53 protein-coding genes (2 of these 53 running past the window's edge) are annotated in these 57,671 nt (G+C 51.2%); 22 read left to right on the top strand and 31 right to left on the bottom strand.

Going from position 1 to position 57,671, the window contains the following annotated elements; translation table 11 throughout:
* Positions 1-492, bottom strand: the 5' portion of a protein-coding gene (locus VFT64_05750; protein HEU5047334.1) for an Nramp family divalent metal transporter. 831 nt of this gene lie to the left of the window's left edge; the window shows 492 of its 1,323 coding nt (coding positions 1-492); the start codon lies at positions 490-492; its stop codon lies beyond the left edge, outside the window.
* A 288-nt stretch (positions 493-780) separates the two neighbouring features.
* Between VFT64_05750 and VFT64_05745 the strand changes: the two genes are divergently transcribed.
* A complete protein-coding gene (locus VFT64_05745) occupies positions 781-1,683 on the top strand; it encodes a manganese catalase family protein (protein ID HEU5047333.1) in 903 nt (300 codons plus the stop codon).
* Between the two features lie 114 nt (positions 1,684-1,797).
* On the opposite strand, the gene VFT64_05740 is transcribed toward VFT64_05745, so the two are convergent.
* Positions 1,798-3,144 (bottom strand): erythromycin esterase family protein, encoded by a 1,347-nt coding sequence (locus VFT64_05740; protein HEU5047332.1) that lies wholly within the window; start codon positions 3,142-3,144, stop codon positions 1,798-1,800.
* Complete coding sequence (locus VFT64_05735; protein ID HEU5047331.1) at positions 3,141-3,821, bottom strand: phosphoribosyltransferase; 681 nt, start codon at positions 3,819-3,821, stop codon at positions 3,141-3,143. The genes VFT64_05740 and VFT64_05735 overlap by 4 nt, the downstream gene beginning before the upstream one ends.
* A 248-nt stretch (positions 3,822-4,069) precedes the next feature.
* On the opposite strand from VFT64_05735, the gene VFT64_05730 reads away from it, so the two are divergent.
* The 6 genes from VFT64_05730 to VFT64_05705 all read left to right on the top strand — a co-directional run bounded on the left by VFT64_05730 (position 4,070) and on the right by VFT64_05705 (position 9,317).
* The gene (locus tag VFT64_05730; protein ID HEU5047330.1) at positions 4,070-4,966 is read left to right on the top strand and encodes a prepilin-type N-terminal cleavage/methylation domain-containing protein; all 897 of its coding nucleotides are present in this window, start codon (positions 4,070-4,072) and stop codon (positions 4,964-4,966) included.
* A 41-nt stretch (positions 4,967-5,007) separates the two neighbouring features.
* Entirely contained in the window at positions 5,008-6,060 is a 1,053-nt protein-coding gene (locus tag VFT64_05725) for a hypothetical protein (GenBank protein ID HEU5047329.1), read from the top strand.
* A gap of 85 nt (positions 6,061-6,145) precedes the next feature.
* Positions 6,146-7,201 carry a PA0069 family radical SAM protein gene (locus tag VFT64_05720; GenBank protein HEU5047328.1) on the top strand — a complete coding sequence of 352 codons (1,056 nt, stop codon included), beginning with the start codon at positions 6,146-6,148 and terminating at the stop codon, positions 7,199-7,201.
* A gap of 91 nt (positions 7,202-7,292) precedes the next feature.
* A complete protein-coding gene (locus VFT64_05715; GenBank protein HEU5047327.1) occupies positions 7,293-7,682 on the top strand; it encodes a metalloregulator ArsR/SmtB family transcription factor in 390 nt (129 codons plus the stop codon).
* Positions 7,657-8,631 carry an SRPBCC family protein gene (locus VFT64_05710; GenBank protein ID HEU5047326.1) on the top strand — a complete coding sequence of 325 codons (975 nt, stop codon included), beginning with the start codon at positions 7,657-7,659 and terminating at the stop codon, positions 8,629-8,631. Before VFT64_05715 ends, VFT64_05710 begins: the two co-directional genes overlap by 26 nt.
* Before the next feature lie 35 nt (positions 8,632-8,666).
* A complete protein-coding gene (locus VFT64_05705; GenBank protein ID HEU5047325.1) occupies positions 8,667-9,317 on the top strand; it encodes a dihydrofolate reductase family protein in 651 nt (216 codons plus the stop codon).
* Here the strand turns inward: VFT64_05705 and VFT64_05700 are convergent.
* A complete protein-coding gene (locus VFT64_05700; protein ID HEU5047324.1) occupies positions 9,314-10,441 on the bottom strand; it encodes a YHYH protein in 1,128 nt (375 codons plus the stop codon). The genes VFT64_05705 and VFT64_05700 overlap by 4 nt on opposite strands.
* 277 nt (positions 10,442-10,718) lie before the next feature.
* Here VFT64_05700 and VFT64_05695 point away from each other — a divergent pair, with 277 nt between their 5' ends.
* On the top strand, positions 10,719-11,645 hold the full coding sequence (locus VFT64_05695; protein ID HEU5047323.1) for an acyl-CoA desaturase: 927 nt from the start codon (positions 10,719-10,721) through the stop codon (positions 11,643-11,645).
* A gap of 96 nt (positions 11,646-11,741) precedes the next feature.
* Positions 11,742-12,548 carry a ferritin-like domain-containing protein gene (locus tag VFT64_05690; protein ID HEU5047322.1) on the top strand — a complete coding sequence of 269 codons (807 nt, stop codon included), beginning with the start codon at positions 11,742-11,744 and terminating at the stop codon, positions 12,546-12,548.
* A gap of 33 nt (positions 12,549-12,581) precedes the next feature.
* Here the strand turns inward: VFT64_05690 and VFT64_05685 are convergent, their stop codons facing one another.
* From VFT64_05685 to VFT64_05675, 3 genes are all read right to left on the bottom strand, one after another.
* The gene (locus VFT64_05685) at positions 12,582-13,793 is read right to left on the bottom strand and encodes a YbdK family carboxylate-amine ligase (GenBank protein HEU5047321.1); all 1,212 of its coding nucleotides are present in this window, start codon (positions 13,791-13,793) and stop codon (positions 12,582-12,584) included.
* A gap of 22 nt (positions 13,794-13,815) precedes the next feature.
* Positions 13,816-15,597, bottom strand: coding sequence for an N-acetylglutaminylglutamine amidotransferase (locus VFT64_05680; protein HEU5047320.1), 1,782 nt, complete (start codon positions 15,595-15,597; stop codon positions 13,816-13,818).
* Between the two features lie 104 nt (positions 15,598-15,701).
* The gene (locus VFT64_05675; GenBank protein ID HEU5047319.1) at positions 15,702-16,583 is read right to left on the bottom strand and encodes a class II glutamine amidotransferase; all 882 of its coding nucleotides are present in this window, start codon (positions 16,581-16,583) and stop codon (positions 15,702-15,704) included.
* Positions 16,584-16,647: 64 nt separating this feature from the next.
* On the opposite strand from VFT64_05675, the gene VFT64_05670 reads away from it, so the two are divergent.
* Positions 16,648-17,736, top strand: a complete 1,089-nt coding sequence (locus tag VFT64_05670) for a mechanosensitive ion channel family protein (GenBank protein HEU5047318.1) — start codon at positions 16,648-16,650, stop codon at positions 17,734-17,736.
* A 32-nt stretch (positions 17,737-17,768) separates the two neighbouring features.
* Positions 17,769-18,236: a YbhB/YbcL family Raf kinase inhibitor-like protein gene (locus tag VFT64_05665; GenBank protein ID HEU5047317.1), complete on the top strand. Its 468-nt coding sequence runs from the start codon at positions 17,769-17,771 to the stop codon at positions 18,234-18,236.
* A 4-nt stretch (positions 18,237-18,240) separates the two neighbouring features.
* Here the strand turns inward: VFT64_05665 and VFT64_05660 are convergent, their stop codons facing one another.
* Positions 18,241-19,143: a L,D-transpeptidase family protein gene (locus VFT64_05660; protein ID HEU5047316.1), complete on the bottom strand. Its 903-nt coding sequence runs from the start codon at positions 19,141-19,143 to the stop codon at positions 18,241-18,243.
* A 62-nt stretch (positions 19,144-19,205) separates the two neighbouring features.
* Positions 19,206-19,742 carry a YcbK family protein gene (locus VFT64_05655; GenBank protein HEU5047315.1) on the bottom strand — a complete coding sequence of 179 codons (537 nt, stop codon included), beginning with the start codon at positions 19,740-19,742 and terminating at the stop codon, positions 19,206-19,208.
* A 159-nt stretch (positions 19,743-19,901) separates the two neighbouring features.
* Here VFT64_05655 and VFT64_05650 point away from each other — a divergent pair, with 159 nt between their 5' ends.
* Positions 19,902-20,300: a response regulator gene (locus VFT64_05650; GenBank protein HEU5047314.1), complete on the top strand. Its 399-nt coding sequence runs from the start codon at positions 19,902-19,904 to the stop codon at positions 20,298-20,300.
* Here VFT64_05650 and VFT64_05645 read toward each other — a convergent pair.
* From VFT64_05645 to VFT64_05615, 7 genes are all read right to left on the bottom strand, one after another.
* The gene (locus VFT64_05645) at positions 20,289-21,101 is read right to left on the bottom strand and encodes a protein-glutamate O-methyltransferase CheR (GenBank protein ID HEU5047313.1); all 813 of its coding nucleotides are present in this window, start codon (positions 21,099-21,101) and stop codon (positions 20,289-20,291) included. The genes VFT64_05650 and VFT64_05645 overlap by 12 nt on opposite strands.
* Positions 21,098-22,219 carry a chemotaxis response regulator protein-glutamate methylesterase gene (locus tag VFT64_05640; GenBank protein ID HEU5047312.1) on the bottom strand — a complete coding sequence of 374 codons (1,122 nt, stop codon included), beginning with the start codon at positions 22,217-22,219 and terminating at the stop codon, positions 21,098-21,100. Before VFT64_05640 ends, VFT64_05645 begins: the two co-directional genes overlap by 4 nt.
* Complete coding sequence (locus VFT64_05635) at positions 22,216-22,584, bottom strand: response regulator (protein ID HEU5047311.1); 369 nt, start codon at positions 22,582-22,584, stop codon at positions 22,216-22,218. Before VFT64_05635 ends, VFT64_05640 begins: the two co-directional genes overlap by 4 nt.
* Positions 22,585-22,610: 26 nt before the next feature.
* On the bottom strand, positions 22,611-23,261 hold the full coding sequence (locus tag VFT64_05630) for a protein phosphatase CheZ (protein HEU5047310.1): 651 nt from the start codon (positions 23,259-23,261) through the stop codon (positions 22,611-22,613).
* Positions 23,262-23,275: 14 nt separating this feature from the next.
* A complete protein-coding gene (locus VFT64_05625; protein ID HEU5047309.1) occupies positions 23,276-23,662 on the bottom strand; it encodes a response regulator in 387 nt (128 codons plus the stop codon).
* A 110-nt stretch (positions 23,663-23,772) separates the two neighbouring features.
* Positions 23,773-24,252 carry a chemotaxis protein CheW gene (locus VFT64_05620; protein HEU5047308.1) on the bottom strand — a complete coding sequence of 160 codons (480 nt, stop codon included), beginning with the start codon at positions 24,250-24,252 and terminating at the stop codon, positions 23,773-23,775.
* Positions 24,252-26,858 (bottom strand): chemotaxis protein CheW, encoded by a 2,607-nt coding sequence (locus VFT64_05615; GenBank protein ID HEU5047307.1) that lies wholly within the window; start codon positions 26,856-26,858, stop codon positions 24,252-24,254. The genes VFT64_05620 and VFT64_05615 overlap by 1 nt, the downstream gene beginning before the upstream one ends.
* Before the next feature lie 242 nt (positions 26,859-27,100).
* Here VFT64_05615 and VFT64_05610 point away from each other — a divergent pair, with 242 nt between their 5' ends.
* Positions 27,101-28,255 carry a DUF2336 domain-containing protein gene (locus VFT64_05610; GenBank protein HEU5047306.1) on the top strand — a complete coding sequence of 385 codons (1,155 nt, stop codon included), beginning with the start codon at positions 27,101-27,103 and terminating at the stop codon, positions 28,253-28,255.
* A gap of 25 nt (positions 28,256-28,280) precedes the next feature.
* Here VFT64_05610 and VFT64_05605 read toward each other — a convergent pair whose 3' ends face one another.
* Both VFT64_05605 and VFT64_05600 read right to left on the bottom strand, forming a co-directional pair.
* Positions 28,281-28,715, bottom strand: a complete 435-nt coding sequence (locus VFT64_05605) for a response regulator (protein HEU5047305.1) — start codon at positions 28,713-28,715, stop codon at positions 28,281-28,283.
* 23 nt (positions 28,716-28,738) lie between these two features.
* A complete protein-coding gene (locus VFT64_05600; GenBank protein HEU5047304.1) occupies positions 28,739-30,112 on the bottom strand; it encodes a response regulator in 1,374 nt (457 codons plus the stop codon).
* 357 nt (positions 30,113-30,469) lie between these two features.
* On the opposite strand from VFT64_05600, the gene VFT64_05595 reads away from it, so the two are divergent.
* On the top strand, positions 30,470-33,406 hold the full coding sequence (locus VFT64_05595; protein HEU5047303.1) for a response regulator: 2,937 nt from the start codon (positions 30,470-30,472) through the stop codon (positions 33,404-33,406).
* A 4-nt stretch (positions 33,407-33,410) separates the two neighbouring features.
* Here VFT64_05595 and VFT64_05590 read toward each other — a convergent pair whose 3' ends face one another.
* A complete protein-coding gene (locus VFT64_05590) occupies positions 33,411-34,277 on the bottom strand; it encodes a universal stress protein (protein ID HEU5047302.1) in 867 nt (288 codons plus the stop codon).
* Between the two features lie 168 nt (positions 34,278-34,445).
* Here VFT64_05590 and VFT64_05585 point away from each other — a divergent pair, with 168 nt between their 5' ends.
* The 5 genes from VFT64_05585 to VFT64_05565 all read left to right on the top strand — a co-directional run bounded on the left by VFT64_05585 (position 34,446) and on the right by VFT64_05565 (position 38,474).
* Complete coding sequence (locus VFT64_05585; protein ID HEU5047301.1) at positions 34,446-34,949, top strand: Hsp20/alpha crystallin family protein; 504 nt, start codon at positions 34,446-34,448, stop codon at positions 34,947-34,949.
* 69 nt (positions 34,950-35,018) lie between these two features.
* Complete coding sequence (locus tag VFT64_05580) at positions 35,019-35,588, top strand: DUF308 domain-containing protein (protein HEU5047300.1); 570 nt, start codon at positions 35,019-35,021, stop codon at positions 35,586-35,588.
* Between the two features lie 36 nt (positions 35,589-35,624).
* A complete protein-coding gene (fabI, locus tag VFT64_05575) occupies positions 35,625-36,392 on the top strand; it encodes an enoyl-ACP reductase FabI (protein HEU5047299.1) in 768 nt (255 codons plus the stop codon).
* 3 nt (positions 36,393-36,395) lie between these two features.
* A complete protein-coding gene (locus tag VFT64_05570) occupies positions 36,396-37,355 on the top strand; it encodes a bifunctional enoyl-CoA hydratase/phosphate acetyltransferase (GenBank protein ID HEU5047298.1) in 960 nt (319 codons plus the stop codon).
* A 3-nt stretch (positions 37,356-37,358) separates the two neighbouring features.
* Positions 37,359-38,474: an acetate kinase gene (locus tag VFT64_05565; protein ID HEU5047297.1), complete on the top strand. Its 1,116-nt coding sequence runs from the start codon at positions 37,359-37,361 to the stop codon at positions 38,472-38,474.
* Here the strand turns inward: VFT64_05565 and VFT64_05560 are convergent.
* The 6 genes from VFT64_05560 to VFT64_05535 all read right to left on the bottom strand — a co-directional run bounded on the left by VFT64_05560 (position 38,471) and on the right by VFT64_05535 (position 50,378).
* Positions 38,471-41,905, bottom strand: coding sequence for an acyl-[ACP]--phospholipid O-acyltransferase (locus VFT64_05560; protein ID HEU5047296.1), 3,435 nt, complete (start codon positions 41,903-41,905; stop codon positions 38,471-38,473). The genes VFT64_05565 and VFT64_05560 overlap by 4 nt on opposite strands.
* 15 nt (positions 41,906-41,920) lie before the next feature.
* Complete coding sequence (gene namA, locus VFT64_05555) at positions 41,921-42,991, bottom strand: NADPH dehydrogenase NamA (GenBank protein ID HEU5047295.1); 1,071 nt, start codon at positions 42,989-42,991, stop codon at positions 41,921-41,923.
* The gene (locus VFT64_05550) at positions 42,988-43,812 is read right to left on the bottom strand and encodes an aldo/keto reductase (protein HEU5047294.1); all 825 of its coding nucleotides are present in this window, start codon (positions 43,810-43,812) and stop codon (positions 42,988-42,990) included. The genes namA and VFT64_05550 overlap by 4 nt, the downstream gene beginning before the upstream one ends.
* A 71-nt stretch (positions 43,813-43,883) precedes the next feature.
* Positions 43,884-46,550, bottom strand: coding sequence for an aconitate hydratase AcnA (acnA, locus tag VFT64_05545; protein HEU5047293.1), 2,667 nt, complete (start codon positions 46,548-46,550; stop codon positions 43,884-43,886).
* 246 nt (positions 46,551-46,796) lie between these two features.
* Positions 46,797-48,473: an energy-dependent translational throttle protein EttA gene (gene ettA / locus VFT64_05540; GenBank protein HEU5047292.1), complete on the bottom strand. Its 1,677-nt coding sequence runs from the start codon at positions 48,471-48,473 to the stop codon at positions 46,797-46,799.
* A gap of 144 nt (positions 48,474-48,617) precedes the next feature.
* Positions 48,618-50,378: an ATP-binding protein gene (locus VFT64_05535; GenBank protein ID HEU5047291.1), complete on the bottom strand. Its 1,761-nt coding sequence runs from the start codon at positions 50,376-50,378 to the stop codon at positions 48,618-48,620.
* A 437-nt stretch (positions 50,379-50,815) separates the two neighbouring features.
* Here VFT64_05535 and VFT64_05530 point away from each other — a divergent pair, with 437 nt between their 5' ends.
* Positions 50,816-51,325 (top strand): DUF4142 domain-containing protein, encoded by a 510-nt coding sequence (locus VFT64_05530; protein HEU5047290.1) that lies wholly within the window; start codon positions 50,816-50,818, stop codon positions 51,323-51,325.
* A 76-nt stretch (positions 51,326-51,401) separates the two neighbouring features.
* On the opposite strand, the gene VFT64_05525 is transcribed toward VFT64_05530, so the two are convergent.
* The 5 genes from VFT64_05525 to VFT64_05505 form a co-directional block, all read right to left on the bottom strand.
* A complete protein-coding gene (locus VFT64_05525) occupies positions 51,402-52,001 on the bottom strand; it encodes a hypothetical protein (protein HEU5047289.1) in 600 nt (199 codons plus the stop codon).
* Between the two features lie 138 nt (positions 52,002-52,139).
* Entirely contained in the window at positions 52,140-52,385 is a 246-nt protein-coding gene (locus tag VFT64_05520) for a DUF6496 domain-containing protein (protein ID HEU5047288.1), read from the bottom strand.
* Between the two features lie 127 nt (positions 52,386-52,512).
* Positions 52,513-54,828, bottom strand: coding sequence for a 3-hydroxyacyl-CoA dehydrogenase NAD-binding domain-containing protein (locus tag VFT64_05515; protein HEU5047287.1), 2,316 nt, complete (start codon positions 54,826-54,828; stop codon positions 52,513-52,515).
* Between the two features lie 126 nt (positions 54,829-54,954).
* The gene (locus VFT64_05510; GenBank protein ID HEU5047286.1) at positions 54,955-55,146 is read right to left on the bottom strand and encodes a hypothetical protein; all 192 of its coding nucleotides are present in this window, start codon (positions 55,144-55,146) and stop codon (positions 54,955-54,957) included.
* 76 nt (positions 55,147-55,222) lie between these two features.
* Positions 55,223-55,870 (bottom strand): hypothetical protein, encoded by a 648-nt coding sequence (locus VFT64_05505; GenBank protein HEU5047285.1) that lies wholly within the window; start codon positions 55,868-55,870, stop codon positions 55,223-55,225.
* 462 nt (positions 55,871-56,332) lie between these two features.
* On the opposite strand from VFT64_05505, the gene VFT64_05500 reads away from it, so the two are divergent.
* Complete coding sequence (locus tag VFT64_05500) at positions 56,333-56,731, top strand: hypothetical protein (GenBank protein ID HEU5047284.1); 399 nt, start codon at positions 56,333-56,335, stop codon at positions 56,729-56,731.
* 43 nt (positions 56,732-56,774) lie between these two features.
* On the opposite strand, the gene VFT64_05495 is transcribed toward VFT64_05500, so the two are convergent.
* The gene (locus VFT64_05495) at positions 56,775-57,287 is read right to left on the bottom strand and encodes a DUF4142 domain-containing protein (GenBank protein HEU5047283.1); all 513 of its coding nucleotides are present in this window, start codon (positions 57,285-57,287) and stop codon (positions 56,775-56,777) included.
* Between the two features lie 242 nt (positions 57,288-57,529).
* Between VFT64_05495 and VFT64_05490 the strand changes: the two genes are divergently transcribed.
* Positions 57,530-57,671, top strand: the 5' portion of a protein-coding gene (locus VFT64_05490) for a hypothetical protein (protein HEU5047282.1). It continues 47 nt past the right edge of the window; only the first 142 of its 189 coding nucleotides appear in the window; the start codon lies at positions 57,530-57,532; its stop codon lies off the right edge, out of view.

The following is a 57,671-nucleotide window of genomic DNA, read 5'->3' as shown; positions in this document are numbered from 1 at the left end:
CTGCAGATAGAGCAGGATGAATATATCGCATCCGGCAATCAGGATTCCTACCGTCAAAGGCAATCCGAAAAGCAGTTTTATGGCCAGAGCCGTCCCCAGCACTTCTGCAAAATCGCAGGCAATGATTGCGGTCTGGGCTAAAACCCACAGCGTCTTATTCACTTTGGCGGGAAAACGCTCTCTGCATAACTGCGCCAGATCCTTGCCCGATGCCACTCCCAGCCGCACACAAAGCGTCTGCATCAGCATGGCGATCAGGCCGGAGAGAAAAACGACTCCAATGAGGTTATAGCCGAAACGTGAGCCTGCTTCGATATCGGTTGCCCAGTTCCCCGGGTCCATATAACCCACAGCAATGAGGAACCCCACTCCGGCATATCGCTTAATTCGCGTAATCACTCCTGCACCGGCATGAACCGGTACAATCCTGCGTATTTCAATGAAATCAGGACTTTCGGAAATAGCGTTGGAACTTATCGTATCGGATTGCATGTCTTACGCCTTTTTACGAATGACCGTTGGCAATTTAACAAGGTAGGAACGCGGAAATAAAGAAACGATGATGGACAGAAACTACTGCATAATTTTTTATGTAGAATCGTCGCAAACGTACTGAATTACTTTACCGGAAGCGAGCTTTGCCCGCATCGAATTTTTATCGTTATCATGGTGTGCTTATAGAGACTTCACAGCCGCTTTCCCGGCTGCCTTCTCACGATAGAAGCCTGCTGCCGCTTGCAGCCTTTCAGTACCATTTCTTACTTACCGAAGGAGCATTTTATGTTCATGCATAATAAACGTCTTATGTACACTGTACGAGTCGATAGAACCGATCCGCGCATGGCGAATCTTATTCTCGAACAATTCGGCGGGCCGGACGGCGAGCTTGCTGCCGCTATGCGCTATTTCAGCCAGGGACTGGCAGAGGGCGATGCAGGCCGAAAAGACATGCTGCTGGATATTGCCACGGAAGAATTAAGCCATCTGGAAGTTGTGGGCAGTCTGGTCGTCATGCTGAACAAAGGCGTTAAAGGCAAAATGGCTGAAGGCATGGAAGCCGCAGAGCTCATGGCCGATATTACCGGAGGCACGGATAGCCACACAACGGCACTGCTTTATGGCGGCGGCGTAGCGCTTACTAACTCCGCAGGTGTGCCCTGGACTGCGGCTTATGTGGATTCGCGCGCTGAACCTGCAGCAGATTTCCGCTCCAATATCGCGGCTGAGGCTCGCGCGAAGATTATCTATGAACGGCTTATGAATCTCTGTGACGATCCGGGAGTCAAAGACGCGCTCGGTTTCCTTATGACGCGTGAAATAGCACATCAAAAATCCTTTGAGAAAGCGCTTTATGCCATGCAGCCTAATTTCCCGCCGGGCAAGAGGCCGGGAATGCCCGAGTTTACCAATAAATATTACAACATGTCGCAAGGTGAAGGCGATATGCGCGGTCCATGGAATGAGGGCGATCAGTGGGAATTTATCGATGATCCCGAAGAGCAGATGGCGGTCGATGGCGGGGATGGAACTGCCAGCGCAAAACTCAGCGGAAATGAACGGAAGCTGGAAGAACAGCTTAAAGCGCGCACGCTTTCCGATCCCTCGCGCAACCCGACCACCGGCGCGGACCTCGGAGCAGGACCGGGAGCAGGCAAGACCAAACGCGTAACACAGGACGCATAGGAACTGGTGTTCATATGCATACGGGCTTCTTCCGAATCACTGCGGAGGAAGCCCGTTCGTATTTTGGAAGCCATTAGTATTGATTGTTTGCCGGCTATTTGTTTCCCGGCATATTTACAACCCTGTGGGATAGGTCTCCTCCGCTGCGTACGGCACATTTTTCCATAAATGGCCGGGCGTCAGCGGGTGAAGCGCTTTAGTGTGATCGAGATGAATAATACAGTCGAATTCACGCGGGAGGGTTACGTTGTAATAATGGCTCCAGCGCTCCGTATCCGGGCGGTAAATGACGCCGATAAAGCGCTGCAACCGTGGCTCACTTAGCAATTTCCTTACCTCGGTATTGGCGCGCAGGTCGAGCAGGAAATTATCCACCTCTACGCGGTGGAACAATTCTTCCACACTGCCCGGTAATGCATTGCGCACGCGCTTATGCTCTTCGGGTTCGTCCCAATCGGATGAAGCGGTAACTGTGCCGTTATAAGTGGAGAATCCGATCAGCAATGTTTCTGCGGCATGGCGTTCACGCGTTAATTGCCCGATATTGGTTTCACCGCGCTTACCGGCATCCGTTGCGCTGGCATCGCCTATATGCGAATTATGCGCCCAGACCACGATTTTCGCTGGTTTTCCATGCCGCTTGGTAAGATATTCCGCCAGTTTATCCAACGTATCAGCCATATGCGTATCGCGAATATTCCAGCTGCTGGGCCTGCCTTTAAACAGTGCACGGTAATAATTCTCCGCATCTGCCACTACCCTGGCATTTTGTTCGGCGGAGAAAAATTCTTCCCCTGCCAGCGCACCGTCTCGCTGCATATACTTGAACGTATTTTCCTGTAATTCCCGCAGTTGTTCAATGATTTTACGTTCGCAGTTTTCATCGACGCCAAGTGCCGTAGCATAACCGTAGACTTGCGGGTCGTTGCCATAGGCGTCAAAGCAACCATACCGGTTCTTTGCGCGTTTGGCCGCTTCCGGATCAATCTTTTCCAGATAGCGGATTACCGCTTCGGTGGAATTATTCAGGCTATACAGATCAAGCCCGTAAAAACCTACCTGCGGCACATCGCTATTGGTCAGATGGTTATAATCATAAAGCCAGTTGATGAAATTCCTTACCTCGGTATTGCACCACATCCATTGCGGAAAACGTTTGAAATCGCTTAAGGCATCCTCTGCGTTATCGATAGTAGTATCGCCGCGCACATATCGGTTAATCCGATAAGCATCGGGCCAGTCCGCTTCCACTGCTACGGCTGTAAATCCAAGTTCTGTGATGAGGCGCTGCGTAATAGCGGCGCGTATATTGTAAAATTCATGGGTTCCGTGGCTTTCTTCCCCGATCAGCACGAAACGTGCGTTCTTCGCCATGCTGATAATTTCGTCATAGTCATCCGTGCCGCCGGTGAGGCGTGTTGCATAACGATCCAGTTCGGCGGCTATCCGGTCCTCATTCATGCTGCCTCCGACGGTATAAATCGCTCTGCTTCATGCAGCGAGCGCAGAACCTCCTGATCGCTCGTCTGATCGAACTGCTCATACCAGACACCAACGCTATAAAAAGGCTCCGGCATCATCAGGCATATTGTTTCATCCGCTCCCGGCAAATCGGCAAGCGCACTTTCAGGCGCTACGGGAACAGCTACGATAATGCGTCCGGGTTTCATCCTCTTTAATGCTTTTAGGGCAGCACGCATGGTGGAACCGGTGGCGAGTCCGTCATCCACCAGAATAATCTGTTTACCTGTCACGGCAGGAAATGGCTTATCGTCGCGGTATGTCCGGCGGCGACGTTCGAGCTCCTGTTCTTCCTTGGCCGCGATATAATCAATAACGACTTTATCCACCGGTAGATAAGAAAGTACATCCTCGTTTAATACGCGCATTCCTCCGTCCGCAATAGCGCCGATGGCAAGTTCTTCGTGGCCCGGCAAGCCGAGTTTTCGAACCAGGAATACGTCCATCGGAAGGTGCAATTTTCTGGCAATCTCAAAGGCGACCGGCACACCGCCACGCGGTAGTGCTAACACCAGCGTCTCAGATTCATAGGCATGCGCGGCCAGACGGTTAGCAAGTTCCAGACCTGCCTGCCTGCGGTCATGTATCCGCATGTTTTTCATAAATTGTTGATGCATTATAACTCCACTTTTAAAAAAGGCGTTAGAAAACTGTCTGCATCCAGATTTCTTATGATTTATCTGTTCTTACGCCTGAGATTCGATCCTGATTCTATTATTTAAAATATTCGATAAAATAACGAGTCAGCTTTGCCGGGAATGAATTAAAAAATTATAAAATCTTAAGAATAATTCTGATTCTTATTGAAAAGACAGATTGTTATCTGTACAATTGTGGGACAAAAACAGAGCCATACCTGCATTACATGTACTCTTCCGCCCGCCGGGGCACAACGCAAGGTTTTACGCTTATCGAACTGAGTATCGTCCTGGTCATTGTCGGGCTGATCGTCGGAGGTATTCTGACAGGCAGGGATCTTATCGATGCCGCTGCGATACGCGCACAGATTTCCCAGATCGAAAAATACCATACCGCTGTCCGCACATTCCAAAACAAATATGGATATCTTCCAGGCGATATTCCTAATCCCGCCGCCAGCAATTTCGGTTTTCCCATCGCCCGCGGAAGTCTGGCAGGTGAAGGCGATGGCAACGGCATACTGGAAGGGAACTGCAATAATACCGCCGGAAGCAATCTGGGCATTGAAGAAGGATGCGGTGAAACGCTCGTCTTCTGGCAGGATCTGAATTACGCCAGCCTTGTGGATGGCTTTAGTGCTTCAGGCGGAGCTGCTCCCAGCGAAACTACCAATACTGCCATTTATTATCCTGCCGTTCTTCCCGCTTCCAAGCTTGCTTCCTCTATATTCGTTTATACTTACAGCACTTCCGGCACGAATTATTTCGGTATTTCGTCCGCCTCCAATGTCGGGTGGTTTCTGGTGGGCGGCACCGATCCGGGCCTCTCGGTGGTACAAGCCTATAATATCGATAAGAAAACGGATGACGGCATGCCGCAATCCGGCTCAGTTACCGCCTGTTACCTGAATGGAAACATTTCCACTTCCAACAGCATTTGGGCGGCTGGCGCGGGCAATCAGGGTGCAAACGGCGGCACGGGCGATTGCCTGACCTCTACGACGGCTACGGCTTATGCTACCACGAACTGCTATGACAATAATAACGTAGCAGGTGTTCAGACCTATTCGCTGAAACAGAATGCCACCAAACCTAATTGCGCCCTTTCATTCCGGTTTCAATAATGAAAATGACCTTTGCGTCCTGTGTTTTTACAACGGCGATTATGCTTCTGGCTTTCCTTCTGCCTGCACAAGCCGATATGCTGCCGCTGCTTGACCGCTCCGTTTTCAGCCGAACGGATTTTATTTACGGCTCTGAAATCGGCGCATGGGATACGGACGGCGGCACTGCAATCACCCTCCCAGCTTGCCGTCATAAGATAAAAGATGCGGGGATTCGCGTCATACGTTTCGGCAACTGGACAAAATTGGATACACGAGAAGCGGTTACGCGCTTCAGCCACGCCATTGACGGCATGCGTGCTGTGGGCGCTTACCCTATTATTAAGCTGCCGCCCATCTGGGATAAACAATGTAACGGTGCACCTAACGCCTGGAATCTGGAGTGGCTCAAGAACATTATCCAGGTTGCAGGCAGCAGAGTGCAGCTTTATGAATTTGCCAACGAGCCCGACAATTATTGCAAGTGGGACGGTATTACCTACGCACGTTACTGGGAGCAGACGGTACCGCAGCTTAAAGCCTACGCCCGCTCCCTGGGGTTTGAAATCTATATAGGCGGCCCTGCTCTCGCTAACAGTTATCCGGAAGATATAGGCTGGATTAAGAATTTTCTGGATTCGGTAAAGCTTGCCTATCAGCAATCCGGCAACCGAGATTATATTCCCGATTTCATCAGCACGCACACTTACCTGACTGAACAGCAGAATGCTAGTGTCGCGGCTATGCAGAGCGCCGTAAATGGGTGGGGCATCTTTTATGATAATCTTCATCGGGTGATTGACCAGACCTTTGCCGGAGTGAATGATCCGGCGGGTATTCCTTTGGCATCTCAGATCCGCATCGCGGACAGCGAATATAATTTCACCATCAACCAAGCTAATGATCAGCAATACAGCCCCACTTTTACGGAAGCTTATGTGAAGTCTATGTTTACCATGTTTCGCGAGCGTCATATCTGGATGGCGAATCTATTCACACTGCAATCCCACAGAGGACAGGCGCTGGATATGTTCACGGAAGCCTGTACGGCGAAACCTTTATACGATGCGTACCGGTCGCTCCAATCACCTACCAGCCCACGAATGCAGCGTTAATAACTCTTCGAATTTTCGTGTAGTATTTTGATTATGATTAGTGTACATTAATCATAATTCCCCCTAATACTGCAGGAGAAAATATATGGACGATACGTTCCAGGCGGCACGTAAGAATGTGAAAGGACGCGGCACCGGCGAGCTTGCCAAAGGGCGTTTTGAGCGGATTGAGGTTGTTTACGAAGAGGAGGACGCGCAGCAGGTAGAAACTCAGGTTTTCCGAGATGCGTCGCGCTCCATCCTTGCACGTAACGACAGCCCTGATGTGGGGTTCTCGGTTTCACTGAATCCTTATCGCGGCTGCGAGCATGGCTGCATCTACTGCTATGCGCGGCCGACGCATGAATATTTCAGCCTCTCCGCCGGGCTCGATTTCGAGAGCAAGCTATTTGTCAAAACGGAAGCGCCTGCCTTGCTGCGCGCAGAGCTGCGCAAGAAAAGCTGGAAACCACAGCCTATTATACTCAGCGGCGTAACGGATTGTTATCAGCCGCTGGAACGAAAAATGGAACTTACGCGAAGCTGCCTGCAGGTGCTGGCGGAGTTTCGGAACCCGGCTGCGATCATTACGAAGAATCATCTCGTCACACGTGATATCGACGTCCTGAAAGAGCTTGCTTCTTATGACGCCATTCATGTCGTTATCTCCATTACGACGCTGGACAGCGAACTTGCACGCAAGATGGAGCCACGCGCTTCCCAACCCAAGCGGCGACTGCAGGCGATCGAAGAGTTAAGCGCGGCTGGCATTCCGGTGAGCGTTAATATGGCCCCCATCGTTCCCGGTCTCACAGAACATGAAATTCCAACGCTTCTCAAAAGCGCTGCCGATGCCGGTGCGCGCTCGGCGCATTATGTTATGCTCAGGCTGCCCCACAGCGTAAAGGATTTATTCCAGAAATGGCTGGAAGAACATTATCCGATGCGGAAGGAAAAAGTGCTTAACCGCATACGCGATGTGCGCGGCGGCGAACTTTACGATTCCGATTTCGGCAGCCGTATGAAAGGCGAAGGTACGTATGCCGATCATATCGCGCAGATGTTTGCACAGGCCCGGAAAGCCAACGGGCTGGATAAACGCTCTTCCATTCTTTCCACCGCTCACTTCAAGCGTCAGGACGTGCAATTATCATTGCTTTAAGAGCCCTTACGGCATCTGCCATTTCCGTATTGACAGCAAGAGCGTTTCGACTTATATTTAACCAATCAGTTAATTAATCTAACGGTTAAATATGCAGGACCATCTGAGCCAGGTATTTTCCGCCCTTGCCGACCCGACGAGACGGGCCATGCTTGCAAGTCTTTCCAAAGGGGAAGCCAGCGTTTCCGAACTGGCAAAGCCTTTCTTGCAGGATATGAGCCTGCCCGCGATCACGAAGCACCTGAAGGTGCTGGAAAAGGCAGGGCTGATTACCAAGACCAAAGAAGCGCAGTGGCGTCCCTGTAAACTGAATGCGGCGCCGCTCAAAGATGCGACTAACTGGATGGAGCAATACCGCGCCTTCTGGGAAGAAAGCTTCGACCGTCTCGGTGAATACCTGAAAACTGTGACGACTAACCAGACTAAAACATCATCAACCAAGAAAGGAACTCACCATGACCGCAAACCAAAATCCAAATGAACTCAGGATCACACGTGTCTATGACGCGCCCGTTAAAGCCGTATGGGACGCATGGACCGATCCGAAGCAGGCAGCACAGTGGTGGGGCCCGCGCGGTTTTACGATTACCACTCACAGCAAAGACCTGCGCCCGGGTGGAAGCTGGGTCTACACCATGCACGGGCCGGACGGCATAAACTATCCTAACAGCACAAAGTATTTCGAAGTGGAGCCTTATTCCAAGCTCGTTTACGACCATGGCGGCAATGAAGACCAGCCCCCCATGTTCCGCGTGACGGTGCTGTTCAGCGAGAAGAAAGGCAAGACCACGATGGACATGTGCATGGCGCTGCCTTCCGCTGAAGCTCTCAAGGAGACCAAGGAAATCATCAAGAAGGCCAGCGGCAACTCCACCTGGGACCGTCTTGCGGAATATCTGGAGAAATCCTCTTCAGGCCAGGAAATTTTTGTTATCAACCGCACATTCGATGCTCCTCTGGAAACCATGTTCGAAATGTGGACGAACCCGAATCATTTCACTCAGTGGCTTGCACCGACCGGATTTACGATGCAGTTTATCCGCGCTGATATCCGCGAAGGCGGCAACAGCTTTTATGCCATGACATCGAATGACGGCAAGATGACGATGTACGGCAATGTAAGCTATCAGGAGATCAAGCGACCTGACCGTCTTGTTTACACTCAACGCTTCAGTGATGAGAATGAGAATGTCGCACGTCATCCCATGGCGCCGACATGGCCGGAAACGATGCGCACAACCGTCCTGTTCGCAGAAGAAGCCCCTAACCAGACACGCGTTTCGGTACTGTGGGAAGTGGTAGGCGATGCGACGACGGCAGAAATCGAAACCTTCCGCAATGGAAGAACCGGCATGACGCAAGGCTGGAAGGGCTCTTTCGACAAGCTGGAAGTCTATCTGATCAGCGACAGCGAAATCAAGGTTGCCTAAATTTTCATATACTTATTTCAGAAAAGGTTTCACCCATGTCTAAACTTATAGTGCGCTGCTTCTCCATCTCGTTAGATGGCTATGGCGCAGGCCCTGATCAAAGCCTTAAGAGTCCACTCGGAATCAATGGGGAGGCTCTGCATAAATGGATGGTCACAACCAAATATTTTCGGACCATGTTTGGTCAGGAAGGTGGCGAAACAGGCGTGGATAATGACTTTGCCGAACGCAGCTTTGACAACATTGGAGCTTGGATCTTGGGCAGAAACATGTTTGGTCCTGTCAGAGAAGCTTGGCCGGATGATCAATGGAAAGGCTGGTGGGGCGATAATCCTCCTTACCATGTCCCGGTGTTTGTACTCACACATTATCCCAGGGCTCCCATTGTCATGGAAGGTGGAACGACTTTCTACTTTGTCACCGATGGTATTGAAGCGGCGCTGAAACAGGCGAAAGAGGCTGCAAACGGCAAAGACATCAGGCTCGGCGGCGGCGTTTCCACCCTGAAACAGTATCTGCGTGCAGGCTTGGTGGATAACCTTCACATCGCTATGTCACCGGTGTTCCTGGGAACAGGCGAGAATCTGTTTGAGGGCCTGAACCTTTCCGCTTTGGGGTATGAATGCAGCGCTCACCAATCAACGGCGAACGCCATTCATCTCACAATTACTAAAAGCACCCGCTAAGGTCTACGATCCGGGATGCAAGCTGGCACGCCGCTTCCGGGCGGCGTGTCGCACCGGCCGGCGATTTTATCTCTCCGTGGCGAAATGAAACCGCATTCTGCGCCTTGTGTTTTTCCATTGCATGCCTGCACTGCCTCAGGCGGCGGCATATGTCCATGCTCCTGCCCCTCTCGCTGCGGAGGGCGGCTTTCTTCTGTTCGTCCGCTGTCCGCAGGACCAGTGCGCGACGGTTTACCACGGAAGCAGCTCACCGAATAGGGAAAATCCATTGTCATCACATAGTGATAGGTCATGGTTCTCTTACCATCCAGAACGATTTCGCTGGTAATGCCGTGACATTCATCCAAATCATCCGTGGTCAGGTATTTTCCGGGTGACACTTCCGGGCCGGTGATGGGAAAACCATCCAGCGCAAAACCGATGACGCGCTGTTCGCTGACATCCCTGATACAGGAACTCAGGCTATGGTAATGGTACTGGCCGGAGCGCTGGGGATGTCCGTTACAGGAATCCTGTATTTCATGCGCGGCAGCATCGCGCATACCGGCATCAAATCCGTTAAAGAGTGGCACGCCATTCAACATGATCCCAGCCTCACCGCCCATGCAGTAAGGCGTATCGGAATAAGTGGGGTTAACCGGCAATGTATCCTGCAGCGACTGCTGCTGGATATGATTGGGATTGCGGTCATACGCATAAGCGGGGTCGGCTGGCTGCACGGGAAAGATTCCCGTCGTAGCGCCTATCGGTAATCCGTTGCCTGTGAGCACACGCAAACTATCCTTCAGCGTGTCGCTGAATTGCGCCTCACGCCACATCATCCTGCCCTGCACCGCAATTTTCTGATTGAAGTTCCAGCTTTTGCCGTGGATCCAGCTTCCGACGTGCTGGGCACCGCCCCCCCCACCACGCATCGGATGGCACAAATAAATATAGCCCTTGCGCGGCACATCCGTCACATAATGCCCGTCGCCAAGCGGAAGCTCTCCTGATACGTATTTACTGCCTGCCATTGCTTCCAGTTCGCGGTCGCTAAGCGAATGTTGCGCCGGCCATGCCACTAAGGGTGCACTCAACAGCAGAACTGTAAGCAGCGACAGCGTCCTGCCGTTTCTCATCATCATATCGTATACCGCATATTAATCTGCCTTGCATAACACGCCCCCATCAAGCCGTCAAACGCGTTGCCCGACATAGTGGCGTATTATGACGGGATTATTTCAAAGCATTGCCGGAAATATTATGCATCTGCACACCAGAATTTACATACCGTTCAGCGGCTTGTATTTCTGTATACTGACTGCAACAATTTTTTTCCTTTATGTAACTATCTATAATTGCCTCGTTGATTGTTTTTATAAACAGGAGTATTATTAGAAGAACATTAGAAGGATACCGACATTGACTGAACTTACTGCTTCTCTTTCTTCTGTGCCGGAAGAAGTCCGGCCAGCCCCAAAATCCCCGACGTTATGGCAAGATTATGGCGTTATGACCGGCACGCTTGGTGTCGTCGTCATACCGTTTATCGGCATGATCGTCGGCATTATTTCGTTGTGGTATTACGGCTTCGGCTGGCTGCATCTGTCCCTGCTTGTCAGCATGTATGTGCTGACAGTACTGGGGATTACGGTTGGCTTCCACCGCCTGTTTACCCACCGCGCGTTTGAAACGCATCCCATCGTCCAATCCATCTTCGTCATTCTGGGATCGATGGCGCTGCAGGGACCGATGCTGAAATGGGTCGCGATGCACCGCATGCATCACCAGCACAGCGATCTGGATGACGATCCGCATTCACCCGTTAACGCTGGCAAAGGCTTGCTCAACTGGATACGCGGCGCATGGCATGCCCATATCGGCTGGTTTTTTGAACCGGATCCTCCGGAACTGTACCGCTATGTAAAAGATCTCCAGCGCAGCAAACTGCTGCGTACCTTAAGCGACCTCTTCCCGCTATGGGCACTGGTTGGCCTGCTGGTACCCGCCGGAATCGGCGCGCTGATTACCCGCTCATGGGATGGCGCATTCATAGGCTTTATCTGGGGCGGACTGGCGAGAGTATTTCTTGTGCATCACGTGACCTGGGGCATCAATTCCATCTGTCACCTGTGGGGCGGCAGGGAGTTCGAGACCACCGACCAGAGCCGCAATAACTTCCTGTTCGGGATTCTGGCGCTTGGCGAAGGCTGGCATAACAATCACCATGCTTTCCCTGTTTCGGCCAAGCACGGCCTGCGCTGGTGGCAGATCGATATAAGCTACTGGGTAATCAAGATCATGTCCTGGCTGGGAATCGCCTGGAAGATCAGAATGCCTGCCGCTTAATCTTCGATTTATCCTGATTGACTGAGGTTTCTGAGGTTGACATTGTCTGCGCCCTGCTTACGATGCCTGTTTTAGCATCGGTAATTTGAGGTAGACATGGCAACGTGGTCGCTTGACGATATTCCTTGGCATGCATTTGAGGCGAATAAGGCAGCTCCTGAGCTGGTGTCGCTGGTAAAAGCCGCCTGCATGGTGGAATATAACGGCAAGGATTACGGGCGCTATTTGCGCGAAGTATTCGTAGACGATCCGGAGATTTACGCCACCATCGAACAATGGGCTGAGGAAGAAGTCCAACATGGACAGGCGCTGCGCAAATGGGCGGAACTGGCCGACCCTACCTTTCATTTCGATGAAAGCTTCAAAGCATTTACAACCGGTTACCAGCTTCCGACTAACGTCACTACCTCTGTGCGCGGTTCACGTACCGGTGAGTGGGTTGCACGCTGCGTGGTAGAAACCGGAACCAGCAATTATTATACCGCCATCATGGAATATACGGATGAGCCCGTGCTCAAGGCCATTTGCTCCAAAATTGCTGCCGATGAATTCCGCCATTATAAACTATTCTACAAACTGTATAAACAATACCAGCAGAAAGAAAGCATCAGCCTGTGGAAGCGCATTTCCATTGCGTTCGGTCGCGTGGCGGAAAGCGATGATGATGAGCTTGCCTATGCTTTCTTCACAGCGCATATGGGAGTTCCCAACCAGCCTGCTTACGACCGCAAACTTTATGCCAAGCGTTATTTCCAGAATGTCGGAAGGCTGTATCACAGGAAGCACATCGACCAGATGATGGCGATGATTTTTAAGACCGTAGGTTTCAAACCGCATACGATGCTATATAAGATTTCCAGCGCGCTGGCGTGGAATGCCATACGCTGGCAAGCCAGGGCTTAAAAAAATGGGGGCCTGAGCCCCCATCTTCACGTATTACGCCCATTCCGGTTTGCGGTTGCGGTATTCACGGACATTGAGCTTCACAACATCCTCCAGCTTTCCTGTCTGTTTGAACACAGCGCGCTGACGGTCGGCACTCGGGCCACGCTCTACCAGCATCAGCAGATCAGCAAGATATTCCTGATAGCCGAGCTTTTTTGCATAAGGTTTCAATTTCTCCACCCATTCCCTTATATCCTCACGCATGGGTCTGGTCTTGCCGTCGATATTCATCACCAGCTCCGCATCCAGGCCGTGGCGCATGGCACGCCATTTATTCTCGCGCAAAATCCAGACCGGCGGATAGTGCCCGAACTCGTACCAGCTGCCATGATCCGCAAACCAGTGAGCGAGTGAATGGATGAATGCAACGATGGCCAATGTCTCATACAGTGTGGAGCAGCCGTCGCTGATGCGCAATTCAAGCGTACCGTAGCCGGGACTCGGGCGCAGATCCCACCACAGGTCTTTAAGCTGTTTGATCGAGCCGCATTTCTTAAGCGTCTCATATAAATTCTCAAAGTCCTTCCAGTTACGCACCGGATAAGGCTGCCCGGCTGTAGGCAGCGCTTCATAAGCGGTTGCGCGGCAGGAAGAAAGTCCTGTATCCGCACCTTGCCAGAACGGCGAACTTGCTGATAATGCCAGCAGATGCGGCAAAAAGTTGATGAAGAAGTTATTGAAGTAAATCGACTCGTCTCCGCTGCGCATACCGATATGGACGTGCACTCCAAAAATATTCAGGCGACGCGTGAGCCACTGATTGCGGTCGATAAGATCCAGATAACGCTCATTAGGGAAAATAATACTGTCTGAGTATTTTGCAATAGGGTGTACTGCTGTCGCCGCAAGCTCGATACCGAGCTGATCCGTAATGATGTCCAGCCCGTCCATGGTCGCCCGGAGATCTCTTTCGACATCCTGCACATTCGCGCATATGTCCGTGTTGATCTCGACTGTACTCAGATGCAATTCCGGTTTCACGTTCTTCAAATGGGAAGAAGCTTTCAATAACTCTTCCGCACGCTGCGCAAGATTGCAGGTTTGCGGGTCAATCAACTGAAGCTCTATTTCCACCCCCAGGGTTAATACCCCGTTACTTACAAACTCTATCTCGTCCTTTTTAGGGCGAAGGGGACGCGGTAGCTTTGATGCGACATTTTTCAATGTTCGATTAATACCTGCCGCAAGTGTTGTGTTCTCCATCGTCATTTCTCCTATAATCCTGTTATAATCCCTGTTGCTGCAACCAGTATTCAAGCACACCGACCTGCCAGAGCTTGGATGCTCCGAGCGCCGTCGTATGATTTAAGGGATGTTCCAGCATTTCATTAATGGCCTTGTATTCAAACATACCGCGCCTGCGCACGTTTTCCTCCGACAGGACGCCGCGGATAAACTCGAGCGTCGCACCATGCGGATAACGTAATGCAGGTACCGGGAAATAGCCTTTCGGACGGTCGACCACTTCGCGCGGCAATATTTTGCGCCCCAATTGCTTGAGGATATATTTGCCGCCGTCAGGCATTTTGTAGCGCAACGGCATTTTCATTGCTGCCTCGACCACCACTTCATCCAGGAACGGAACACGCGCCTCAAGGCTCGCCGCCATGGTCATATTGTCCACACGCTCCAGCGGGCCATTAGTTAAAGCGAACGTGCCTTCATAGACAAGAAGGTTATCTACCGTGTTTGCGGTCGCATTCTCCCGGCACATCTGTTCGAGGAAGGTGGCCGCATGATCCTCTGTGCGGAAGTCCGGCCGGACAAGCTGCAGATATTCTTCGTAGGTGTTATCCGCGACCGTATTCAGGATCGTGCGTCCGGACTGTTCCGGCGTCGTGGCGTCGTTCGCAATCGAGTGAAACCAGTGGTAGCCCGCGAACATTTCATCCGCGCCCTGCCCCGAAAGCACCACCTTCACATGCTTGGCCACTTCCTGCGAGAGCAGGTAGAACGCAATATTGTCATGGCTTGTCATCGGCTCAGACATGGAAGCAACGCACTGCGCCATCGAGTGCGTCAGCTGTTTGTTGGAGATATACATTTTGTGATGAGAGGTTCCAAAATGCTCTACTACCTTATCCGAGTAGATAAACTCATCCCCTGCTTCGCCGTTCGCACCTTCAAAACCGATGGAAAAGGTTTCGATCTTGTGGCCGCCCATCTGCGCCGCGAGCGCAACCAGCAGCGAGGAATCCAGCCCTCCTGAAAGCAGCACACCGACAGGAACATCCGCAGCAAGCTGGCGACCTGTAGCAAGCAGCAGCGCATCATGCGTCGCTTTCAGCCACTGGCTTTCGTCCAGCGATCCGTTCGCCTGATTTTCATCTACCTGCAGTTTCCAATAGGGCTTTACTTCCGTAGTGCCGTCAGATTTTACCGTCATAATCGATCCCGGCTTCAGCTTACGCACCCCGGAAAGAATCGTGCGCGGCTCCGGCACGGCGTGGAATGTCAGATAATAATGCAGAGCTGCCTTATCGATGGAGGTATCGATCCCTTCAAACTCCAGCAATGCCGGAAGCGTTGAGGCAAAGCGGAATCCATCCGCCGTATTGGCATAATAAAGCGGCTTGATACCCATGCGGTCACGCGCAATCACCAGCGTGCCGGTTTCGCGTTCCCATACCGCAAATGCGAACATACCATGGATGCGAGATACGCAGTCCGCGCCCCATGCATGATATGCTTTGAGCAGAACCTCGGTGTCGCTTTCGGAATAGAAGCTATATCCTTTGGCTTCCAGCTCCTTGCGCAATTCCTTGAAATTATAAATGGCGCCGTTGAAGACCAGCGCAAGCCCCAACGCATGATCCACCATCGGCTGGGCGGCACGGTCTGAAAGATCGAATATCTTAAGCCTGCGATGGCCGAGCACCAGCCCGTCCAGCTGGTACAAACCGCCACCATCCGGCCCGCGCAGCCATTGTTTCAGATTCGCATTCTCCAGATTATAGAGCGCTGCTCCCTGATTATTGAACTGGTATGATCCAGCAATTCCACACATAAAACCTCCTTAGTTTATTAATGCCTTGCCACGAACGGCAAGACAAAACCATGGCGCAAGGCGCCGCTTTCTGCATGACGGGATGCCAGCAGTATTCCGTTAATTCAGAGCTTAAGCTGCTCAATTCCTATTTTACCGTCACGAATAGTCGCGAACGTGTCCACCGGCATTTCTTTCCAATGCTCCATGGACTGGTCTAACGGTTCCGACACCACCACCACGCTGCTGGGGGGGACGGAAGCGCTGTTTTCATTAATTTCCTTCATGCAATCCGCATGAGTGGAGTAGTACTGGCTATGCACCATTTTTTGCGATGAATAGCGTATCGTATAAAGCGATTTACCGTCACTGAGTGCACAAGACATCACCAGCCGGTAGGGAACTTGTTTTTCATCGCATGCGCGCCGCACCCTGAGGATCACTTTTTCCAGCGCTGCTTTCGGATCATCCTGCAGTCCGTAAGTGAGGGCAAGCAAGAAAAGGGTTTCGCTATCCGTTGTTCCCTTTAGATACGAAAAGAACTCCGGTGCAATGTCGAATTGGAGCTCCCTTCTTAGCACATCAAAGCTTTCAAGACAACCATTATGCTGGAAAATCCAATTTTTATACTTGAATGGGTGGGCATTGGTACGCTGGATCGCACCTGAGGATGCGGCACGAATATGTGCCATAAAAATGCGCGCGCGTATCTGCGAACAGAGTTCATTAATATTTTCATTTCCCCAGGCAGGCTCGGCCGTTTTAAATAATCCCGGCTCTTCCCTGTCCATGTACCAACCCAAGCCGAAGCCGTCACCGTTCGTTGCCAGAATGCTGCCATCCGGACGAAAAGAAAATTTCGAATTCAAACTTTGCTCTACCAGCGAGTAAGCCGGTCTCGTTACCAGCGTATCAATATAAATAGGCTTGCCGGCATACGCTATCCACCTACACAATGGAACCTCCTTTTCAAGAAATTGAACCGTAAGGTTGAAACTGGCCGACAACAGGTATAATTTGAAGTGGAAATATTTGTAAAGTGTGTTTTATCAAGCGCTGTATAAGGATCGCATGAATTTATTCGAAAAAATGGATTATTTCTTACGCGACGGCGGATGGAGCATCCAAATCGTAGTAACGCTACTGCTGACATTGCTTGTCAGCATCGTGCTGCAGTGGCTCGTGCGCCGGAAGCGCAATACCGTGCATGCCCACCGAGACACGTGGAAATACGCCATCTTTTCCGCGCTTTCCGCACCGCTGCGCGTTTTCATCTGGGTGGGCGGAATTACAATCGCGCTTAATATACTGCACGACCGCTTCCCTGTGCATATTCTCAGTTCGCTGCTCAATCTCCAGCCGACGCTGAGCATCCTGATTGTAGGCTGGTTCATGCTGCGTCTGACGCGGCATGGCTTTAAGCTGGCCACGGAACATCGCAGCAATATGAGCATGGCTACACTCGACGTTCTGGAAAAGACAGCTACCATTGCTATCGTCATTGCACTGGCCTTATCCATCCTGCCCAACCTTGGCATCAGCATCAGCGGATTGCTGGCATTTGGCGGTGTCGGCGGCATCGTGGTGGGCCTTGCCGCCAAAGACATGCTGGCTAATTTCTTCGGCGCGCTAATGCTGCATTTCGACCGCCCGTTTGCCATTGGTGACTGGGTACTTCTTCCGGAAAAAGATATTGAAGGGAACGTTGAACATATCGGCTGGCGGAAAGTCACTCTCCGCACACCCGACACAAGGCTTGTCTTCATTCCCAACTCCATGTTCGGCAATCTTATCCTCGCCAATCCCGGCCGCATGACGCACCGGCGCATATTAGAAACGATCGGTGTGCGTTACAATGATATCGACAAGCTTCCCCAGATCACGGAAGCGATACGCAAGCTGCTGCATGGCAATCCGCATCTCGATCAAACTTCCGGTATGGTCGCGCATCTGGATAAATTCTCGGCCTATTCCGTGGACATTATCGTCAGCGCTTTCACGCGGCGCACGACCTGGGCTGATTACCTTGCGCTGAAAGAAGGAATATTGCTGGAGATCAATCGCATTATTACAGAACATGGCGCTAAAATTGCTTTCCCAACGCAGGCGCTGCAGATCGAATCGCTTCCGCAGGCCGAGGCAGCACTTCGTTCCGCCTGACAAATTTTTACATTTCATCAGGAGTTACGCATATGACACTGACGCTTCAGTCCACGGCATTCCATCATGAAGAAACGGTTCCTAAACGTTATACATGCGATGGCGGAGATGTATCACCGCCGCTGATATGGTCAAATGTTCCGCGGGGGACACGCAGCTTTGCATTGATTGTCGACGATCCCGATGCGCCGGACCCAGCCGCACCGAAAATGACCTGGGTGCACTGGGTGCTCTATAATATTCCGCCGTCCTGCACCGGATTGCAGGAAGCCATAAAGCAATTGCCCGACGGGACGCGCGAAGGCATAAATGACTGGCATCGCACCGGGTATGGCGGCCCGTGTCCGCCTGTGGGCCAGCACCGCTATTTTTTTAAACTCTATGCATTGGATACTATCCTTGAGCTTCCAGCCAAAGCCACAAAACCGCAACTTGAAACCGCCATGCGCGGGCATGTGCTGGAGCAAGCTACCCTGATAGGAACTTACAAACGTTCCTGATCCGCTATTTCTTGCCGATTTCTACCGGTACGCCACTATGTGCATCCGCAGCCTGCTCTACTGCTTTCCAGTTTATTGCCGCACCGTTTGCATGCGCACGAACGACATCTTCCAGTTCCTTGAATTTCTCCGGACGCGGTGTGTGGAAAATTCCGATCGCATCGTCCTGCGCCTGTGTCGGCGAAACCTCCAGAAACAATTTATCGTCCTGCCAGCCGATCTTATACGGCGCATCGATAACCGTGACCATGGTGCCTTTTTCCACCGCCTTAAAAAGGGTTTCGATGTCTTCAGGATACAGGCGAATGCAGCCATGGCTTCCACGCCTCCCAATGCTGTAAGGAGCGTTCGTGCCATGGATCCTGTATCCGGACCAGCCTAAGTTCATCGCATAGAGACCGAGCGGATTATGCGGTCCTGCGGGCACTTTGTCGGGTAAGGTAGGATCTTCCTCGCGGATGGAATCGGGCGGAATCCAGACCGGATCTTTGCGCTTCAGCACAATCTCCGTCACACCGAGCGGTGTTTTCCAGCCTTCGCGGCCTATGCTGACCGGAAATGTCAGCACGGTATGCTCATCGACAAAATAGAAAAGACGCAGTTCCGGCAGGTTCAATACTATACCGTTATGCGGGCGCGGCAGCACATAGGCCGTCGGCAGAAGCAGCGTCTGCCCTGCTTTGAGATTTTTCGGCGTCACGCCGGGATTAGCGGCCAGCAACGCCACAATGCCCACATCAAAGCGCCGCGCCAGAATATAAAGATTATCTCCGCGCTGCACGGTATAATGGCTGGCACTTCCCGCCATATCCCCATTGATGGTGTAGGAAGCAGCCTGTGCCTGCGATGCACTAAGGCACAGAGATACCAGCAAGCCTCTTATGAGTCTCGAGAAACAATTTTGCATATTCTCTCATGATACTAATATATCGGTCCTGCTGCTTGATTCCCGTCAAACAGGCAGAAAGATTATCCCCAGTGCCGCACGCGGCCTGTGTCGATATGCACGAAACCGGTAGAAGGATAATAGCCCACTCCTCCCGCACGCATGCTCAGGGCCGCCTGATGCAAATAGGACAGATCTTTTCCCGGCAGGCAAATATCGATTGCCTTTCCTTCCATGTGCAGACTGTGGTTTGCGACGCCGTTTGAATGCTCATGCAACATATGATTGGTTTTGGGCGAGCGATAACCGGAAATCACATGGAACTCTCCTTGCGTTTCCATCAGCTGCTGCAAGCGGTACAGCTGCTCGAAAAGCGCCGTATCCATTGTATGAATATCTCCCGTGCGGTAGTCCCTCAGGAAATGCCTTAACTCCTGCAGAGCGGAAGAGACATACTGCCCGTTCTCACGGTAGGTAACTTTCAAAGACTCACCGGTATGGATATTATAGAATGCCAGTTTCCGGTCGGTTTTATCGGCGAATGCGAGGCCTGGCACTGCGGCAGTAACAGCAACACACAGTCCCATTTGGATAAACTTACGGCGAGAAAATTCATGCATATTCCGCAGAATAACATAAAATCTGTGCCCTGTTAAGCCTGATTATGGTGCAATTCCTCTTCCAATACCACACGGAGGAGAGCCGGATGGAGCATATTCCGCTTGCCGTACCGGCTGTAAATATGCAAGAATTGCGGGATTAATCATTATAATAGCTTCATGCATACCAAAACCATCATGATCGTGGAAGATATGGAATTCGACCGGCAGATGATTGCTTCTGTGGTCGAAAAACTCGGCTTCCATTATATTGTCTGCCATAGCGGGGATGAAGCTATCAATCTGCTCAAACAACAGCATGACAATATCGACCTGATGCTTTTGGATCTCTTTATGCCGACCATGGACGGCATTTCCATTCTCGGCCATTGCAAATCGCGTTATCCGAATCTTCCTGTCGTCATGGTGTCCTCCACACAGAGTGAGGACGATCTTGAGCAGATACGCAAATGGCGCGCCAATGCTTTTGTGAGCAAGCCTATAGATTTCCAGAAGCTCAGCGACGCGATTGTGACTGTATTGGAAGATACCGAAAAGAAGGACGCATCAAGCGGCTAGCACGTGTACGCCGCGTTCGTTCTCCAGCGTTATATATTTATCGCTGATACCGAGAATCGTTTCCGTGCTGCCCAGCAACAGCACACCGTGCTTTTCAAGCATACGGCTGATCTTTTCCAGAATACCGCGCTTGGTCGGCTCATCGAAATAAATCAGCACGTTGCGGCATAATATAATATCGAACTTTCCGAGCATGCCGATTTCCTCCAGCAGGTTTTGCTGGCGGAAGGTCACCATTGAGCGCAGGTTTTCATTTGCCTGCCACGTACTGTCCGGCAGCTGCTTGAAGTATTTCAGCAGCATCTGGATAGGCAGCCCGCGCTGGATTTCAAATTGCGTATAAATTCCCTGTTTCGCTTTCTCCAGTACACGCGGCGAAATATCGGTGGCAATGATTTCATAAGTGAAGCCGCTCATCTTTACTGCTTCTTCCAGCAGGCACATCGCAATTGTGTAAGGCTCCTGGCCATTCGAGCATGCCGCACTCCAGATGCGTATCTTTCCGCCGCCTTTAACCTCTTTCAGGCGCGGTAGAATCACCTGGCGGAACTGGTCGAACGGTTTCTGGTCGCGGAAGAACATGGATTCATTCGTCGTCATGGCATCTACGACCTGAGCAATGACTTTTTCATCCGGTTTCGACCGTATGAACCGCACGAATTCAGGAAGGGTTTCGATTTTGAAAGTGCGCGCAATCGGCAACAGGCGGCTTTCCAGCAGATACGTCTTATCCGCCGTGAGCGCAAGGCCGGAACGTTTTTTCAGCAATTGGCTTATGAATTCAAATTCATCTGTATTCATGCGCAGGCCTTTACGATATAAGGAGCAATGTCGTCAATCGCTAAAACAGCGCTACACAATTTATTTTCCGTTACTGCACGCGGCATTCCCCACACGACAGAAGTACGCTCGTCCTGAGCAATAACCGTTCCGCCCGCGGCCACTACTTCACGCGCACCTCCCAAACCATCGCTTCCCATACCGGTCAGAATCACCGTCAGCAATCCCTGACCGTAAATCTGCACCAATGATTTGAGCATCGGGTCGACAGAAGGGCGGCAATAATTGATCAATGGCTCCTGATTCAGGCGTATCCGCACCTGCCCGTTTGCCTTTTCCGCTGTCATATGAAAATTACCCGGAGCAAGATAGACCGAACCCGGCGCCACGATGTCGCCATCCCTGCCTTCCACACTGGGACGGCCGGTATACTGGCTGATATGATGCGCCAGAATTGTCGTAAAGGTCGGCGGCATATGCTGCGTAATAAAAATAGGCACATTAGGAAAGCGTGGTGACAGCGCTTTAAAAAGCGTTGCAAGTGCCTGCGGTCCTCCCGTGGATGATCCGATAGCCAACGCCTTAACAGGATGCGCCGGATATTTTACCGGCACACTCATCTGCGGAGTGACTACTGCCAATTCCGGTTTATTTTTTGCCGGCTCGGCAGCCACTGAAGGCCTTGAAGGTTGAGAGCGAAATTTTCCTGAAAGCGCCTTAATCTTGCGAACCAGCTCTTCGTAGAACTGTCGGGTTTCGTTGTCACCTCCGCGTGAAGTGGGTTTGGTAACATAATCCGAAGCGCCAAGTTCCAGAGCACGTAAGCTGATTTCAGCATTGCGCATAGTCAGGGTGGACACCATAATCACACGGGATCTAGGCGATAACTGCAATAATTGCGGCAATGCTTCAAGCCCATCCATTTCAGGCATCTCCACATCCAGCAGAATAATATCGACTGCCGCATTTTTAATTCGTTCTAGCGCAATTGCACCATTGGATGCAACGGCTACTACCTCGATTTCGGGCACATCATTGAAAGCACGCGTCAACAGACCGCGAATAATAGCGGAATCATCTACGATCATGATCCGCACAACGCTGTCAGCATTAGTTGACGACTGCTGTGCTTCGTTCATTCCAGAATCCCGACTTGCATAAGTTTATTGGTGATAATTTCTTCGTCGAAAGGCTTCATGACATACTCATTTGCCCCTGCCATGATAGCCTGCTGAATATGGCCCATATCATTTTCCGTGGTACAGAACACCACAACCGGTTTGTCGCCTCCAGGCAATGCGCGCAGCTTCGGAAGAAAATCGATTCCGTTCATGACCGGCATATACCAGTCCAGCAGGATGAGATCCGGCAGTTGTTTTTCGCAATAAGCAAGCGCCTGTGCGCCATCTTCCGCTTCCGCAATGGCAAATCCCAGCTTATCGATAATCCGGCTGGCCACCTTGCGTACTACCCTGGAATCATCCACTATAAGACACGTTTTCATAACCGTCCCTGCTGGTTGAATCTATCTCATTCCTTAAACATCGCGTCAATATCATCCTGCGACGGGGCGCTGCCGGGCAGCTGCGGGCCATTGAGCAGGTGCTGATCTTCACGACTTGCGGCAACTTTATGCAGTTCATCCACATTGATGGAGCCGTCGCTCAGGAAAAGCCCGGTCAGGCGGCGTATTTTCTGTTCGGTGAATTCCAGCGCCTGCATTACTTTGACGATACGCTGGCCCGTCAGATCCTGAAAATTACAGGCTTCATATATGCGTGTGGTTGCGGCCATGAGCTTTTCTTTTGAGGCCTCATCCAATCCTGCTGCCATAGCCACCTGCTGGATTTCGTCGGCGGCATCCATAATCCCCTGAGCCGCTTCTTCCGTTGCCTTCAAGACAGCGTCCAGTTGAATGGCTGCCGTTCCCATCTGCTTTCCGCCTTCGGATTCCGGGGTCAGGGCTGCGATCTCATGCTTCGTCGCTTCGATATGGTTGGCAATCTTGATAATTTCATCGCGCAGGAAAGCATCCAGTATCGAAGTATCGCCATCCGGAGACACAAGCTTTGCAACACTTTCCAGAATCGGGCTCAGGTCATCCAGCGCGATGCTGCCTTTTTTCGCGCGTATAAGCATCACCTGTTCGGCAATCGCGCTGTATATGGTTTTACCCACCATCTTACTATCCTTTATTAGAATTGCCCAACAACGCTGACGAGCTTGCTCTTAAGCGTTTCCGCGCTAAACGGTTTTACGATGTAATTATTCACGCCCGCTTCCTTAGCAGCGATAATATTTTCAGTCTTGCTTTCTGCCGTCACCATAATGAAAGGTGTTCCCTTCATCTTATCGTCCGCGCGTACGTTCTTGAGAAGCTCAAGCCCGGTCATCGGCTCCATATTCCAATCGGAAATCACAAGCGAATATGTTTTCGTGCGCATCTTGCTTAATGCCATGCCGCCATCGGTTGCTTCGTCCACGTTCGTGAACCCGACCTGGCTCAGCAGATTGCGGACGATACGCAACATCGTTTTATTATCGTCCACGATTAAAATCGGCATATTCTTATCAACGGCCATAAATACTCCTATCGTTTTGCCACTGCCTTATCGTATAAGATACATATTAATTTTTTACTAAAAAAAGCTAAATTTGTTCAGTGGATACCACTTCTCCACTGTTGTCTCATTTATAGATTCAGCAGGGTTTTAATATCCAGGATCACAAGCAGTTCACCGTCCAGCTTGTAAATGCCCGATGTGACTTCCTTCCAGTAGGCAGAAAGATTGGCCGGATTCTTTTCCATCTGACTCAGCGGCAGTGTGATTACCTCTCCAACGGAGTCCACAATGAGGCTGAAGAACTCACCGCCATGTTCCACAACGACACTCATGACCGTTGCCATATCACGATTTTCAATTTTATGCAGGCCGAGGCGCTCGCGCACATCATAAGCAATCACAATCCTGCCGCGCAGATTGAGGGAACCCGCCACTTCTTTCTTTGCCAGCGGAATGCGCGTCACTTTCAACCCCTGCAGCACATCCTGCACTTGCAATACCGGAATACCAAATAGCTGGTTCTCCACGCGCACGGTCACATATTCCCCGCTGCCTATGCTTGCTGTCGCTATTTTTGCGGCTTCCGCCGCCTGCAGTTTCTGGGCCATCAGACAGTCTCCTTGTCTTCATGTTGCAGCACGGATGCTATTGCCTGCAGCAGCCCTACACGATCCGTTTTCAGCACTACTTCGCGCACGCCGACCTGCTTGCCCTTTTGCATCACCTGTTCGTTTCGTGTGGATGTGAAGGCGAAAATCGGAATACGCGCCAGCCTTGAATCGCCGCGGCAGATGCTGGCAAATTCAAAACCATCCATTTCCGGCATTTCGACATCTGTCACAATCACATCGAAGTCCGGCTTCGATTCTAATGTTTCCAGCGCTTCATGGGCACTTGCAACCGCCGTCACTTTATAGCCTACCGATACCAGGAACGGCATGGTCAGGCTGCGGAAGAACGGGCTATCCTCAACCAGCAGCAGCTTGTACTGCTTTTCTGTTTTAACAAAAGCCCCTTCCACGTCATTGATTCCGACAATATCACGCAGCAGATGCGATACATCTACGATATCGGTCGTCTTGCCCTCAATAACGATGCTGCCCATGAAGCCTTTTTCAGATGTCGCCATCTTAATATCGTAATTGGCTTTAACGATGTCGATAATCTCATCGACAACCAGCCCCAGCGTCTTACCATCATAAGTGAAAACGATGACTTCTTTCGTACCGCTTTCCGGCACAGGCACTTTATCTTCCATCATGCGCAGACGCATCAGGTCATCGCGGTACTGGACAACGGGGCGGTCGCCCGCCATTTCCACCGTTGTCATGTCTATTTTTTCCAGACGCGACACTAATTCCAGCGGCACTGCTTTGGGTGCACCCTTGCCTGCCTTGAACAGCAGGAAGTTCACCATATTCATATCCAGCGCGGCCTGTTTCATGTCTGCTACGGCATCACGGCCCCCGGCGATTTCCTGCTCACCCGTGGCACGCGCCAGACCATTAGGATCAAGAATCATAATGATACTGCCATCCCCCAGGATGGTATTGCCTGAATAAAGCGTTACGGCCTTCAATATTTCGGACACCGGTTTGACCACGATTTCTTCCATATCGAACACGCGGTCCACGATGACCCCGAAATTATAACCGCCCACCTTACAGACCGCTACGAATGCGGTCCTATCGCGTGCCGTTTTTTCCGAAGAAAGACCGAGCACCTCCGCCAGCGATATCAAAGGTAGCAATTTGCCGCGCAGCCTTAGAATTGCCGCGTTGTTAATATGCTCGATATTATATTCTGCACCCTGCCCCACGCGCACAAGTTCCTGCACGTTAATCTGCGGCAATGCAAAGCGCTCGCCGCTAGCCTCTACGATCAGGACGGATACAATTGCCAATGTCAGCGGAATCTTGATATTGAATTTCGAGCCCTTGCCCATCACTGACGTCAGTTCAACCGTACCGCCGATCTTTTCGATATTCGTGCGCACCACATCCATGCCGACACCGCGCCCGGAAAGGCTCGTGACTTTTTCCGCCGTGGAGAATCCGGGGCGGAAAATAAACTGCGCAATCTGCTGGTCGGATAATGTTGCCAGTTCCGCTTCGGTCGCCAGTCCATTTGCGACAATTTTCTGTTTGATCCTGGCGATATTCAGCCCGCGCCCGTCATCGGAAATCTCGATAATAATATGGCCGCCCTCATGAAACGCGGACAGTGTAATAACACCGGTTTCCGGCTTTCCTGCCGCGCGGCGCTCGTCCGGCATTTCCAGCCCGTGATCGGCGGAATTGCGCACCATATGCGTCAGCGGATCCTTGATCATTTCCAGCAGCTGACGGTCCAGTTCGGTTTCCGCACCGAACATGCGCAGTTCTATCTTTTTCCCGAGTTCGTGCGAAAGATCGCGTATCTGGCGCGGGAACTTCGCCCAGGCATTTTCGATCGGCTGCATGCGGGTCTTCATGATCCCTTCCTGCAGTTCCGATGTGATGTGGCTTAAATGCTGCAGCGGCGCGGCAAATACCTGGTCGCTGCGCGTCCTGACAATCTGCAGCAGCTGGTTACGCGTCAGCACCAGCTCGCCAACCATCTGCATGAGGTTTTCGAGCACGTCCAGATTCACGCGGATCGACTGGGCCTGCACTACACCTACCAGCGTTTCTTCACGCTCTTTGGGTGTATTGGCCGTCGCTTCATGCTGCGCAACCGGACCGCTTGCCGCCGGAACGGCCGCAGACTCCGGTTCAGCGACCGCAACGGGGCTTTCCTGCACAACCACTTCCTGTACAGGTTCCGGCACCGCTCCCGATGCTTTTTCTTTTATCACTCCCGATTCGGCAAACGCATTCAGGCGCCCTGTAAGCTCCGAATCATTTCCTTCCGGTTCCTGCCCGTGCTGCCCCAAATAATCCACAATCATTTTGACGCAGTCCAGCGATTCCAACACCATGGAAATCGCACCGGGAGAGACGGGAATTACCTTATCGCGAATTTTGCCCAGCACGTTTTCGCCGGCATGCGCTACCGCTTCCAGACGCGGCAGCCCCAGAAATCCACAAGTACCTTTAATGGTATGAACGAGGCGGAAAATATTACTCAAGACCTGCGCATTGCCAGGATCCTGTTCCAGCTTGACCAACTCAGAATCCAGCGTCGTGAGACTCTCCGAGGTTTCCGTAATGAATTCGCTGATCAGTTCATCCATTGCTCTCTCCGCTTATCCTGAAATGGCTGAGTTGCAGCCAGTGTTTGTAGTGTAGCATACTATATATACAATAAACTGCTTAATATCAGGTTAAGATGCACAAACTTATAATTATCAGTGGGATAGTGATTTATTTGCCACAACACCCCGTCCCGGGGCATTTCCGCGACGGTTTTAACACTTTAGCTTTGTAATCCGATTAACATGCTGGCATAATTGGGGGGAACATCGAGGATTTTCCCATGAGCACCCAAAAGAATATCCAGGACGAAGCCGTCCAGCCGAAGCGTACTCTCAGCATGAGCGATGTAGAGCAGCTCCTGTCCGATAATTCTTCTCATCAGCAGATGGAACTCGTCATTAAACTTTCGGATCTTTACGCCACTGAAGGCAACGGCGCGCTCAGCGAAAAAGAAGCTGGCATCGCCAATGAAATTTTTCATATCCTCATGACAAAAGCGGATGTGCTGGTGCGGAGCACGCTTGCCCTAAGCCTTAGCCAGACCGACAAACTGCCGCCGGATCTTGCAAAGCAAATGGCAAGCGATGTCAGTGAAGTCGCCTCTCCCGTACTCCAATATTCCGATGTACTCAATGACAGCGATTTGTCAGACATTATTCATTCGTTCGTAGACAGCAATAAATTAAGCGCCATCGCCAAGCGCGATACGGTATCGCGCGGCATTTCAGAGATGCTTGCAGATACCAGCATAGATGCGGTGGTCAGCGAGCTGGTGCGCAATGAAGGGGCTGATATCGCGCCTGCCACATTTGAAAAAATCGCCGAACGCCACAGCAACAGCCCGGAGGTGATGGAATCCGTCCTGCAACGCAGCAGCGTGCCAGTTACGGTGGTCGATAAAATCATTCAGCATGTTTCCAGCTCAATGCGCCAGCAGCTTGAACAACGCTATGGCAATCTTGAGACGATGAGAGAACTCAACAAAGCACTGGATGAAAGCGTGGAACTCTCTGCGCTGAAAATGATCGGGCTTCAATCCTCCGACCGGGATTTGAATAAATTACTTTCACAAATGGATGGCAAGAACCGGACAATGCCCTTCATCGCTCTTGGCCTGGCCAATCCGCAATTATTCGAGCTAAGCCTCGCGCGACTGCTCAAGCTTCCATTGCAGAATGTGCATGTATTAATGAAAGACCCGGTAGGCTTCAGGAAGGCCTATGACCAGGCGCAACTTCCCGAGTTGCTTTTCGATGCCACTGCGCTGGCCTTGCGTGCGATTCGTGAAGTCGAGCAGGAAAGCGCCAAGAAAAATGGCCGCAAATTGCCCTGCACACCGGAACAGATGAAGGACCGCATGAAGAAAATCGTGGGGAGAAAGAAAATGGCGGGGCTGGAAGAACTGTACAAGCTCATGGAAACCAGCGTTGCCTAAGAGGCCGAATCCCACGCCAGCCCTATCAGCTCTTTCTGTTAGGACTTTCCATGTAACGTTTGAAGTACATATGCTCTTTGATGGCTTCTACATCATGCATGATGCTGTCGATAGTCGCTAGCATCATCTCACGTGTATAAGGCTTCAGCATGTAATTGATCGCACCAGCGTCTATTCCGGCATAGATATCGTAATCCTGCACTTTCGCCGTTTGCATGATGACAGGAATATGGCTGAACCTGCTGCCTTTCTCCTTAATCTTGAGCAGGGCGGCCAATCCATCCATTTCCGGCATCATCCTGTCCATCAGTATCAGTGAAACATCCGGGTGCTGGTGCAGTACCTCTAAAGCTTCCTGGCCATTTTTTGCCGTTACTACGTTATGTCCCGCCTCTTCCAGATGGATGCGCATAATCTTTAAAGCATCCGGTTCATCGTCCACAGCAAGAATCTTATACATTTTCATTCCCTTTCGAAGATTAACTAGCCTGTTACTCTGACAATTTCCTCCGCGGCCTCCTGCAGGGGCAGCATTACCTCGAACAGCGCTCCTCCGGTCGGCACATTATGTGCATGGACGGTGCCATGAAACTGCTGCAGCAACCGCCTGGAGATAGCCAACCCCAGGCCTGTTCCCCCACCCTTGATGAGCACCTGGCGCCCGTTGATAAACGGATCGAAAATAGTCTCCAGCGCATGCTCCGGCACGCCCGGGCCCTCATCCACAATGGTTATCCTGATCGCAGGCACGGCAATGCCTGCATGCGGTACGTTCATCATTGAGCTTGCAAATGACCATTGAATATGCCCGCCTTCCGGCGAAAACCGGATAGCATTGCTCATCAGGTTCATAAATATCTGCTCGGCACGCCTTCCATCTACTATCACTACGTCGCTTCCCTCCACATCGCCGATAGTAACGGTGAGGCGTTTTTCATTGCTGAGCACCTGGGTAAATGAGACGGCATTCTCCACCAGTTTTCGAACCGAGTGGGACCTGCGATCGAATTCCATATTACCGGTTTCCATTCTGGAGAAGTCCAGGAGGTCCGAGACCAATGCACTGAGCCTGCTGCTATTATTGTATATGTCGGTAAAACATTCTTTCAGACGCTCTGTCTTGCCCTTATCGCAATCACTGGAGCCGATCTGCGCAAAATTCATGATGCAATGAAGCGGCGTCTTGAGTTCATGGGTCACATTGCCTAAAAATTCCGTTTTCAGCTGGTCTGCCTTTTCCGCCCTATCCTTGGCAACCTTCATCTCATGATGGCTGAGCTCGATTTCATCGAGCATGACGTTGATCGTCATCGAGAGACGACGGAAGGACCATAGTTCATCTTCCTTCATTTCCGGCGCCACCGGCAGGCCACGCTCATGGACAAAGTAATCGTTGAAATTCTTAAGCCGGTTCAGGATCGCCACGCGCTCCAGATGCACAACACTGCGCGTGATAATTTCCCTAGCATCCACGGGTTTGCAGATATAGTCTGTCGCACCGGCAGCAAAAATCAGCTCTTTATCCTCGGGCTGCGTCAATGCAGTCTGAATAAGAATGGGAATGCGAGCGATTACGGGATCGCTGTCGCGCCGTATCCTGCGGCACATTTCGCCGCCGTCCATCTGCGGCATCACAATATCGGAGATTACCATGTCGGGGCGGAAGGAGTGTACTTTCTGCAATCCTATCAGCCCATTCTCTGCTTCTTCAATATTACGGAAGCCTTCTTTCTGAAATACTTTCTTGATGATCATCCGGCTGAAGAGATCATCTTCTACAATCAGGATTCTGCATTCCAGTATCTCATTACGGAACCGTCTGCCCTCGCCTTCTTTCCCGCTTACCGGCTCCGCCATCCTAATCCTCCTGGATTATGCACCAACAAAACAACCGCATAGAAAAATAACGTTCGTTAATTATATATTGATACGCTCAGCAATAGCAATAAAAAACCCTATTTTAGGCTTTTTTATATTTTATTATAATACAATTTGTTATACATTGTTTAAGCATCGATGCCCTCGTTTTTGGGGTCAAAGAAATACCTCGCAATTTATATATTTTTTATATAAATTTTATCAATACTATAAATTGTTATGTTATCCACAGAAATCCAACCAGCAGCTCCAAGGCTGCCCTATAGCGCTACCAGATTATGCAGGGACACCGCTGATCTGTGCGGTCTTGCTACGGCGTTTCTTGGTTTTATAGTTATGTTAGGGTGGTGTACGCATAATGTCACCCTGGTCTGCCTCTCGCCTGTTTTTCCCTCTCTTTATTTTAATGCCGCGCTCTGCCTCGTCTTAAGCGGTGCCGGCCTCTATGCACTGGGCCGCATTCCCCGCTTTTCCGTTTTATGCGGCAGTGCTGTATGCATCATCGCTTTTTGCACGTTACTCGAATATATTTTTTCCATCCGTTTAGGGTTAGATACTTTCCTGATACAGCCATTTATCGTGGATAATCCGGCTACACCGGGACGGATGTCCTTTAATTCCGCTTTCTGCCTGCTCATGACAGGCGCGGCATTGTGTTTTCTGGCTTCCGCACGACATAAGCACATATTCTACCCGGTTGCCGCCATTACAACGTGCATTGCGCTCTCCCTGGCTCTGGTAGTGGCCTGTGGTTACATCGCTAATGTTCCGACATTGTATACATTTGGCAGCTCGCCTATGTCGCTCTATGGACTATTCGGCTTTCTTCTGCTGGGGATAGGTTTTTTCATCTATATATTGCATCATACGGAAGAAATTCCGCGCTGGATTTCCGTTCCGGTCTTCGTCATCGGCATAACTACAACGCTCGCACTCTGGCACGGCCTGACATTGCATGAAAATACTAAATTCCAGGCCGTGCTCGATAATGCCGCGGATGACGTGCAAACCGATATGGGGAAATATCTCAAGGAACTTTTCAATTCAGTGCAGCGTATGCAGCAACGCTGGATTAAAATGGACGGTACTCCCCAACTACTATGGCAAAGCGATGCAGCTGCTTATATTGATCATTATACCGCCTTGGTGGGTATGGAATGGCTAGATCAGGACGGCATCATACGCTGGGCCGTTCCCGCCAGCAACCGGCAGCTTATCGGCCGCAATCTCATGCAGGAAGCCGTTCGCAGGCACGCATTGTTAAAAGCGGTTTATACGCGTCTTCCGCAAACAACGGGGATTGTTTCCCTGATACAGGGAGGTAATGGCTTCCTAAGAATCTATCCTGTTTCCAGTCACGGGCATCCCAATGGGTTTCTGGTTGCGGTCATCAGCATAAACGCGCTGTTCGATAGCACCATACTACCGCAAGCGGATAATTATTATATCCGCCTGCAGGAGAATGGCAGGACCGTATTCAGTACTACCGATAATCTTCAGCGCAATCCCGGTCAATGGCATGCCGCCGGAAAGATTTCTGCGGATGGCCTGATGCTCGATTTCTCCCTTTTCCCGTCCGGTCGCATTCTACGCATCCAGCATTCGTCATTGCCTGATATTCTGCTGGGTATTGGCATTCTGATTTCGATATTGCTCACGCTTACCGTTCATACCAGCGGCGTGGCGCATCGCCGCTCGGCGGAAATCGAAAAAGCGAAATTCGCGCTCGAGCGCTATGCGACCGAACTGGAAGCAGCAAAGCGCAAAGCAGAAACCGCTAACGAAGCTAAAAGCCTGTTCCTGGCAAACATCAGCCATGAAATACGCACGCCGATGAACGGCATTCTTGGTATGGCCTATCTGCTTCAGGATACGCAACCCAACGAGCAGCAGCAGGAATACATTAATACCATCAATCATTCCGCAGGCAATCTTCTGCTTCTGCTGAATGATATTCTTGATATTTCGAAAATAGAAGCCGGTGCGCTGGTGCTTGAAAAAACCGTCTTCCCGGTCCGAAATGCTTTTCTGGAAACGGTTAAACTTTTCAGACTGCTTGCAAACGATAAAGGGATTGTCATTAAAGAGATTATCGACGAACAGGTGCCGCACTATATTCGCAGCGATCCGGGCAGGTTCACACAGATACTCACAAACCTGCTTGGTAATGCTGTGAAATTTACCCATAAAGGGTATGTCGAGGCTATTTTGAAATATGATACTGCAACAAGATTATTACATTGCGAGATCAAGGATAGCGGCATCGGCATTCCCCTAAACCGTCAACAGGATATTTTTAAGAAATTCATCCAGGGTGATGCTTCCATCAGCCGCAAATATGGCGGCACCGGGCTGGGTCTTGCCATTTCACGCCACCTTGTGCAGATGATGAGTGGTCATATCGCTTTTGAAAGCAAGGAAGGCGAAGGAACGCGTTTCTGGTTTACCCTACCGGTCGAAACCGCCAAAGCTGAAGATATCGTACGCGATACGAAAAATAAGGCTGTCAGAAAATCTAGCATTAATGCGGCCAGAGCGCATGTGATGATTGCTGAAGATCACCCTGTGAACCAGATACTGCTTAAAAAAATATTAGGTAAATTCGGCTTCACCCATATTGATATGGTGGAAAATGGAAAGCAGGCTCTTACGCAGACAGGAATCTCACGCTACGATGCCATATTCATGGATTGCCAGATGCCTGAAATGGACGGATATGAAGCCACTCGCCTCATACGAAAAAGAGAAGCCGAAGCAGGCCTTCATACGCCCATTATCGCCATCACTGCGCACACTATGGCCGGAGATAAGGAAATATGCCTGCAGGCCGGCATGGATGAATATCTCAGAAAGCCTATCAATCCAGCACAGTTGAAGAGTGTGCTCGAACAGTGGTTTGTCTTTCCCGATGCAGGCCCTGCCGCGCCGCCTGAAAATATCCCCGCAGGACAGGTCCTCGATCTTCAGCGGCTTCGTATGGTAGCAGATACGCCGGACGAGGAACGCCAGGTGATGTCCCTGTTCTTTTCCCTGGCAGAAGAAAAGCTGGCTATCATGGAAAAGTCACGTCGCGATACGGATCGCCAGGCATGGAAGGAAGCAGCGCATTACCTGAAAGGCAGCGCCAACAATCTCGGCATGCAGATGCTGGCGGAACAATGTCGTCTGGCAGAGATTCATCCTCAATCCGGCTCTACAATCAGTCAGTTGCTTACAAATATTCGCAGCGAGCTTGTGCGCGCCCGGGCTTATTTCGAAAGCCTGCCGCACTAACCTTTTAATGCGACATCAGCAGGGGAATATGCGTTTCTTTCAGCATATGCCCGGTGACACCGCCCAAAATCGTTTCATGCAGGCGCGTATGACCATACGCTCCCATTACCAGCAGTTCCGCCCCATATTCTTTTGCCTTCTGCAGCAAGGCTTCCGCCGTCGAGTGTTCTCCCCGGTCCAGCGCCACCGCATCGCAGGCAATACCATGCGTATTCAGATATTCCATTACCGGCGCTTCATCGCTTATCTTATGGCGCTGGCTGTGGCTACGCACTGTCAGTAAATGGACTTTCCCTGCACGTTCGAGAAACGGCATAGCGTTATAGAGCGCACGCGCTGCTTCCAGACCTCCGTCCCACGCAATGCAAATTACCCTGTTGAGCCACTCCCTGGGTATCGCCCCCTGCATCCTCGGTGCCAGAAGAACCGGCCTTCCCGTTGCGAACAGGATTGCTTCCAGATCATCCTGACTTATGCAGGTCTCGTGTTTTACGCCTCCGGTTACAATCAGATCGCTCATGCGTCCTTCCCGGGTTAGAATATCTTCTACCCTTCCCTGCCTGTGTATGAACCTGGCCGAGGGTTGGTTAGGCGAAACATCGGCAGCATTCAGAACGATATTATGCAATTGTGCATAATGTGCGGCATGCTCCTTTGCCTGTTTCAGCCGTTTGTCATTATCCTCTTCTATCGCCGCGGCAATTTCAGCATTTGCCGTCATGCCATCTACATAATAGAGCTCCAACTCCGGGGTTACGTGCAGAATGCGCAACTGCGCCGTATAATATCGTGCAAGCGCAAACGCCATGTTCATGGCATGTACTTCATGTTCCGTGCCGCAAGCAATATATAATATCGATCGTATGCTCATAATTCCTCCTCATGATTTGTATCAATCATATGCCTCGTTTCGCATGTGCGCTTTGACCAGAGTCAAGAGCGAGCATTTGATTTCGGTCAATGTAGCTTGCGGCATAACTGGTATCGTAAGCTTATCCGGTTTCCGGATTCGTTACTCATATAACCTATGGAGGAATCTATGCAAAAAGATCAAAAATCCTGTGCCGTTCCGGTAGAAAAGAATACCAGCGGCATTGATCTGACCAGCCCGGTGCTTGCCCTGCAACAGGAAGTCAACAAGGCATTCGCTAAATTCTTTGGCGATACTTTGCCTTCCCTCTGGCATTCTTCCGAGAGAATGTTTAATATCAGCCCCGCGATTGATGTAGCCGAAACGGAAAAAGAAATTAGAATTACGGCCGAATTGCCCGGTATAGATGCCAAGCATGTACAGGTAAGCCTCACGGATAATAGCATCACCATACGCGGTGAAAAGACCGAAGAGAAAAAAGAGGAAAAGCCAGGCTATTCGCGCCGCGAACGTTCCTATGGTTCTTTCCAGCGCACTTTGTCGCTGCCGGATTATATTAACAGCGATCAGGCGGAAGCCTCGATCGACAGGGGCGTGCTGGTCGTAACTGTTGCGAAGAAAGAAGGCGCCCAACATAAAACACGCACGCTTGAAGTCAAACAGGCGGCTTAAACTTAAGGAGTGACAGCACAAGGCGTGTTATGCCTTGTGCTGGCTCCTAGCTATGAAAGGCAGGTTCTTATGCTATTTACACGTACCGCGATGACAATCGATATGGGATCGCTTGGCGCACGGCTCGAGGAAGAACTTCGCCAGCATAAAGGCAAATATATCCTGCAGGGCATTCTGTTCATCCTGGCCGGAACGCTCGCGGCTATGATACCGACAGCCACCGCATTAAGCGCAGAGTTGCTGCTTGGCGTCATTATACTGGGTATCGGTGCTTTACAGCTTATGCTCACATTACGGGCCCGCATGCACTGGTGGTCTCTTCTTTCGTCGATCCTATCCATTGCCATAGGCCTCATCATGATCTGGAAGCCTCTGCCTGTCCTGCTGACTTTCGTCACATTGCTTGCAATTTTCATGACGCTGGAGGGTATATTCGAACTGTTCCTCGCGTTTCAGTTCCGCCCTTTGCGCAATTGGGGATGGATGCTGTTCTCGGGCACTATTACTCTGCTGCTGGCACTCCTGCTGTGGATTGGCTTTCCCGCATTCGACATTCTGTATATGGGCTGGATTATTGCGGCTAATCTCCTGCTTTACGGAGTCTCCCTGCTGATGCTGGTCTGGCGCGTATCTCCTTGACGGTATGACGCAGTAATTGCTATTAAGAGTAATAATATGACCGGTATTCTTGAAGGAAAAAAGGGGCTCATCGTCGGCATTGCCAATGAGCATTCCATCGCGTGGGGTTGCGCGAAAGCATTTCGCGATGCCGGAGCCGAACTTGCCATTACATACCTGAACGACAAGGCCTACCCTTTTGTTGCTCCTCTTGCCGCCCAGGTGGAATCGCCCATCGTCATGCCGCTCGACGTCAGGGACGATGCGCAGATGGAAGCATTATTCAGCACTATTTCGACTCAATGGGGCAAGCTTGATTTTCTGCTGCATTCGATTGCTTTTGCTCCCAAGATCGATCTACAGGGCCGCGTGACCGACTGCTCGCGCGAGGGTTTCCTAAGCGCCATGGATATTTCGTGCTATTCCTTCATTAAGATGGCACGTATGGCGGAGCCGCTGATGAAAGATGGCGGCTGCCTTATCACCACCAGCTATTACGGCGGCGAGCGCGTAGTGGAGCATTATAACATGATGGGACCGGTTAAAGCTGCGCTTGAGGGGACCATCAAATACCTTGCTTATGAACTGGGCGATCAGCGCATTCGCGTCAATGCGCTTTCCCCGGGACCAATCCTCACACGCGCTGCCAGTGGCATCGCCAATTTCGATGACCTGATTGAGGGGGCACGACGCAAGAACCCGCATCACGAGATGCCGACGATTGAGGATGTAGGGGCAATGGCAGCATTTCTGGCCAGTGACGGCGCACGCCATATGACCGGCAATGTTACCTATATCGACTGCGGCTATCATATCATGGGGTAAAACATGCGAGAACAACTGGATATTGACCATATCGCGCAGCATTTTCTGGAGCGGGCCAAATCCGTGCCGAAGATACGTACGGCCATCGTGCATCCCTGCAGCGACGATGCGCTGGTAGGCGCGGTCTCGGCAGCACGTGAGGGGCTGATCGAGCCATTGCTTGTGGGGCCGCAGGTAAAAATCCGAGCTATTGCCGAACAGCAAAAGCTGGATATTACACCCTATACGATTATCGATGTACCCCATAGCCATGCTGCCGCGGCTGAAAGCGTCAGGCTTGCCAAAGAAGGCCGCGTCGAGGCGCTCATGAAGGGAAGCCTTCATACGGACGAACTAATGGGCGAAGTAGTAAAGCAGGAGAATGGGCTACGCACGGAGCGGCGTATCACCCATGTATTCGCGCTGGCCAGCCGAAACTATCACAAACCCTTCTTCGTCACCGATGCCGCCATGAATATCGAGCCTGATCTGCTGGTGAAGCGCGATATCGTACAGAATGCAGTGGATCTGCTGATTGGTATCCATGAAACCCCGATTATACCCAAGGTCGCTCTGCTCTCTGCCGTGGAAACGGTGAACCCGGCGATGCAATCCACTGTGGACGCGGCGTGCCTGTGTAAAATGGCCGACCGCGGCCAGATCAAAGGTGCGATCTTGGACGGTCCGCTCGCGTTCGATAATGCGATCAGCCTTGAAGCCGCAAGAGTTAAAGGGATCGATTCTCCCGTTTCCGGCGACGCGGATATCTTTCTGACTCCTGATCTTGAAGCCGGAAACATGCTGGTCAAACAGCTCATTCTACTAGACGGCGCATCCGCTGCGGGTGTGATTCTCGGCACGCGCATTCCTATTATCCTGACCAGCCGTTCCGACAGCGTGCAGTCACGCATCGCCTCTTGCGCGCTCGCTGTGCTGATGGCGGATGCCATGCGCAATGGCAAAATCACCTACCTCAAGGTGTAATCGATGCGCATTCTTGTCATTAATGCCGGCAGTTCTTCGGTCAAATTCAGCGTATTCGATATGACGCACGGCGAGCAATGCTTCAAATCTGAGATCGAGCGCGTAGGCGTGATGGAAGATGCATTAAGGGAGATTCCTAGGGCACTGGAAAACGCGGGACAGCAGCAACTGGATGCGATAGGTCACCGCGTCGCCCATGGCGGCAGTCTTTTTCGCGATGCGACACTGATTAATGAAGATGTGGTGGATGATATTGAAGCCTGCGTGCCGCTTGCGCCGCTGCATAATCCGCCGATTCTTGCCGGGATTAAGATGACGCGCAAGCTCTGGCCGCTGCTGCCGCAGGTCGCTGTGTTCGATACGGCATTTCATCAGAACATCCCGGAATATGCTTATACTTATGCCGTGCCGAAAGCATGGCGCGATGCGGGGTTGCGCCGCTATGGGTTCCACGGCACATCGCACCGCTATATCATGGAACGCGTTACGGAAGAGCTGCGAACACCCGCCGCCAGGCTGCGCATTATCAGCTGCCATCTTGGCAATGGCGCAAGCATCTGCGCCATTCAAAACGGCGTTTCCATTGACACTTCCATGGGCATGACTCCACTGGAAGGGCTTGTGATGGGCACACGTTCAGGCGATGTCGATCCGGGTATTTTCACCTATCTGGAGCGCACTTTGGGACTTTCTGCGGATCAGGTGGAAAACGCTCTTTATCATGACAGTGGCCTTGCAGCGCTATCAGGCTGCGGCAATGACATGCGCGATATTGAGAAACAGGTTGCCGCCGGCGACGCGAAAGCACAGCTGGCGCTTGAAGTCCATACTTACCGCGTAAAGAAGTATATTGGCGCGTATGCGGCAGCGATGGATGGTGTAGACGCCATCGCCTTCACCGGCGGCATCGGTGAGAATTCCGCACTTATCCGCAGCCGCATTTGCAATGGGTTGGAGTTTCTTGGCCTGCAATTCGACGAGGCAAAGAACGCACAGGTCAAGCTCACCGGCTATGAAGCGCCGCAAATCCAGCGTGACAGTTCACAGGTGCGCGTACTCGTCACGCAGGCGCGGGAACAATGGATGATTGCGAAGGAAACCGCACGCATTGCCGCTTAGGCCGCCTGCGTATTCTCCTCTTCCAACGCTAGGGCCTTAGCTTTCTGATAGTCCACCTTGCCCGTACCCAGTAGCGGCACCTGCTTCAACACCATGATCTTACGCGGAAGGGAAAGCTCATTTATCTTTTCATTACGGAAATGCTTCAGCAGATCGTCGCGATTTGCATCTGTGTAATCCGTGAGCAATATGATCTGCTCCCCTTTCTTTGCATCCGGCACCGTGACAACAGCATGCATATTCGAGGGCCACAGCTTACTGATGGCACTTTCCACCGCCGTAAGCGACACCATCTCACCGCCGATCTTAGCAAAGCGTTTAGTGCGGCCCTTGATCGAGATATACCCCAGATCATCCACAGCGACGATATCGCCCGTATCATACCATGGCCCGTCAAGCGGTTCCAAGATGCCCGGTTTTTCCGCACGGAAATAGCCCAGCATGATGTTAGGACCTTTCACGAAGAGCTGTCCGCCCTCTTCGATGCCCGGCACTTTCTCAAGCTTATATTCAATCCCCGGCATGAAACGCCCTACCGTGCCCGCCTTGTTCTGCATCGGCGTGTTCGTGCTGACGACCGGCGCGGTTTCGGTTGCTCCGTACCCTTCAAAAATACGCACGCCGAATTTTTCTGAATAAACTTTGCGTGTTTCTTCCTTGAGCTTTTCCGCGCCTGAGAATACATAGCGCACACTATGCAAGTCATAGGGGTGCGCCATACGCGCATAGGCTGACAGGAACGTATCCGTGCCGAACAGGATGGTCGCGTTCGTATCGTAAATCAATTCCGGGATGATGCGGTAATGCAGCGGCGACGGATAATAAAACGACATGATACCTGAAAGTATAGGCAGCAGCGTACCGCCCGTCAGGCCAAAGGCATGGAACATCGGCAGGCAGTTGAAGACTATGTCCTGCGGCCCGAAATCCACACGGCTTGCCAATTGAAAACGGTTAGCCTGAATATTGGCGTGGCTCAGCGCAACGCCTTTAGGCGTTCCTTCCGAACCTGATGTAAACAGGATTACCGCGGGATCATTAAGCCGCGCGCTATTGCACAGCAGATAAGCAAACGATGGGAACCTTCCAGCTACCAGCCCAAAAAGCTTGTCTCCTATCGTGATTTTCTTGCGCAGCTTTTCCAGGTAGACAATCTCTATGCCTGCATCTGCCAGTTCGGAAACCGCCGTTTCCAGCTTTGCCATTCTGACGAAGCGCTCCGATGTCAGTACCGTTGACACTTGCGTGCTTTTGCAGGCTGCCGCCATTTGCGCGCCGCCTGCCGTGAAATTCAGCATCGCCGGTATACGCCCGAATGCATGCAGGCCGAAGAAAACAAGCGATGTATTCACTGAGGTTGGCAGCAAAACCCCTACTGTTTTCTGCTTACCGCAAACACGCTTCAGCAGACGCCCTAGCACAAAACTGCGCGTGATAAATTGCGAATAGGTCAGTGGTTTGCGTTCTATATCCTCCGCAATCACATGCGAACGCCCATGAATACACTGCGCATGAATCAGCGATGCGAACAAGGTATGATTTTTGTCGCTGCTGTCGAACATCATCTGCGACATGACATCGTAAAGCTGCATGCCTGCTACCTGCCTGCGTTTACGGCCTTTGATTTCTTCCGGTACATTAAAGGAATGAGGCGGCAGCACGGTTAAGGTGATCTTGGGGAACCAGCGTATCCGCACTTTACCTTTCAGGCGTGAAAGCGGCGTATATTGCGCGCCGTCAATGCGGATCGGCAGCACTTTTGCGCCGGATTTATCCGCGATCATGCCCGGCCCTTCATAGACCTTCATAAGCGAGCCGGTGACCGTAATGCGACCTTCCGGGAAGATCATGCATTTGCGGTTGCCGCGTATCGCCTCGATGAGCGACTTGGTTGCAAGCGGATTCGTGGGATCGAGCGCATAGGCATCCACCAGCACGAGCAAGGGCTTCATCCACCAGCGTTTGGCAATATGCGTGTTCACCGCGAAAGTGACTTTCTCCGGCAGGTAGGCTGCAATCAGAGCCGCATCCAGAAAGGAAGTGTGATTGGCAATGAGCAATACCCTGTCGCCTGCTGCCGTGAAATTCTCCATGCCCTTCACTTCCACGCGGTAAAGCAAGGAAAGCAGCAGACGCATAACGGAGCGCAGCGCCGCATCCGGCAATAATTTGCAGATATAAATCGCCACCAGACCATTGGCAATCGCCACGCTCAGGAACACTTCCGGTATCGTGAAGGAAAACTTCAGCATGACCAGCGTGAGTATGGCCGAACCGACCATGAACAGCGCGTTCAATATATTATTGCTTGCGATGGTGCGCGCTCTGGAAGCCGGATCGCTGCGCTCCTGCATGATCGCATAGAGCGGCACGATATAAACGCCCGAACTTACCGCCATCATCACCAGGTCAAACAGTATGCGCCAGCTTTGCGGATAGCGAACGAATTGCTCGGCGCTCAGTAACGCGCCTGCCGCTGCATGCGGCGTATGCTGGCTGGCAAAATACAGATCGATTGTGAACAAGCTGATACAGATCGCTGCCAGCGGCACAAATGTAGCCTGCACGCTGCCGCGTAAGAGTTTGTTGCACAGCATAGAGCCCAGACCGATACCAACGGAGAACATTGTCAGAAAGAGCGTGACGACCGTTTCATCCGAATGAACAACATCTTTGGCGAAGGTCGGAAACTGGGCAAGGAATGTTGCGCCGACAAGCCAGAACCACGAACTGCCGAGAATGCTTAAGAACACATCTTTCTGCCTGCTGCTTTCCGCAACAATGCGCCAGGTCTGGCGGAACAGGTTCCAGTCCACGCGTAAATCCGGCACGGGCGCAGGTGCCGTGGGGATGGAGCGGCTTGTGATATAGCCGAGCAGCGCCACAGCTATAATGCCGATTGCTACCATCGTGATACCGCCGTCTTTGAGCACCAGCAATCCGCCCAGAATCGTGCCGAGCAGAATGGCAAGGAATGTGCCTGCCTCAATATAGGCGTTGCCCTGAATCAGCTCGTTTTCTTCCAGATGCTGCGGCAGGATCGCGTATTTTATCGGGCCGAAGAAGGTTGCCTGAATGCCCATACAGAAAAGCACGAACAGCAGGAACCATGCGTTCTGCATATAGAACCCGGCAGCCGCGATTACCATCAGCACGATCTCGGCGATTTTAGTGTAACGCGCCATCGTAGCTTTGTCATAGGCATCCGCCATTTGACCGGCAGGCGCGGAGAACAGGAAAAACGGCAGAATGAAGAGTCCCGCTGCGAGCGTTACCAGCAACTGCGCGTTCTCGCCGGTTTGCGCCGCAATACGGTACGTGATAAGAATCACCAGTGCATTCTTAAACAGGTTATCGTTAAACGCTCCGAGGAACTGTGTCAGGAACAGGGGAAGAAACTTTTTGCTGGCTAGCAATGCCGGTTTGGCCATGGTTTTACCTTTAGTTTATTTAAACGCCCGCTCATATTGCACGGGCGGGTTTATTTCCGCTTTCAATATTTTTGCTGCATGCAGCGGCCAATAGGGATCGCGCAGGAACTCGCGTGCCAGCAGCACGAGATCGGCCTGACCTGTTCTGATGATATCGTCCGCCTGCTGCGCCTGCGTGATAAGCCCGACTGCTCCGGTCATTATATCAGCCTCTTGCCGGATATGCTGCGCAAAGGGCACCTGATAGCCCGGGGTATTGGGAATGCGTACATGCGGCACCAGACCGCCGGAGGAGCAATCGATCAGGTCCACGCCCTTTGTTTTCAATAATGCTGCAAGCCGGATAGATTCCTCTTCGTTCCAGCCGCCTTCTGCCCAGTCGCTCGCGGAAATCCTCACGAATAACGGCAAACGCTCCGGCCAGACCGCGCGCACGGCATCCGTCACCTGTAGTACGAAACGGATGCGGTTCTCAAATGAGCCGCCGTAACTGTCGGTGCGTTTGTTGGAAAGAGGGGAAAGGAACTCATGCAGCAGATACCCATGCGCGGCATGGATCTCCAGCACTTCAAACCCGGCCTTGAGCGCGCGCTTCGCCGTATCGGCAAAGGCCTGCACAAGCCCCGCTATCTCTGACTCGCTAAGTGCTGCGGGGACCGGTTCGGTTTCCCGGAATGCCACAGCACTCGGCGCGACCGTTTGCCAGCGTCCTTCATCCTCCTCCAGTACCGCACCACCATTCCAGGGAAGGCGACAGCTTGCCTTACGTCCGGCATGGGCGATCTGAATGCCCGGCGCGGCGCCTTGTGATTTTATAAATGCAGTGATCTGCGCGAGCTTGGCGATATGTTCGTCTTTCCACAGACCATGATCGCCCGGCGTAATGCGCCCGCGCGGTTCCACCGCAGTTGCTTCCATCATGACGAGTCCTGCCCCGCCCACAGCGCGGCTCCCCAGATGCACGAGATGCCAGTCTGTTGCAAATCCGTCCTCACAGGAATACTGGCACATCGGCGAGACGGCGATGCGGTTGCGTAGCGTTACGCTTTTTATAGAAAGAGGTGAAAAAAGATGTGTTTGCGTCATACCATATCCCACTGCGGCGCGAATGCCGGATTTACAAGCCGTGTATTGCCGCTGAGTTTCGCGATGGCTGCCTGCTCGTCTGCGGTTAGATTAAAATCGAATATTTCCAGATTCTCACGTGCATGCTTCTCGCTTGCCGCTTTGGGCACTGCCGCAACGCCTTTTTGCTCCATCAGCCAGCGCAAAGCCACCTGCCCGCCTGTTTTGTCATATTTATTGCCGATTTCCATAAGCAATGGGTTGCTTGCCAGTGAACCGTTTGCCAGCGGGCGATATGCCGTAACAATAATATTATGGGCCTGCGCATATTCCAGCACGGCACGTTGAGACAGCAGCGCGTGATATTCCACCTGATTACAGGCAATGGGAGCTTTGCATTCTTCGACCGCACGCTTCATCCAGTTTACTGGAAAATTACTGACGCCGATGGCCTTCGTCTTGCCCTGATGCAGCAACTCCTGCATTGCATCCAGTGTTTCTGCCAGCTTCACCGCCTCGCTCGGCCAATGCATCAATAGCAGGTCGACATAATCCATGCCGAGTCTGGACAAAGATGCATCTGTAGAAGCCTTTACGCGATCCCGTGCGTAATTATCCATCCATATCTTCGTGGTGATAAAGAGGTCGCCCCGCGCGATGCCGGATTCTTTGATCGCCTGCCCCACTTGTGCCTCATTCTCATACATCTGGGCTGTGTCGATATGACGGTAGCCGAGATCGAGCGCCATCCTGATTGCACGAACACCTTCACTGCCTACAAGCCGCCAGGTTCCTAACCCGAGCGCTGGAAGCGACGTTCCCTGCACATCAAGAAACTTCATAGTTGTCCTTGTACATAAAGAGGGGGCGAATAATCGCCCCCTTAACTCTTCCCTTTTTAAAGGAATCTTTCTTACTTTACAAGATTGCCGAGTACATATTGCAGAATGCCGCCGCTGCGGAAATACTCGATTTCATCCAGCGTGTCGATGCGGCACATCAATACCGTATTTTCTTTGCTGCCATCTTTGCGTGTGATGGTGCAATGGATATCCATACGTGGTTTGATCCCAGCGCTTAATCCTGCGAGTTCAACGGTTTCCGTGCCATCGATCTTAAGCGATTTACGGTCCGTACCTTCCTTGAAGACCAGCGGCAGAACGCCCATGCCCACGAGGTTGGAACGATGGATACGCTCAAAGCTTTCCGCAATTACCGCTTTGACGCCTAACAGGTTCGTGCCTTTGGCTGCCCAGTCGCGCGAGGAGCCGGTGCCATATTCTTTACCAGCGAAGATCACCAGCGGAGTGCCCTCGGCCTTGTAACGCATTGCCGCATCGTAAATCGACATCTGCTCGCCGCTCGGGATGTATTTCGTCACGCCGCCTTCCACGCCGTCCAACATCTCGTTCTTAATACGGATATTGGCAAACGTGCCGCGCATCATAACTTCATGGTTACCGCGGCGTGCACCGTAAGAGTTGAAATCCCTCGGCTCAACGCCGTGATCCGTCAGGTATTTTGCTGCAGGGCTGGTTTTGGAAATATTGCCTGCGGGCGAGATGTGGTCTGTTGTGATGGAATCACCCAACACTGCAAGGATACGTGCTCCTTTGATATCGGCGATCTCCTGCTGGATGCCGCCCTCAAAGTAAGGCGGATTGCGCACATAAGTGCTCTGTTCATCCCACGTGTAGGTCTTGCCTTCGGGAGCTTTAATGCCTTGCCAGAATTTATCGCCGCTGAATACATCAGCATATTTGCTGGCGAATTGCTGTGCATTGACGGATTTAGCCACAGCCTGTTTCACTTCCGTCGTTGTCGGCCAGATATCCTTCAGGTAAACGGCTCTGCCGTCCCTGCTCGTGCCGATGGGGTCTTTCGTAATGTCGATATTCATCGAACCGGCAATCGCATAGGCCACCACGAGCGGCGGAGAAGCCAGATAGTTTGCTTTCACGAGCGCATGCACGCGACCTTCGAAGTTACGGTTACCCGAAAGCACCGCCGCCACAACAAGGTTATTATCCTTAATGGTCTTTTCGATCGGGTCCAGCAGCGGGCCAGAGTTACCGATACAGGTCGTACAGCCATAGCCAACAAGATTGAAGCCCAGCGCATCCAGGTCCTTGTTGAGGCCGGAAGCTTCCAGATATTCGGTTACCACCTTGGAGCCGGGTGCCAGAGATGTCTTCACCCAGGGTTTTACCTTGAGCCCGAGCGCATGTGCTTTGCGTGCGACCAATCCCGCACCGATCATTACGGAAGGATTGGAAGTATTCGTACAGCTCGTAATGGCCGCAATGACAATAGCGCCGTGTTGCAGCGTGAAATCACTGCCTTCGACCTGAGCAGGCTTATCGGGCGCATTGGCGCTGTTAAGCGTCGGCATAGCATCCGCAAAGGATTTAGTGGCATCCACCAGCGATACGCGATCCTGCGGGCGTTTCGGGCCGGCAATGCTTGCTTCCACCGTGCTCATATCCAGCGACAGCGTATCGCTGAACACGACCTGCGGATAGTTCTCATCACGCCACATGCCCTGCGACTTGGCATAGGCTTCCACCAGCTTGATACGGTCTGCATCGCGGCTGGTCAGATTCAAGTAATTCACCGTTTCCTGGTCGACCGGGAAGATACCGCAGGTCGCACCGTATTCCGGCGCCATGTTTGCAATCGTCGCGCGGTCTGCGAGCGGCAGGCTGTCGAGCCCTGCACCGTAGAATTCGACGAATTTACCCACCACGCCTTTTTTGCGCAGCATGTTCGTCACCGTCAGCACGAGGTCCGTTGCGGTGACACCTTCATTCAGCTTGCCTTTCAGCTCGAAGCCGACCACTTCCGGAATCAGCATGGATACCGGCTGGCCGAGCATCGCCGCTTCCGCTTCAATACCGCCTACGCCCCAGCCCAGTACGCCCAGACCATTGATCATCGTAGTGTGCGAGTCCGTGCCGACGAGCGTATCGGGATAGGCCACGTCTTCATCCGTCCAGACGACCTGCGCAAGATATTCCAGATTCACCTGATGGCAGATACCCGTTCCCGGCGGAACGACGCGGAAATTATTAAATGCTTTCTGTCCCCAGCGCAGGAACGCATAGCGCTCACCATTGCGCTCCATTTCGAGTTTCACGTTTTCATCGAACGAGCCTGAGTTGCCGTAAGCATCCACCTGAACGGAATGGTCGATGACCAGATCGACAGGCGAAAGCGGGTTAATCACATCCGGGTTGCCTTTTGCTTTTTTCACGGCATCACGCATTGCGGCGAGATCCACCACCGCAGGAACGCCTGTGAAATCCTGCATCAGTACGCGTGCAGGGCGGTAAGCGATTTCGCGATCCGAAGTTTTATTCTTGAGCCAGTCGGCAAATGCCCTGATATCATCCGTGGTGACGCTTTTGCCATCTTCATGACGCAGCAGGTTTTCCAGCAGCACCTTAAGCGAGAAAGGCAGGCGCGAAAAGTCGCAGTTCAGTGCTTTTCCGGCGTCGGTAATACTGTAATACTGGTACGACTTTCCTTCGACGTTCAGCTGTTTCTTCGTCTTCAGAGTATCATTTGCCACGTGTTTCATAGGATTCCTGTTGATAATGATTGACCGATTCCGGCCCGAAGCTCTCTATGTATAATAAAAATGTGAATAATAGGTTAATATTACGCACAATCTGCATATTACCGTAAAATAGAGCGTCTTTTTATCAAAGGCAAGTCACCATAAAGTCACACCGGGTATCAATTTGATGTGAATTTTAGCGCATATGACTAGTAGCAGACTGACTAACGCCAGCCTGCTACTTATATAAATATTCTGGTACAGTTCTTACCGGCTGATCGGCTTAAACTTAATACGGTGCGGCGTAACTTCTCCACCCGTACGGCGCTTATAGTCTTCTTCATAATCCTGGTAATTACCCTCAAACCATTCAACGTGGCTGTTGCCTTCAAAGGCAAGCATATGCGTCGCGGTACGATCGAGGAACCAGCGATCATGGCTGATGATAACGGCGCAGCCTGCGAAATCTACCAGCGCTTCTTCCAGCGCACGAAGCGTTTCCACGTCCAGATCGTTCGTTGGTTCGTCGAGCAGCAGCACGTTCGCGCCGGATTTCAGCATTTTGGCCAGATGCACGCGGTTGCGTTCACCGCCTGAAAGCGAGCCGACTTTTTTCTGCTGGTCCGATCCCTTGAAGTTAAACGAAGAGCAATAAGCGCGGCTTTTCACCGTGCGCTTTCCCAGTTCGATTTCCTCATGGCCGCCGGAGATTTCTTCCCATACGGTTTTATTGTCGTCGAGCGAATCGCGCGACTGGTCGATATAACCGAGTTTCACTGTTTCGCCGACCTTGAAAGTACCGGTATCCGGCTTTTCCACTCCCGTAATCATCTTGAAAAGCGTTGTCTTACCTGCCCCGTTGGGCCCAATGATGCCGACGATGCCGCCCTTAGGCAGTTTGAAAGACAGATTATCGATAAGGAACTTGTCGCCAAAGCTTTTGCTTAAGCCCTCCGCTTCAATCACGAGATCGCCCAGACGCGGTCCGGCGGGAATAATGATCTGTGCCGTGCCGGGCTGCTTATCCTGGGTCTGCGCAAGCAGTGTTTCATAAGCCTGCAGACGCGCCTTGCTCTTGGCCTGACGAGCCTTGGGCGACTGGCGCACCCATTCCAACTCGCGGGCGAGCTGTTTCTGGCGTGAATTTTCTTCCTTTTCCTCTTGCTCGAGGCGTTTCTCTTTCTGCTCCAGCCATTTGGTATAATTGCCTTCATACGGCATGCCTTTGCCACGGTCGAGTTCCAGAATCCAGCCGGTCACGTTGTCGAGGAAGTAACGGTCATGGGTAATCATAACGACGGTGCCCGGATATTGCTCCAGATAATGTTCCAGCCATGCCACCGATTCCGCATCCAGATGGTTGGTCGGTTCGTCCAGCAGCAGCATTTCCGGCTTTTCCAGCAAAAGCTTGCACAACGCCACGCGGCGGCGTTCACCGCCGGAAATCTTGGTCACATCCGCATCCGCAGGCGGACAGCGCAGTGCATCCATCGCGATTTCTGCCTCGCGTTCGATTTCCCAGCCATTGCAGGCTTCGATCTTTTCCTGCAGCTCGCCCTGCTCTTCCATGAGCTTGTTCATTTCATCGTCATCAGTCACTTCGCCGAGTTTCATGCTGACTTCGTTAAAACGGTCGAGCAGCGCCTTCTTTTCGGCAAGCCCCTCCATGATGTTGCCCATCACGTCTTTCTTCGGGTCGAGCTTTGGCTCCTGCTCAAGATAACCGATCTTCACGCCTTCCGCCGCCCATGCTTCACCAGTAAAATCCTTATCGAGTCCCGCCATGATTTTCAGCAGCGTGGATTTACCCGCACCGTTGGGGCCGATAACACCGATCTTCGCCCCCGGGAAAAAGGACAGCCAGATGCCTTCCAATACTTTCTTGCCGCCGGCATACGCCTTGCCGAGATCTTTCATTACATAGACATATTGATACGAAGCCATAATGCTGTATTTCCTTGTATATTTTGATTATTAAGGCGGATTTTCATCCGCATTTATTTGCTGGGTCATTGTATAGCCCGTATGCGGCCCTGTTGTAAACCGTTATTGAGAAGCGTTGCACGTCCCAACTCATCCCTGAGAAACTTACGTGCCGAAATTAGGGCGCGGTTCAGGGTTTTCATCTTCAGCGTCATGCTTCTGCTCTAAATAATGCTGCATATCGTTGAACTGACTGAAGGCCCCCTCCAGTACTTTAGCCCCGTGCACTGTCTGTAAAGTCAGGTCAATGGTAAAGCATGTTCCCTTACCAAATTCGCTGCGCACCTGGATGGTTCCACCCATTGCCTCCAGCAATTTCTTTGTGATCGCAAGTCCTAGTCCTGCGCCGCCGTATTTCTGAGCCACATGCGAGTTCGCCTGCACGAATCGCTCGAAGATATGAGGCAGCTGCTTTTCCTTTATACCGATGCCGGTATCTGCCACTTCCATGCGGATATTTATATGATCGTCACCGGCATTCCTGCAATCCACCGTTAATTTCACACCGCCTTGTTCTGTGAATTTTACGGCATTGTTTGTAAGATTCATCAGTACCTGCTTCAATCGCAGCGGGTCTCCTACAACCAATCTATCAGGATGCGCCAGGTATTCGATCTGAAGCGAAATATTTTTCTTCTGCGCCTGAACGCCATTCACTTCTATGATCTCTGTTAATAATTGTTCAAGATCGAACGGCTTTTTGTCGAGCTCGAGATATCCTCCTTCAATCTGACTGAAATCGAGCAGGTTATTAACAAGTTCCAGCAATGTTTGCGTACTGAGATGGAGTGTTTTTACTATTTTCTTGTATTGCTGCGGGCTGACCGTCTGTTTTTCGAGAATAGAAGTCAGGCCAAGAATCGCATTCGCGGGCGTTCTGACATCATGACTCATATTCGCAAGGAATTCCGACTTTGCACGATTAGCGCGTTCGGCACGTTTTGCATTCTTGCGGGCATAAATCTCGCTTCTCTTGCGGGCCTTTTCATCCCGCAGACGCCTTTTGGCCACGGCGACATAATACGCAATCGTCTGGATGAATTCTATTTCATCCTGTTCGAAACCGCTTTTGCGACATTTTCCAAACGATACGGTGCCTATCAACTCGCCATTGCTGATCAGCGGCTGGCAAATATAAGCGTATATTCCCATTCCGTAGAGGCGTGAGGATTTCGCGCTGGGATGATTCTGGAAGTCATTGATGATAATGGGGGCGTGTGTCTGCGCCACTGTGCCGCATATATCCTGCCCGAATTCCAGTCTTGCCACACCGGTCACACTGGTATATTCGCCGCTTGCGACATATAATTTCAGGTAAGGGAGCGTTTCGTTATCCGCTACGTCATAATTCAGGAAAATATCTGCCTGAATATGCATGGATGCTTTCTGGAAGATGCGCTCCATCATGCTTCTCGGATCATCGCTCTCTCCCAGTTCGGCCGAGAATTCTGCCAGGAGCCGCAGCCATTTGTTGCGCCGCTTCAGCATTGTTTCCGTTTCCTTACGGGCGCTGATATCGACCAGCATGTTAAGCGCACCTGCAAATGATCCATCTTCTTCATACATAGGAGTGGGATGCGGCAGAACGGGTACGAGCGTACCATCGCAATGCTTCAGAGCCACCTCTACACCCCGTACAGGGCGTTTCTCAGCAAGCGCTATGCTGAAAGGATGCTGTTGCCACGGAAGCTCCACTCCCTCCGGCGTATAAACAGATGCAAACTGATGCCATTTTGTTTTTCCGATTTCGGGACGCTTTTCCCATAATTCCGCCGCCGCGTTATTATAGAAAGTTAAAGTCCCTTCCTTATCGGTGGTATATAATGCAGCGGGCATTAATTGCAGAATATCTTCATAGCGCTTCATGCGCGCCTTGTACCGTGCAACTCCACGTTTATATCCCAGCCCGAAACTGATTATTGCTGCAGAAAATAAGAAGACAGAGGCCGCTGAAATAATAAAAATATGCATAACATCATCATGTAATTAGGCGAATCCATCCGCTTCTCTTATTCGAATCGGACTGGTAGTCAGCGGCGCGCACTCATATGAGTAAATTTCTTCAGCGATTATAGTTAGAATTTCGCTGAATAGTTATATAAAGGTGTTTCATTCTCCACTCAATACCATAAATGTTCACCGTGAATAAAAATAGAGAATGTAAGGTATGCATAAGCATTGCAGCTTATCATTCCTTTATTCCCTTTCTTAAACAACACACCGAAGTTTTACTGCCTACCCATTAGATTGGTTCTCCCCATGCAAACGCATGGAGTCTTTTACAATTTATCCGGGAGGAGACCATGAGATTACGTCATATATTAGCAACCGCAAGCATTCTGGGCGCCGTTTGCCTCGGATCGGCAGCCTACGCGAATAATTATTCAACCAAGGATTTCGTAGAAAAAGCAGCTGTAGCCGGCAAATTCGAGATTGAATCGAGCCAGTTGGCCCTGACTAAAGCGCATGACAGCGATGTAAAAGACTTTGCGCAGAAGATGATCGACGACCATACCGACGTCGATAAAAAATTGCATGATACTGTCGATAGCAATCATATCGACGTAAAAATTCCCGACAGCCTGGATAGCAAACATGAAAAATTGCTTGAGAAACTCAAAAAGGCTTCTGATGATAATTTTGACAGTGAATATACCGACATTCAGGTGAAGGCCCACAAGGAAGCTGTCTCCCTCTTTTCCGGCTATGCAAAACACGGGGATAATGATGCCCTGAAAACGCTGGCTAAAGATACGCTTCCCACACTGAAAGAGCATAAGAAAATGGCGGACGATCTGAAGTCCAACCAGTAAAGAAAGTAAGTTCGGCTTCAAGCCGTTTTTTTATGTTAAGCCGGTTGCCAGATTACCTGGCAACCGGCTTTTCTTTTTAGAAATGGAATCGAAGACCTAAATCCACATTATTTGCGCTCAAGCGCTTAGATGTGCGGAATCCGACATTATCAGTTGCATCTATACTGGCGCTTCCCAGATGGGTATATCCAAGAAACCATTCGGTATTAGGCATCTGCTCCAGCTGAAAATTTACGCCCGCCATGACCTGATAAGCAAAGACATCGTCATGTTCAGAGAAATTTCCGCTATTATCCGTTTCGTTGAAATGAACCGTCGCATCGCCCAAGCCTACACCCAGATAAGGCACGACCTTAAAGGGCGTATAGGCTTTGAAACTGTCGAAATCATAATAGAGATTACCCATATAGGTAAAATAGTGACTAGGTGAGATATCCCGGTATCCGCCTTGCAGTTCCGCACGGAAATCGCCGAAATCGCTAGGCAGGAATCGTACCCCCACTGCAAGATCGCCGCCGCCGCCGGTATTGTCATGGCTTGCCCATGTGACGCCACCGCTGATGCTGCCATATACATCAGACATCGGCCGGTTTGCGTTATCCGCATAGGCGGCCCCTGCCCCCAATCCTGCCAGCAGGCTGGTGGCGACCAGTAAATTTTTTACATATGATTTCATAACTCGCTCCCTGAATACAAATTAGCATGAGACTGCACCAGCACAGCTGGTTAACTGCCTTCGCGATTCTGGGAGCGAATGCATAAGAAATAAATGTTACACAGTCAGCTTAGAATAAAATCCCAATAAATCGGAACCCTAGGATTTGCCTTCCTTCTGCTGCTTTGCAGTGCGGCCCTCATGCTCTTTCTTTTTAGTATGCTTTAAGTTCTTTTTATTAGTCTCCTTGTCTTCATACTTTGAAGCACCAGCTTCGTGCAGCCCGATGGCAATCGCCTGACGCTTACTTTTCACTTTCTTGCCATGACTTTCGAGTTCACCATGTTTGTATTCATGCATGACACGTTTAACTGTTTTTTTCTGCTGTGCGGATTCTTTTGGCATATTCCCTCTCCCTTCTGCAGATGTACAAATGATCGTTTTTAATTTTACGGCACCGGCAGTAAGATTTCGTGCCTCTTGATCGCCTTTCACGTAAAGGCGCGGTAAAATCCTTGCGCAAACATTCGGATTACTTGGCCGGATGGCTATTTCTTATCTTTGCCCTTGCTTCTTCCGACTGCATCAATTCCATAAATGCCTGCAGATTCATCTGCAGAAACTGCTCCTGCGTATAGCTATGCCAACCTGGGTGTTCACGATCCTCATGCTTGGTCTTTATCCCGTAGACTCCACTTAAGGTTTCCGCCAGCAGCTCCAGCATTTTATAGCGGTAGCGCGTAATGAGAGGATGCTCCCTCTGCACTATTTCCATAATTTCATGCTTCAGACTCTCGTACAGCATTCTCACGGGTAGACGTATGGGCAGCTGGCGCTTGGGTTCATAATCCGGAATCATCAGGATACATAATTCCTTTGCATCCGGCAGGAGACGATCCTTATTGGCGGTAACACGCGAAGGAGGAGCAATTATCTGCATGGCAAACGCATCTACCGCATTTCTGCTTTTCATCGCATATGCCATTTGCCGGAAGCTCATTGTGATATCTTCCGTCAACTGCTCTGCATCACCCCCGCAGCGCTTTATTGCCTGTCTCAGGCATTCCCTTATGCCGCCGAATACCGGAAGGGTTTCCGCCTCTTTCTCCACCATGCCGATTCGCACGTTTTTATAGGCCTGTACCGCACAGCAATGCATCATCAATTCGCACACCCATCCTGAAACATGGCTTGAAGCCACAAACACAATCGGAATGCGCGCGTATTTGATACGCTGCATACAATCCTGCCCGCATTCGAGAAGAGACTCTATATAGTCACGGTCATTGTCCAGGATACTGGCAATCATCGTTTCTCCAGGTGTTTCTCCCGAATACATGCTCTCATAGCTTATAATAAGGCCATCGAACAATTTTTCGGCCTTCTCTATGCCTCGCATGAGCAGACTGAATATGCTTCGCAGATCAGGGTGCCGTTTTTCTTTTATTTCAAGACACCCAATATTATCCTCTATGTCCCACAGCCTCACAGCCTCCGATTCCATCAGCGGTTTCGTACCTGCCGTTTTACGGCATAGCGTCCATTTTTCACGCTCCAATATGCGCCTGTGGTAGAATCCGCTGAAGTCGAGGTACATTTCACCTTTATGCCGTTCGCTGTAATGACAGAATCCCTGCACTGCCGCCTGTTTGAGCAGGAATGGCACCGGTAGTTTCTGTTTTTCCATCTGCTCGCTCAGCCATGCAGGCCCCAGGCGGTCAATGATCCCGAACGGACCGTATTTCCAGCCGTAACCATTCTGCAAGGCTGCGTCGACATCCAGAATATTGTTGGCGATCTCAGGAGTGATTTGAATTGCATAGCTTAAAAGCCGCGTCAAAGTACGTATAGCAAAGCGGCTTTCCGGCGTATTTCCGGTGAGAAAACGATGGCAATGCGTGATCTGAATGGAACGCGGTTTGTAATCCCGGTACGTTCTGCTTTGTAAATCCCAGGCTTTTTTCTTGCCGTTGACGGTCATATAAAATCCCGGCTTTTCTCCCTCTGCAGCCTCTTCCGCCACTTTCAGGATCAGTTCCACCGGTGCTGAGAGCATCTGGAGCGAATCTGTGTAGGGAAGGCAAATCTGCATCAGCCCCACCACATCCGGTATCAGCTTTAATCCTATCAGATCGGCCAGCGCAAAAATCCCTGTCCGCGGAAAACCGAAACAGCCGTTCATCACGGCATCTGCCAGCTCAATGGGAAGGTTTTCCCTGGCTGCTTCTTCCATTGCGCTTAAGAGCCAATACATGCCAATACGATTAGCAATAAAGCCTGACGTATCGTGCGTGAAGATGACATTTCGCCCTAATGCGACATCGGCAAAGAGTTTGATATTCTCCACCGCCCTCACATCGTTGTAAAGATCCGCCACCATTTCCACCAGCGGCAACTGGAAAGGCGGATTATAAAAATGCGCCACGCACACACACTGCCGGAGCTCATCGCTTAAGCCTTCTTTCAACCGGTAAAGCGGGATAGCAGAGGTATTGGAGGAAATGAGCGTGCCTTTTTTAAGATAACGGACAATCCGTTTATAGACTTCCTGCTTCGTGGTCAGGTCTTCGGGCACGCATTCTATAACCCAGTCGACTCCCTTGAGCCTCATCAAATCATCTTCGATATTGCCCGGTTCAATTAATGAGTACTGACTGTCCGCAAGTGGCAAATGGTTTGATGTTCTGAGCTTCCACAAAGCGTCTTGCGCTATCTTATTACGCCCGGAAGATTTCGGTGAGGCAAGATCCAATAAAAACACCGTTGTATTGGATGCAGCAATGAGAGCTGCAATCTGGCTTCCCATCGTTCCGGCCCCAATTACGGCTACGCGCTCTATAGCTCTCATTGTTTTTTCTCTATTCATATCCACCCGCACTGCAAGACAGTATGCATTGGATTATGCTTCGACTCCTGAAACTATGCGGCCCTTTGGCATAAAAAGGCTACAATGTTTTTCTCCGCGTCCGACAGCTCAGGAGCGCGGCTCCCGAAATGGCAGGATCTTACCTGCCGCACTTGTGGCCGGGTCCAGATCGTTCTTTGCTGTCGATGATTTGGTAACTACTGAGGAAATACCGGTCTCATTATGTTCTATATCTTTTCTTGGGCCAGGCTTTTTAGGTGCTTCTTCAGTCTGCCCGGAAGTGTTTAATACGTCATTCATAGGAATGCCCCTTCCCTTTGTATTTAGTGGCTATAATGAAGGTGAGGAGGCAGCCGAAGCTGCCTCCTCTACTCGCTTAGTAGCGATCATCGCGATTGCGGCGAGCATATCTTTCCTGCTCGTAACGTCCGCCACGGTTCCCGTAAGAACGGTGGGATGAATGTTCACCCCATCCACGGCGCGCCGCTTCGGAATGGCCTTCGGAATCGCCGAACCAGCCGCTGTCACCATGGTTGGGATTGTCCCAGCCGCGACGAGCTGCCTGAGAATGGCCTTCAGAGTCACCAAACCAGCCGCTCGGACCGTGATTGGGGTTATCCCAGCCGCGACGGGATGCTTCGGAATGACCTGCCGAATCGCCGAACCAGCCGCTGTCACCATGGTTAGGATTGTCCCAGCCTCTCTGGGCTGCTTCAGAATGGCCTTCCGAATCGCCGAACCAACCACCATGACCACGACCGCGGCCATAGCTTTCCTCGCTGTAACGTCCCTGATTACGACCACGGGAATAGCTCCGCTCGCTGCGACCATAACGATCGTCATCATCTTCGCTCATGAAGCGGCCGTATTCATCACGCGGCCTCCTGGAAGCGCTGCGCGAACGATTGTCATATTCATCGCGGTCATAATCATGGCTGCCGCGATAGGAGGAACGTCCATGACGCGAATTATCGTTGGAGTAATCGTCATCATATTCATATCGTCTTGCTGAATTCCTAGGCATAAAACACTCCTTATCTTAGTAGTGGTGAAGAAACGGAATTATTTTCAGACGCTATACAGCCGCAACAGCCGTTCAATGCGCTTTAGAAAGCGCTTAAGATCACTATGCAATTAGCGGCATTGACTGGCAATCAAGGAATGGTATTGCCACGTTTTGACATGAAAAATGTCTGAAAAATATTTCCGCTCTGGAGACTCCAGAGACCCACAAGCTAACTGTTGCTCAGTAAAAACTCCGTAACAGTTTTTTGTACGAATAATAAAATAATTGTAAAGCTTCGCCTTTGCTTACCAATTCTTTTACAGACTATTAGAATTTTTATAATTACCGGGTACGCATTCCCTAGCATTTTAATTCAATGCGCCTGATCATTCCTGCGAGCTCTTATGTCACCTTAAAGGGCGGTCGCTATTATCGGAATCTGATAGCGTCTTTATTCATCCAGATTGAAAGAGGCATCCTATGAAAAAGCATTTACTTATTATTAGCGCGTTCCTGCTGGCGTCCGCATCTACGGTCGCCGTAGCGCAGACATCGCAGACAACCGGAACTTTCGGCAATACGCGCTCCAACGGATCTGCCACCCCGTCCAATGGCACGAACACCGGCAATAGCGGCACTCTGCCCTCCCAGAACGGGTTCAATAACAACTCGACGAATAATGGTGTGAATAACGGAACCGGAACGACCAACTCCACAACCGGTACCGGCACTTCGGGCACTGGAACTACCGGCACCGGCACCACGGGAACGGGTATGTCCGGAACAGGCGGCACCAGCGGTAGCGCTTCCGGCTCCGCCGGCGGTACAGGTGCAGGCGGCTCGGGCGGTGGCGGCGGCTCCATGGGCGCCGGACATTAATTCATCCAGGCAGGTGGTGTGCCACATCACCTGCCTGATTTTATCAATGACTGTTCGTATCCAACTTATCAGCCTGGGCTTTGTTTTCCTTTAATTGCGGTAAGGCCCCTGCAGCAAAATTTCTTAAATCCGCATTATCCCCTTTTTCGGCATATTCCGAAAAAAGCACAACCATTTCCTTGTCCGTATCCTGCTGCATACGGCTATATTCATTATTGAAATTATCCGTCACCAGCGGCTCCAGCTTTTTCATCATGTCCTGATGCGCCTTATCCATATCTTTCTGCGCAGCCCCCATTGTGCTTTGCTTATAGGTCGTCAGGGTATTGAGTATTTTCGTCTGGCTTTCGATCATCATCTGCGCGTATTGTTTAACATCTTTATTCTGAGATTTTTCCAATGCCAGTTTACTTGACTCCACTTCGAATTGACTGTTGCTAATCGCCTTGGTTAAGAAATTTTCCGAAGAAGCAGATGCGGAAGCTGCAATGGCATCAGCCCCTACCAGCGTACCCATTCCCACTGCCGCCAGTGCGATAAATTTTTGTATTCTCATAAGTCATTCCTCCCTTAATAAACCGTGCTTCTCCCTTCTCTCTTTAAGATGCTGTGCATAAAAACACTGCCTCTAATTTATATGGAATTATAAGGGGATAATAAACTGCAGACATCGAAATATTATCACTTTTTTATACTTTCCCGTTATCGCAGTACCGCAATTTTATGTCACAATTTGTACCGTGGGTTCTCGTTTTACGAGTGGATTTATGTAACTAGAGAACAGACAAGGAGTTTATCATGTTTAGGAAAGATTTCAGCAATGGCATGGCCAATCACACCGTAGAATGCGTGCGCCGTTACGTGCACGAAACTCCTCCTTCTACTTTAGCCATCATCGGTGTGCTGAGCTTTGCCCTTCTGGTTTCAGCCAGTGCCCATC

It is taken from the genome of Rickettsiales bacterium (assembly GCA_035765535.1).
Taxonomy (GTDB): domain Bacteria; phylum Pseudomonadota; class Alphaproteobacteria; order Rickettsiales; family JABCZZ01; genus JABCZZ01.
The sequence above is the reverse complement of the archived record's forward strand: the minus strand, read 5'-3'. Positions and strand labels throughout refer to the sequence as shown.

Excerpts from the sequence above, each read along its gene's own strand:
- VFT64_05745 (HEU5047333.1), top strand. The coding sequence starts at position 781 with ATGTTCATGCATAATAAACGTCTTATGTACACTGTACGAGTCGATAGA.
- VFT64_05740 (HEU5047332.1), bottom strand. The coding sequence starts at position 3,144 with ATGAATGAGGACCGGATAGCCGCCGAACTGGATCGTTATGCAACACGC.
- VFT64_05735 (HEU5047331.1), bottom strand. The coding sequence starts at position 3,821 with ATGCATCAACAATTTATGAAAAACATGCGGATACATGACCGCAGGCAG.
- VFT64_05730 (HEU5047330.1), top strand. The coding sequence starts at position 4,070 with ATGTACTCTTCCGCCCGCCGGGGCACAACGCAAGGTTTTACGCTTATC.
- VFT64_05725 (HEU5047329.1), top strand. The coding sequence starts at position 5,008 with ATGCTTCTGGCTTTCCTTCTGCCTGCACAAGCCGATATGCTGCCGCTG.
- VFT64_05720 (HEU5047328.1), top strand. The coding sequence starts at position 6,146 with ATGGACGATACGTTCCAGGCGGCACGTAAGAATGTGAAAGGACGCGGC.
- VFT64_05715 (HEU5047327.1), top strand. The coding sequence starts at position 7,293 with ATGCAGGACCATCTGAGCCAGGTATTTTCCGCCCTTGCCGACCCGACG.
- VFT64_05710 (HEU5047326.1), top strand. The coding sequence starts at position 7,657 with ATGACCGCAAACCAAAATCCAAATGAACTCAGGATCACACGTGTCTAT.
- VFT64_05705 (HEU5047325.1), top strand. The coding sequence starts at position 8,667 with ATGTCTAAACTTATAGTGCGCTGCTTCTCCATCTCGTTAGATGGCTAT.
- VFT64_05700 (HEU5047324.1), bottom strand. The coding sequence starts at position 10,441 with ATGATGATGAGAAACGGCAGGACGCTGTCGCTGCTTACAGTTCTGCTG.
- VFT64_05690 (HEU5047322.1), top strand. The coding sequence starts at position 11,742 with ATGGCAACGTGGTCGCTTGACGATATTCCTTGGCATGCATTTGAGGCG.
- VFT64_05685 (HEU5047321.1), bottom strand. The coding sequence starts at position 13,793 with ATGGAGAACACAACACTTGCGGCAGGTATTAATCGAACATTGAAAAAT.
- VFT64_05680 (HEU5047320.1), bottom strand. The coding sequence starts at position 15,597 with ATGTGTGGAATTGCTGGATCATACCAGTTCAATAATCAGGGAGCAGCG.
- VFT64_05670 (HEU5047318.1), top strand. The coding sequence starts at position 16,648 with ATGAATTTATTCGAAAAAATGGATTATTTCTTACGCGACGGCGGATGG.
- VFT64_05665 (HEU5047317.1), top strand. The coding sequence starts at position 17,769 with ATGACACTGACGCTTCAGTCCACGGCATTCCATCATGAAGAAACGGTT.
- VFT64_05660 (HEU5047316.1), bottom strand. The coding sequence starts at position 19,143 with ATGCAAAATTGTTTCTCGAGACTCATAAGAGGCTTGCTGGTATCTCTG.
- VFT64_05655 (HEU5047315.1), bottom strand. The coding sequence starts at position 19,742 with ATGCATGAATTTTCTCGCCGTAAGTTTATCCAAATGGGACTGTGTGTT.
- VFT64_05650 (HEU5047314.1), top strand. The coding sequence starts at position 19,902 with ATGCATACCAAAACCATCATGATCGTGGAAGATATGGAATTCGACCGG.
- VFT64_05645 (HEU5047313.1), bottom strand. The coding sequence starts at position 21,101 with ATGAATACAGATGAATTTGAATTCATAAGCCAATTGCTGAAAAAACGT.
- VFT64_05640 (HEU5047312.1), bottom strand. The coding sequence starts at position 22,219 with ATGAACGAAGCACAGCAGTCGTCAACTAATGCTGACAGCGTTGTGCGG.
- VFT64_05635 (HEU5047311.1), bottom strand. The coding sequence starts at position 22,584 with ATGAAAACGTGTCTTATAGTGGATGATTCCAGGGTAGTACGCAAGGTG.
- VFT64_05630 (HEU5047310.1), bottom strand. The coding sequence starts at position 23,261 with ATGGTGGGTAAAACCATATACAGCGCGATTGCCGAACAGGTGATGCTT.
- VFT64_05625 (HEU5047309.1), bottom strand. The coding sequence starts at position 23,662 with ATGGCCGTTGATAAGAATATGCCGATTTTAATCGTGGACGATAATAAA.
- VFT64_05620 (HEU5047308.1), bottom strand. The coding sequence starts at position 24,252 with ATGGCCCAGAAACTGCAGGCGGCGGAAGCCGCAAAAATAGCGACAGCA.
- VFT64_05615 (HEU5047307.1), bottom strand. The coding sequence starts at position 26,858 with ATGGATGAACTGATCAGCGAATTCATTACGGAAACCTCGGAGAGTCTC.
- VFT64_05610 (HEU5047306.1), top strand. The coding sequence starts at position 27,101 with ATGAGCACCCAAAAGAATATCCAGGACGAAGCCGTCCAGCCGAAGCGT.
- VFT64_05605 (HEU5047305.1), bottom strand. The coding sequence starts at position 28,715 with ATGTATAAGATTCTTGCTGTGGACGATGAACCGGATGCTTTAAAGATT.
- VFT64_05600 (HEU5047304.1), bottom strand. The coding sequence starts at position 30,112 with ATGGCGGAGCCGGTAAGCGGGAAAGAAGGCGAGGGCAGACGGTTCCGT.
- VFT64_05595 (HEU5047303.1), top strand. The coding sequence starts at position 30,470 with ATGTTAGGGTGGTGTACGCATAATGTCACCCTGGTCTGCCTCTCGCCT.
- VFT64_05590 (HEU5047302.1), bottom strand. The coding sequence starts at position 34,277 with ATGAGCATACGATCGATATTATATATTGCTTGCGGCACGGAACATGAA.
- VFT64_05585 (HEU5047301.1), top strand. The coding sequence starts at position 34,446 with ATGCAAAAAGATCAAAAATCCTGTGCCGTTCCGGTAGAAAAGAATACC.
- VFT64_05580 (HEU5047300.1), top strand. The coding sequence starts at position 35,019 with ATGCTATTTACACGTACCGCGATGACAATCGATATGGGATCGCTTGGC.
- fabI (HEU5047299.1), top strand. The coding sequence starts at position 35,625 with ATGACCGGTATTCTTGAAGGAAAAAAGGGGCTCATCGTCGGCATTGCC.
- VFT64_05570 (HEU5047298.1), top strand. The coding sequence starts at position 36,396 with ATGCGAGAACAACTGGATATTGACCATATCGCGCAGCATTTTCTGGAG.
- VFT64_05565 (HEU5047297.1), top strand. The coding sequence starts at position 37,359 with ATGCGCATTCTTGTCATTAATGCCGGCAGTTCTTCGGTCAAATTCAGC.
- VFT64_05560 (HEU5047296.1), bottom strand. The coding sequence starts at position 41,905 with ATGGCCAAACCGGCATTGCTAGCCAGCAAAAAGTTTCTTCCCCTGTTC.
- namA (HEU5047295.1), bottom strand. The coding sequence starts at position 42,991 with ATGACGCAAACACATCTTTTTTCACCTCTTTCTATAAAAAGCGTAACG.
- VFT64_05550 (HEU5047294.1), bottom strand. The coding sequence starts at position 43,812 with ATGAAGTTTCTTGATGTGCAGGGAACGTCGCTTCCAGCGCTCGGGTTA.
- acnA (HEU5047293.1), bottom strand. The coding sequence starts at position 46,550 with ATGAAACACGTGGCAAATGATACTCTGAAGACGAAGAAACAGCTGAAC.
- ettA (HEU5047292.1), bottom strand. The coding sequence starts at position 48,473 with ATGGCTTCGTATCAATATGTCTATGTAATGAAAGATCTCGGCAAGGCG.
- VFT64_05535 (HEU5047291.1), bottom strand. The coding sequence starts at position 50,378 with ATGAAGCGCTATGAAGATATTCTGCAATTAATGCCCGCTGCATTATAT.
- VFT64_05530 (HEU5047290.1), top strand. The coding sequence starts at position 50,816 with ATGAGATTACGTCATATATTAGCAACCGCAAGCATTCTGGGCGCCGTT.
- VFT64_05525 (HEU5047289.1), bottom strand. The coding sequence starts at position 52,001 with ATGAAATCATATGTAAAAAATTTACTGGTCGCCACCAGCCTGCTGGCA.
- VFT64_05520 (HEU5047288.1), bottom strand. The coding sequence starts at position 52,385 with ATGCCAAAAGAATCCGCACAGCAGAAAAAAACAGTTAAACGTGTCATG.
- VFT64_05515 (HEU5047287.1), bottom strand. The coding sequence starts at position 54,828 with ATGAGAGCTATAGAGCGCGTAGCCGTAATTGGGGCCGGAACGATGGGA.
- VFT64_05510 (HEU5047286.1), bottom strand. The coding sequence starts at position 55,146 with ATGAATGACGTATTAAACACTTCCGGGCAGACTGAAGAAGCACCTAAA.
- VFT64_05505 (HEU5047285.1), bottom strand. The coding sequence starts at position 55,870 with ATGCCTAGGAATTCAGCAAGACGATATGAATATGATGACGATTACTCC.
- VFT64_05500 (HEU5047284.1), top strand. The coding sequence starts at position 56,333 with ATGAAAAAGCATTTACTTATTATTAGCGCGTTCCTGCTGGCGTCCGCA.
- VFT64_05495 (HEU5047283.1), bottom strand. The coding sequence starts at position 57,287 with ATGAGAATACAAAAATTTATCGCACTGGCGGCAGTGGGAATGGGTACG.